Below are 51,487 nucleotides of genomic sequence, written 5' to 3' on the forward strand. Positions count from 1 at the left end.
GAGCCTAAGGCGAACTGCACCGACCCAGCGTTTGATGGTGCAGTTCGCCTTAGGCTCAGTGCACCCTACAGGAGTTAGTCTAAACGCAAGAGGCCGCGCTCAACGGTTGGACGCGGCCTCTTTGCCTTCCTTTTGCTAGGCGTCAATCCGCGACGCTGTCAACTTTCAACTGTTCACTGTCAACTGAACTAGAACCGTGCCTGCATGCTCAACCAGTAGCTGCGGCGGGCATCCTTGTTGTTGTAGTCGTCAAAGTAAACCGGCTCGAAGCCACCCATGCCGTCGTCTTCAAATGCGGTGTCATAGGTAGTGAAGTCCTCGTCCAGCAGGTTGTTAACCCGGGCGGTAAAGGTGAGTGTGTCATTCATGGCCCAACGTGCACCCAGGTGGAAGATTTCATAATCTTTCCAGTACTCGCCGCCGCTGGAATCGGTGTTGAGACCGCTGCGACCAAAGCCGCGGAAACGGTCGTGACGCCCTGCCATGGTCAGGTACATGCCGAAAGTCTGAGTGGTCTGCCAGTCCAGGGTGGCATTGACCATGTGCTTGGCGGTGCCGGTCAGCGGGTAGCCTTTCTGGTCTCCACTCTTCTGTTCGCTGTCGATATAGGTGTAGTTCATTTTCAGCGCCCAGCGCGGCAGGAACTGGTAACGACCGGCCACTTCCACACCCTTTATTTCCGCCTTGTCCACGTTCACCGGCTGAGTGACGATGCCGCCCAGGGAGTCATAGGCGCCCAGATCCACACAGGGTTTCTGCCCACCGTTGGCAGAACACAGCGCGCTGTCCTGGCGCACAATCTTGTCTTTAAAATCGTTCTGGAAATAGGTCACGTTGAAGTTATGACGATTGACGCTCTCCCAGTAAAGGGCGATTTCGGAGTTAACGCTGGTTTCCGGCTCCAGGTCCGGATTGCCCACCCAGGGCAGCGTGCCCTGGCGGCCGAACCCGGTAATCCCTGAATACAGATCGGTAGTCTTGGGCGTCTTGTAGCCGGTACTGACGCCCCCCTTCACGGTCCAGGCGGGCGTCAGTTCATAAACACCATAAAGGCGTGGGCTGAATTGATCGCCAAAGGTTTCATGGTTGTCGTAACGGACACCGGCGGTAAGCGTAAAAGGGTCCACCGGGGTCCAGTTATCCTCGGCAAACAGGGCCCACAGGTTGTGGTCGGAAATCCGGCCGCTACGCCCCTCCTCCAGACCAAGCACGCCATCTTCCAGCTCGCCACGAATCACCTGGGTACCCAGCACCGCAAAGTGCTGATCATTCACCGGTAATTCCAGCTTGCCATCCAGACGCCACTCCCGGCTTTCCAGGGTGCGCGCCGGGCGCGGCAGGAAGGCCGCTTCCAGTTCCTGATCCGTGGCCCCGTTGCTAACCATCTGGTCATACTGGTCACGCTCCGCCGCCGTCAGCGGCAAGGTGCGGCCCTTGTTGTTAGTCGCCAGGTGCGTCAGGGAAACGGTGCTGTAGCCGATATCCCAGTCCCCTTCATGGGTCAGCGCCACCTGGTCACGGGTGAATTCCTGATTCTTGGCATAGCCGGCCATGGGCAGGCGGTCCACGCTGTCCTGGGTACCGACCTGACTCTTGTCATTGTTGTACACCTGCTCGGACTGATCGTAATCCAGCGAGATTCGCTGGTTGTCCACTGGCGTCCAGCGCAGGGTGAAGCCACCGGCAATGTCCTTGTTGCGCACAGTACGGCCACCACCGCCAAAACCCAGCTCCCGATCGACAACCGTTCCATCCGGCGCAATGGCGGGATCAAACTGCGGATCGGATGCCTGCTGGTCATAGATACTGCCACGCAGGGCCAGACCCAGCTTGCCGGGCACCAGCGGGCCGGAAACGTACAGGTCGGTGGTCACGTCATTACCGAACTCGCTCTGTTCCTGAAAGGTGCCGCCCACGGTAATACTGGCCGCCGGCTGGTCGAAGTTCTTCTTGGTAATGATATTGATCACCCCACCCATGGCATCGGCACCATAGAGCGTGGACGCCGGACCACGGATCACCTCGATGCGCTCAATGGCATCCATGGGCGGAATATGGTTGAACTGGTTGCCGCCGAAGTTGTTCGGGTAGATGTCACCATGATTATTCTGGCGACGACCGTCGATCAGGATCAGGGTGTAATCCGAGCCCATACCGCGCATGGATACGGAGGCCTGGCCGGTCTTGTCGCGGGTTTCTCCCACATCCACCCCTTCCAGTTCACGTACGGCATCCACCACCGAGGTAAACGGGCGACTGTGCAGCTCCTGCTCACCAATCACGGAAATGCTGGCCGGGGCCTCAGTGATCTTCTGTTCGAAACCGGCAGCGGACACCACATTGATCGCTTTCAGCTCATGGCTTTGCCCGTTTTGCTCAGCCACCGCCGGTGCTGCCGTGACGGCCAGGGTCAAGGCTGCCAGCAAGGCACGCCGTGGTAGTGCTACCCGAATCATTGTCATTACATCCCCCGTTCGTTCCGTTAATCGGTATAGAAGCGGCGGCATTCTTCTGTTGTTGAGAATCAATATCAAACAATAATAAATCTCAAAATGGTAAAGATTGTAAGGCTCCAGCATTTGCGGGAACTTCCGGGGAGCCTCATGGCAGCCGGGCCTATGCCGTGATACTCCGCCTTGGCCGCTGGCGCCGGATTCCCGGTCCCGATGGTCATACCCTGCTCGTTGACCGTTACATTGAGCACTGATACATTCGATAAACTTGACGTCGTCCAGATTTCGCGTCACCACCCTTCAGGAGAGCCTTATGACAACCACAACCACGGTGACCAGCCAGGGGGTCAATCTGCAGGTCTATACCTTTGGCGACAGCAACAAGGTGCCGGTGGTACTGGTTCATGGTTACCCTGACAATCACAGTGTCTGGCAACCCGTGGCGGACCGGCTGGCGAAGAAGTACTTCGTGATCAGCTACGATGTACGCGGTGCCGGTGCCTCCGAGGCACCGCGTAAGCAGGCGGATTACCGCATGAGCCTGCTGTCGGCGGATCTGGCGGCGGTGGTGGACGCCACCATTCCCGGGCGGGATTTTCATCTGGTGGGACACGACTGGGGCTCCATCCAGAGCTGGGAATCGGTCACCGCCGACGGGCCGCTCAAGACACGGATCAAGTCCTACACCACCATCTCCGGCCCCTGCCTGGATCACATGGGCCACTGGATGCGCCGGCGCACCCTGAATCTGTCTCCTTCTGCCAAGACCAAGGTGTTCAAGCAGGCACTCAGTTCCTGGTACATCGGTTTCTTTCACTTGCCGGTACTGGCCCCTGGAGCCTGGCAGGGTGGCCTGGACAAGCTCTGGCCTCGCTATCTGAAACACCGCGAGAATGTGCAGGAGCCGGAAGCCAACCCCACCCAGGGCAAGGACGGCAAGCACGGCGTGCAGCTGTATCGCGCCAATTTCCGCAACAAGCTGATCAACCCGCAAGCCCGACACGCCGCCTGCCCGGTGCAACTGATCGTACCCACCCGTGACAACTACGTGGGTACCCAGCTTTTTGAAGACCTGCACGAGTGGGTGGACGCGCTGTACCGCCGGGATATCAACGCCAACCATTGGGTACCGCTGAGCCACCCGGACACCATCGCCACCTGGATTGGCGAGTTCGTGGCCGGGGTGGAAAGCGGCAAGATGCCCGGTGCCCTGCAGCACGCCCGCGTTCGCCCGGAAAGACTGAGCCTGCCGCTGTACGGCAAGACCGTCGTCATCACCGGCGCAGGGTCCGGCATTGGCCGGGCCACCGCCCTGCGCTTTGCCGCTGAAGGCGCCGACCTGGTGTGCGTGGATATCAATGAGGACAGTGCCAATACCACCGCCGATCAGGCCCGCGAACGGGGCGCAGCCGCCTGGCCACGCAAGGTGGATGTGGGCTCGGCCCAGGCCATGCAGCGCCTGGCCAATTGGGTGGAAAAAGAATTGGGCGGTGCGGACATCGTGGTCAACAACGCCGGCATCGGCATGGCCGGCGGCGTGCTGGAAACCTCCACCAAGGACTGGGATCGCCTTCTCAAGGTCAATCTGTGGGGAGTGATCCATGGCTCGCGATTGTTTGCCCGGCAGATGATTGATGGCCACCGCAAGGGCCACATCGTCAACGTGGCCTCTGCCGCCGCCTTCGCCCCCAACCGCAAGCTGGCCGCCTACTCCACCAGCAAGGCCGCTGTGCACATGCTCAGCGAATGCCTGCGTGCAGAGCTGGCCGAACACCATATCGGCGTCACCTCGATTTGCCCCGGCTTTGTCGCCACCGGCATTGCCAACAGCACCGTGTACGCCGGGCTCAGCGACGAGCAACAGGCGGAAAAACGCGCCAAGGCCGACGCCCTGTACAAGCGCCGCAATTTTTCCCCGGACCAGGTGGCCGCCGCCATCTTCGATGCGGTGCAAAGCAACCCGGCCCTGTCCCTGGTGGGGGCCGAAGCCTGGACCACCCGACTGCTCAGCCGCTTTGCCCCGGTATTGTCCCGGCAGGTAGCGCGCCTGGACATTACCGCCTGAATTGATGACGTGTTGACCATAACAACGGGAGAACAACAGCCATGAACAGCCCTGTGCGCCATCAACTGAAAGCCCGCCGAGTGCAGTTCGATTTCGACAATACGCCACTGCACTGGCTCAAGGATGATCCGTTTTCCACCCATATCATCAACGGTATCCACCTGCTGCTGCCCGCCGGGGAACTGTGGTTCTGCCGGGTCTACAACCAGGCACTGCCGCTGGTCAGTGACGATCAGTTACGCGCCGACGTGGAAGGGTTTATTCGCCAGGAAGCGGTGCATTCCCGCGCCCACAGCAAGGCCCAGCTCTACCTGGAACGTCACGGGCTGAGCGTGGATGACTATGTGCAACGGGTGGAATGGCTGTTCGGTACCTTCCTGGGGGAGGCGCCCTTCGGGCTGAAAGTGCTGCAGCGCAAGGCGATCCAGAAACAGTGGTTGGTACTGCGGGTAGGGCTGATCGCCGCCATCGAGCACTTCACCGGCGTGCTGGGTCAGTGGGCCATGGACAACGACACCTGGGAGCAGAACGGCGACCCGGCCATGGTGGACCTGTTCAAGTGGCACCTGGCCGAAGAAGTGGAACACCGTACCGTGGCGTTCGACCTGTTCGAGCACCTGTGCCAATCACAGTTGGGTTTCTACGTGAGCCGCCAGGCACTGATGGCCATCGTCTTTCCGCTGTTCATCTACTTCATTTCCGAAGGGGGTCGCAGCCTGGCCCGTCAGGACCCGGACCCCAGCGTGCGCAAAATGGGCCGCACCCTGATACCGCAATTGCTGATGCAACTGGAACAGACCGGCAAACGCACCGAGAACGTGCCCACCTTCACCTTCCTGGTCAACGCCACCCTGCGCTGGTTGTCTCCCCGCTTCCATCCGATCCACGAAGGTGACACGGAACAGGCGCTGGCATACCTGGCACGCTCACCTGCAGCAAAAGCAGCGGCGGTGCACTGATTATTTCACCACAGAGGGCACAGAGTTCACTGAGGAAAACCCTCTTCCCTCAGCGACCCTGATCTGTAGTTATGTTGTTTTTTAACGCTGTTGATCGCCGCGCCAATCACGTCGTGGCGCGACAAGCAAAACCCGTTTCACCACAAAACCACAGAGCTCACCCTCTTTCCTCGGTGAACTCTGTGCCCTCTGTGGTAAAAATGCTATTCATCCAGGTCTGCTATCGCGCCGCCTAACCGTAGGGCACAGAGCCCGACGCGCCTACCGATCGCCTTTACATCGGCACCTTGTCGAACCAGGGTGCCGCCTCTTCCAGCTGCCCGGCCAGCGCCAGCAGCTTGCCTTCATCGCCATGGCCACCGACGAACTGGGACCCCAGCGGCAAACCCGGTTTTCCTGAAGAAGAGTCGCACCAGTGCAACGGCACCGACATGGCCGGTACCCCGGTGACATTGGCGAACTGGGTGAAGGGCATGTACTTGAAATTTTCCATGGCCATCTGCTCGATCATGCCGGTCTTCATCAGCAGTTTTTCACCGCCCACCTTGAGCAGCATTTTCAGGGCACTCTGCTGCCAGCCCGGTGTAGCCATTTCTCCAATGCGTGCCGGGGGCATGGCCAGCGTCGGTGTCAGCCAGAAATCATACTGCTCCAGGAAGGTATCCAGCGCGATCATGTACTGCTGCCAGCGCGTCTGACATTTCACGTATTCATGGGCAGGCGTCGCGCGCCCAAAGGCGGCGATGGCCAGCGTATCCAGCTCGAACCCATCGTCACCACAACCGGTCAGCGCCCTCACTTCATCCACCTCGGCGGCACACTGACCGAACCATACGGAGAGCCAGTCCATGCACATCTGCTTGGCATCCATCTGCGGCTCGGCCTCGACCACCTCGTGGCCTAGGTCCCGTAGCAGGGCCACGGTTTTCTCCACGGCTTTTACGGCTTCCGGATCCACCGGGGTGCCCAGCGGCGACGCTGTGGAAAAACCGATCCGCATTGTCCCGGGGCGGGATGCCGCAGCCACCTGATAGGGCTGCGCCGGCGGTGCGATATGGAACAGGCTGCCGCGCTCATCCCCGTGAGTGAGGTCCAGCAAGAGCGCGCTGTCACGCACCGAACGGGTCAGCACATGGTTCACCGCAATGCCGTGCATGGCTTCGGTAAAGGTGGGCCCCCAGGGCGTGCGTCCGCGACCGGGCTTGAGACCGAACAGGCCGCAGCAGGCCGCCGGGATGCGGATACTGCCACCCCCGTCATTGGCGCCCGCTACAGGCACCACCCCGGATGCCACCATGGCGGCAGAGCCACCGGACGAACCACCGGGGGTATGATCCGGATTCCAGGGGTTGCGGGCCGGACCATAGGAATCCGGCTCGGTGATACCCTTGGCGCCGAACTCCGGGGTATTGGTGCGCCCGAAGGGCACCAAACCAGCGGCCTTCCAGCGGGCCACCAGGGTGGAATCCTGGTCGGCGCGAATGTCGTTTTTCTTGCGCGCCTTGTTGCCCTGATAGCTGGGCGCGCCAGCCATTTCCTGGAACAGGTCCTTCACCAGCATGGGCACCCCGGCCAGCGGACCCGTCAGCGGTGCTGCCGCCCGTTCCCGGGCCTGCTCATAGAGAGGAATGATCAGCGCATTCAGGGAGGGGTTGACCTGCTCCGCCCTGGCGATGGCTGTCTCCAGCAACTCGCTGGCAGCGACCTCGCCCTTACCCACCAGCTCCGCCAGCCCCATGGCATCAAATTGGCGATATTCCTCGAACTTCATGCGTGTGCTCTCCCGAAAACGTTATCGTTTTTGCGACAGTCGCAAGGCGACAATCCGGTTACTGTGGCATAGTCTGCCCTGCCAAGTGGGCCAAAGCTTGTGTGTTTACGTTGTAGGGGCAAAGCATGAAAGCGATCGGTTTCAATCAACCCAGAACCATTGATGATGTGCACGCGCTGGAGGATATCCAGCTGGACCTGCCGGCTTCCGGCCCCCGGGATCTGCTGGTGTCTGTACAGGCGGTATCCGTGAACCCCATCGACACCAAACTGCGCCAGCGTCCGGTGGACCAGGGCGGCTATCGGGTACTGGGATTTGATGCCGCCGGGGTGGTTGAGGCAGTGGGCGCCGAGGTGAAGAATTTTCAGGCAGGCGACCGAGTCTGGTATGCCGGCGCCCTGCAGCGTCAGGGCAGCAATGCCCAATACCAGTGTGTGGACGAGCGCCTGGTGGCAAAAAAACCGGACAGCCTGGGCATGCAGGAAGCGGCCGCCCTGCCACTGACGGCCATTACCGCCTGGGAAGCGCTGGAAGACCAGCTCGGTTTCCGGCCCGGCGACTGTGAAGGGAAAAGTCTGCTGGTGATCGGCGGCGCCGGTGGCGTGGGCTCCATCGCCATCCAGCTAGCCGCCCACCATTTCGGACTGACCGTGATTGCCACCGCCGGGCGCGACACCTCCGCCAACTGGTGCCAGGCCATGGGCGCCCATCAGGTGGTGGACTACCGCAAGGAACTGCTGCCGCAACTGGAGTTGCTCGGCCCCCCCCAGGTGGACGGCATCCTGGTCACCCAGAGTCTGGACGAATACTGGCACAGCGCCTGCCAGGCGGTGGCCCCGTTCGGTGGCATCTGCGCCATCGTCGATGCCCGTGCCCCCCTGGACCTGAACCCCCTGAAACCAAAAAGCGCCCGCTTCTGCTGGGAGTTCATGTTCACCCGCGCCATGTTCGCCGCCACCATGCAACGCCAGGGCGACATCCTCGACCAGCTGCGCACCCTGGTAGACAGCGGCACCATCCAGACCACCCTCAGCGAGGGCCTGGGCCCGATCAATGCCGACAACCTGAAGACCGCTCACCGCAAACTGGAGAGTGGGCAGACGATTGGCAAGTTGGTGTTGGCGGGATGGGAAAGTAGTTAACAGTTAACATTGAATAGTTAACAGCGACGCGATTTGTTTGTGCTGTTTTTTTCAACGCAAGAGGCCGCGCTCAAACCATGGGCGCGGCCTCTTGCGTTACAGATCAAACCTCTCTTTTCACGCGCAACAGTTAACTCCCCACCACTCCCCCATCATCCCGGGTAATCACCACTGTTGCCGAGCGGGGTCGGGCGTCAGGGCATCACCGATGGACAGGCGCTGCCGGCCGGCAAGGCTTCCAGGGTGGTCAGGCAAAGAATCGGTTGGCGGGCCAGGGTCCGGTCCAGCAGCGCCGGCCAGGCCTGCGGGTTGGCCATTGGCCGCGGCAGCTTATAGCTGGGCAAAGCCTTCCAGCCACCGTCTTTATGCTCGGCCAGCACAAACTGAAAGGGGTGCAAACCCGGTACCCCCAGGCGAATATCCGTGACCAGTAACTGGTCTGGCCCGGCTTCCACATCGATGAACCCCCTGGTAAACCAGGCCAGCTTGCGCCCCGCCGGCACCTGCATGGCCTCGGCATAGTCCTGCGGCGAGCGGGGGAAGGTTTCAACCGTCAGGGCATCGCCGCTATCCAGCACCCCGGTGACAATCTCCAGTCGCTGCTGCTCACCCAGCACCGTTACCCGCCACAGCAGGGTCGAAAACGGCATGGGCTGCACCAGGCGGGGCGCCTGATCCAGCCCCCGCTCCGCCAGCACTGGCATGACCCGCTGTGTCATCCATTGCTGGGCCATCATACTCCAGCAAAGATACAGGGAAGACAGCGTCAGCCCGGTGGCCAGCGCCGTCCTGGCCGGCGGCCGCCACAGGGCCCACAACACAGCAAACAGCAACGGCAGGGTATAAAGCGGATCAATGATGAAGATGCTGCTGATTGCCACCGGATCACCCAGCGGCCAGAACAGGCGGGTGCCATAGGTGGTAAAGGAATCCAGTAACGGGTGGGTCAGCAGACACAGACCGGTGAAGGCCCACCAGCGCCACAGGCTGATGGCCGGACGCCAGCGCTGAAGTACCCAGGCCAGCAACAACGAGGCGGGTAGCAACACCAGCAGGGAATGGCTGAAACCGCGATGCTCGGTGAAGTTGGCCACCGCATCGCCATAGTCGATAAGAACATCCAGGTCGGGCAAGGTGCCCAACAAGGCACCACCCAGTAATGCCGAGCGCCCCAGCGTGCGGCCCATGACCGCACCGCCCACCGAGGCACCCAGAACAACCTGCGACAAGGAATCCATCAATACGCCCCTGGCAAAATCAGTATTCTAGCTGTGACATCGCCAGCAGACCGTCAAGATGGATGCGACGATCAGACGCCCCACAAGCCCTTGAGGCTATTCAGCACCTGACCGGTGACGCCTTTGTCACCGAGAAAGCCGAGAATTTTCGGCGCGAACTGGCTGACCATCTCCGGGCTCATACCCAGCGCGCCGAACGCCTTGGTGACACCCTGCATGCTGGAAATATTGCCCAGCATGGACGACGCCACACCACCGCCTTCTCCGCCGCCAAGCAGGGATTCCAGCCCCGGCACCTTGTTAAGGACACCGCTGAACTGGTCACCGGACAGGTTGCTTTGTGCCATGGCCAGCAAGGCACCGGCACCGCCTGCGGCCTGCTGACCGGACACGTCCAGGTCCGTGGACAGGGAATCGACCAGTGCCTTGGCTTCACCGGAAACGGCCATGCCGCCATTGACGCTATCCAGCGTGCTGTTGGCAGAGTCACCCGCCTTGTTGATGCCATCGTTGGCTGTCTCGGACGCCTTGTTGATGCCCGCATCGGCGCTCTCGGAAGCCTTGTCCACCGCCGCATTGGCGGAGTCCGTCATCTTCTTCAGATCGAAAGCCTGCGCCGGAGACGCCAGCACCAGACAGAAGGACACACCCAAAACCCCGATTCGAAACGTATTCATACCTGCTCCTTGATGATTGATTGCACTTCCTTGCTCCTGTAGCAGCGACAAACCTTACCGGCTCCGGGACATCAGGACCAACAGTTTATGGCAAGCCTATGACCCGTCCGGCAAACATTTTTCCAGTAGCTGCAGCAACTGTTTACGCTCCACCCCATCCAGGTTCTGCAGCAGCGAGGCAAACGCCTGCTCGCGGATTCGCTGCCCGTTGCTGACCAGCTTGGCGCCCTGCTCGGTGAGAAACAAACGCACCCGACGATGAACTGGCAGTAACGCTCTCAGTCTTCCGGTACGTTGTAATGAAAACGCGGCAGATGCCACTGATAACGAATCGCCAGCAGGCGCACCATAAAGCCTGCCGCCAACGTCACCGCCGTGGCCAACCAGACCGGCGACTGCCAGTGCAATAACAGCAGATACAGGCAGGCTGCCCCCAGCGAAACCACCGCATAAAGCTCTTTCTGGAACACCAGCGGCACCCGGTTACAGAGCAGATCGCGAATCACCCCGCCAAAGATGCCGGTAATCAGCCCGGACAAAATCGCCACCGGCGCTGCCAATCCCATATCCAGCGCCACCTTCACGCCGATCACGGTGAACACCATCAGGCCCATGGCATCCAGGATCAGAAACAGCATCCGCAAGCGGCGCATCAACGGTGCCACCCAGGTGGTGACCAGGGCCGCCATGGCAGTCAGTGCCAGATACTCCGGATGGGCCACCCAGACCAGGGGATAATGCCCCAGCAGCACATCACGAATCGAACCACCGCCCATGGCGGTGACGCAGGCCACCATCACTACACCGAACAGATCCATGCGCAGGCGCCCCGCGGCCAGGGCACCGGTCATGGCTTCGGCGGTGATGCCGATCAGATAGAGGGTTAACAACATGCGTAGAGACTCCGACTATTCAGGCCATGATGCCTGAATCCTGGCCGCGATGAATTCGACCTTGGTGACTGGCGCCACCCTGGGGAGTCCCTGAATACCGGGTAGACGCCGGCTCAGTCCTGCGGCGTCAGGCGGATGGATTGCTTGTCGATGACGATGCGGCGTTCTTTATAAAGCCCACCGATGGCCTGCTTGAAGGCGTTCTTGCTGCAACGGAAAGTGGCAAAGATAGCTTCCGGGCTGCTCTTGTCACCCAGCGGCAGTTCGCCACCGGCGGCTTCCAGGGCAGCCACAATCTGCTCACTCAAGCCTTCGCTCTTCAACGCTCCGGGGGGGTTCAGTGACAGGCTGATCTTGCCGTCCTCGCGCAGGCGCTGGACATAGCCGGTAACCCGCTGACCCGGCCGCAGCGGCGCGCGCAACTCCTGCTTGGCAATCATGCCCCAGGAGCGGTTATCCACCACCATCTTGTAGCCCAGATCGGTGGCATGGGCCGCCACCAGAGACACCTCGTCACCTTGCTGGTAATCGTCGCTGGTATCGTCCAGAAAGCGGTCCAACTGGGCACTGACCAGCAGCCGCCCTTCCCGGTCAGTGGTGATCATCACCAGTACCCAGTCTCCCTCGCGCACCGGCCCCTTCTGCTCGGCGAAGGGCAGCAGCAGGTCTTTGGGCATGCCCCAGTCCACAAAGGCCCCCACCTTGCTGGTGGAGACCACTTTCAGGGACGCCACCTGACCATGCTGAGCGCGAGGGGCACGCAGGCTGGCCATGGGCCGACCCTGACCATCGCTGTATAGAGTGACCAGCACACTATCGCCGGGGCCCAGATTCTGGCCTTCCACTTCCCGGGACGGCAACAGCACCTCCCCCAACGAACCGCCATCCAGTAGCAGCCCGTTATGGATCGGTTTGAGAATTTCCAGGGAGTGGCGAGCGCCAAGAGTGGGAGATGCGGTCATGGTTCGGGCCTGGTTGTTGTAAGGGTGCGGGTCGCTGTGGGTGTGCGCTCATGTTTCAGGTTCGATTTTGTGAAACCTGTCGAGTTCTGGAATTCCTGATCGCCCTGCGGGCGATTTCCTTGCTACGCAAGGTTCGCGGCTCAAGCGCCGCTCCTACAGTGGCTTCGTAGGAATACCGAGGTCCTAGGAACTTTCCAGACCATTTCAACCCAATCGAGCGTAGCTCGTAGCTGGCGCTGCGCGCGCTACCACATCAGGTCGTCGGGGATCGGGAAGTCCTTGTAGGGGTCATCCTCGTCCACGGCGTTATTGCCTCGCTCGTTCAGCAGCAGTACCGCAGACTCCTCACGCTGGCGAATCTTTTCTGCCACTACCGTGGGCACCAGCTCATAGCCGTCGCCCAGGGCCACAATGGCGATCTGGCCACGCTCAAGCTGAGCCTGTTGCTTGGCGGTGACCCAGGCCTTCTTGATCTTCTTGTCCTGCACAAACTGGTAGGCCACATCGCCACGCTGTCGATCCAGACGACTCTGTTCGATCATCTGTTTGATCTGGGCGGCGATTTCCTTTTTCTCGCGCTCCGCCTTGCGGGCGGCTTCACGCTGGCGATCCGATTCGGCCTTTTCCTCGCGCTGGCGTCGGGCCCGCTCGGCCGGGTCCTCCAGCTCAATCTCGCCACGCTTGGCTTGGTTGGCTTCCTGGCGTTTTTGTTGCTTGGCGCGACGGGCCTTCTTCTGGTCCGCCAGACCGGCTTTCATCAATTGTTCTTGCAGGGAATTGGCCATCTTGCTCTCCGAACTCAACGGCGATTCTGGGTTAACGGGGACGCAGGCGGCACCCCCAGCAGCGGCTGGGCACGGTGGAACCGGGCATCGTAGCCAGGCTGCCAGGGGAACACGCCCTTGGTATCGGGCCACACCATCTGCAGTGCCGGGTACGGCGCAGGCAGGCTCTGGTAGAACCAGTTGGCGAAGCCCAGGTATTCCTTGTAATGCGGGAAGGCCACCGGCAGAAACATGACTTCCAGGCCATCGGCGATATCGTTATACAGGCGATATGGCTGATAGGGCTTGTTCAGACCACGAATCCGCACGGCGGCACTGTCCAGCAGGCGGCTCGCCAGGGAATCCTTGAGCCCCAGCACGATCAGTTCCGGGTGATTCAGATTGAGGAAATGCCCCACACTGAACGTGAAACCAGGCTGACCATCGCCACCGGCCACCGCAAAATGGTGCCATCCCTTGCGCTGGATATCCGCCAGCAGGTCTTTGTCTTGTGCATCTTCCGGTGCCGGGTAGCGGAACGTCCCGGGCATTTCATCTAGAAACATAGGTCACTGTCAGCAGGAGCAGGGCCTAACCTGCCGAGCCCCGGCGAATGAATCGTCATTGTTGTGGGCATGGTACCAGAATCCCTGTGGACTTGGTGACACCCTTGTAGACCTGCAATACTGACCTTTCACTCACTAGCAGGAGTTTCCATGAAACGCATCAGTCTCCTGGCAGCCGGTTTACTGGCCGCCCCCCTGGCCTGGTCTGCACCAGGTATTGCCGTTTATGGCGGCGGTTATAGCTGGGACACCGAGTTTGAGGGCACAGTGGCCTCCGGTGGTGAAGATATCCGCATGCAGGATGATCTGGGCTTTGATGAAGCCAACCAGCAGGTACTCTATCTCGGCGTGGAACATGCCGTACCGTTGATTCCCAATGTGCGGGTGCGCAGCCTGGATCTCTCAGATGACGCCAGTAATCGCCTGCAACGCAACATTACCTTCAATGGCCGGACATTTTTGGCTACCACCGAGGTCGCAACCGATATCGATCTGGATATCCTCGACGGCACGCTCTACTACACACCGCTGGATAATGCCCTGAAAGTGAATCTGGGGGTGACCGTCCGCAAGATCGAGGGCAGCATCAACCTGGACAACCTGCTGGTCAGCACCACCAAGAACTTCGACGAGACCCTGCCCATGCTGCATGCCTCTGGCCGACTCAACCTGCCGGTGCCTGGCGTCTATGTCGGTGGCGAGATCGATACGATCAGCTACGACGGCAACACCTTGCGGGATCTGACCGCTCGTATCGGCTGGCGTTCGGATTTCCTGCTTGGCGTGGAGCTGGGCTACAAGCACATGGACCTGAAGCTGGATGATGTCAGCGACCTGGATGCGGACCTGGATATGGGCGGCCCCTATCTGGCGGCCTCACTGAGTTTCTAACGGACTGTCACCGACAAGGCATTGACCCTGGCCTCTGCAGAGGCAGGGACAATGCCTCTCTCAGTTAAGTCTGGTTACTCGCTACCAGCGCGCTCAGCGGGTTGTGCACTCCCCTCGCTTTCCTGTTCTGCCATCTGCACCAGTCGCGCGTCCTTCTGCGCCCACAGATCACTGACCCACTGCTGCATTTCTGCCCGGAAAACCGGGTCTTCCTGATAATCGCTACGCCATAGCGCCGGCTCCAGGGGGCGAGTCTGTACATCCACCACGACCCGATCCACCCGGCCGCATAACAAATCCCAGAACCCCGGTGGCGCCCCTGCCGGATAGAGGATGGTCACATCCAGTATGGCATCCAGATTGTCACCCAAAGCGGCCAGCACAAAGGCCACACCACCAGCCTTGGGCTTGAGAAGATGCCGGTAGGGGGACTGCTGGTTATCATGCTTGGCAGCAGTAAAGCGGGTGCCTTCCAGAAAGTTCACCACCGTCACCGGTATGCCCTGGAATTTTTCACAGGCCTGCCGGGTGATCTCCAGATCCTTGCCTTTGAGGTGGGGGTATTTCTCCAGAAACGCCTTGCTGTAGCGTTTCATGAAGGGGTAATCCAGCGCCCAGAATGCCAGCCCCAGAAACGGCACCCAGATCAGCTCTTTCTTGAGGAAGAACTTGAAGTAAGGCGTCTGGCGATTGAACGCCTGAATCAACGCAGGGATATCCACCCAGGACTGATGGTTGCTGACCACCAGATAAGAGGTGTCACCGCGCAAATCCTCCACACCACGAATCTCCCACTGGGTGGGTGTCATCAACGCAAAGATGGCCTTGCAGATCTCGGCCCAGGTTTCCGCGATAGCCATGACTACCGAGGAACAGATCTGGCGTGCCCGCGAGCCTGGCAGAATCACCTTGAGTAGCGCCACCAGCATCATGGGGCCAATCAGTATCAGAGTATTGAGCAGCAATAATAGTGCGGTGATAACGCCCGTGATCGTGGCAGCCATGACGATGCTCCTACTCTTTTTCCTCTCAGAGAGTGTATTAAACCCGGTTCTCGCCATCACGCAAGTCTGTGTACCCGTCCCGGTTGTCGACAGCTTGAGACTGTCGATAACCGGGACACAAAAAAACGGCACGCTGTTGAGCGTGCCGCTTTTTGTTCACCGGTAAAAAGCGCTACTCGCCTTTACGCTCCACGGCCATCTGGTCCACGTTCTGGAATCCACGTGGCAACTTGGCGCCACGGCGGCCCCGCTCCCCGTAGTAGTGCTCCAGATCGCTGGCCTTGAGAGTCAAATGACGTTTGCCGGCATGGATGGTGAGCGCATCCTGCGGCCCCAGCACCTGCATGTCCTGCACAAACTCAACCCGATCCGCCACCCGCGCGCCAGGGATGGACATCATCTTGTTGCCCTTGCCCCGTGCCATTTCTGGCAATTCCTTCACCGGGAACACCAGCAGACGGCCCTCGTTGGAAACCAGCGCAATCAGATCATCGTCGGTGGAGGCAATCGGTTTCGGCGGCAGAACCTTGGCCCCCTTGGGTACCGACAGCACCGTCTTGCCCGCCTTCTTGTTGGCCAGCAGATCCCCGTAGCGCACCACGAAACCGTAACCGGCATCGGTGCTCATCAGATAGGCATCCTTGTCCTTGCCCATCACCGCTGCCATGAAGCTGGCCCCGGACGGAGGACTGACCCGACCGGACAGGGGCTCGCCCTGACCACGGGCACTGGGCAGGGTATGGGCCGGCAGGGAATAACTGCGACCGGTGCTGTCGATAAAGCACACCGGCTGATTGGACTTGCCCTGGGCCGAGGCCTTGTACTTGTCCCCAGCCTTATAGCTGAGGCCGGCCACATCGACCTCATGGCCCTTGGCAGAACGCACCCAGCCCTTCTCGGACAGCACCACGGTCACCGGATCGGCGCTGACCAGATCGGTTTCATCCAGAGCCGACGCTGCATCACGTTCTACCAGCGGCGAACGACGGTCGTCGCCGTACTTGTCGGCGTCTTCCTGCAGTTCCTTGGCCACCAGTTTTTTCATTTTCGCCATGGAGCCCAGAGTGGTTTCCAGGTACTCACGTTCTTCGTTGAGCTCGTCCTGCTCGCCACGGATCTTCATTTCTTCAAGCTTGGCCAAATTGCGCAGCTTCAAGTCGAGAATGGCTTCTGCCTGGCGATCGGAAATCCCGAAGCGCTCCATCAGTACCGGTTTGGGTGCGTCTTCGGTGCGGATGATATGAATCACTTCATCGATATTAAGGAAGGCTACCAGCAGACCTTCCAGGATGTGCAGACGTTCCAGCACCTTGTCGAGACGGTGCTGCAGACGCCGGCGCACGGTGACCATGCGGAACTGCAGCCACTCGTTGAGAATCATATCCAGGCTTTTTACCTGCGGCCGGCCATCAATGCCGATCATGTTCAGGTTCACCCGATAATTTTTTTCCAGATCCGTGGTGGCAAACAGATGGCTCATCAACTGGGCAGTATCCACCCGGTTGGAACGCGGCGTAATCACCAGACGCGTGGGGTTTTCGTGATCCGATTCGTCGCGCAGATCACTGACCATGGGCAGCTTTTTCTTCTGCATCTGGTCGGCGATCTGTTCCAGCACCTTGGCGCCGGACACCTGGTAGGGCAAGGCAGTCACAACGATGTCACCTTCCTCGCGCTCATACACGGCACGCTGCTTGAGCGACCCCTTCCCTTCCGCATACATGCGGATGATGTCGTTCTGGGAAGTAATCACCTCCCCCTCGGTGGGGAAGTCCGGCCCCTTGATGTACTGCATCAGGTCGTCCAGTGACGCACCCGGGTCCTTGAGAAGATGAATACAGGCGTTGGCCACTTCACGCAGGTTGTGCGGCGGAATATCGGTGCTCATGCCTACCGCGATACCGGTAGTGCCGTTGAGCAACACATTGGGCAAACGCGCCGGCAGCAGCTTGGGCTCGTCCATGGTGCCGTCAAAGTTGGGCACCCATTCCACCGTGCCCTGGCCCAGCTCGGCAAGCAGCACTTCCGCATAAGGAGCCAGCTTGGATTCGGTATAACGCATGGCAGCAAACGACTTCGGGTCATCTGCACTCCCCCAGTTACCCTGACCATCCACCAGCGGATAGCGATAACTGAATGGCTGCGCCATCAGCACCATGGCCTCGTAACAGGCAGAGTCACCATGGGGGTGATATTTACCCAGTACGTCACCTACGGTACGCGCGGATTTCTTGTACTTGGAGGTTGCCTTCAGCCCCAGCTCACTCATGGCGTAAACAATACGCCGCTGCACCGGTTTCAGACCGTCACCAATATTGGGCAAGGCCCGATCAAGAATCACGTACATGGAATAATCCAGGTACGCTTTTTCGGTGTATTCCCTTAGGGGAAGACTTTCAAATTCATCAGCCATTTGTTCAATGCCTTCTTATTTACCCAGCACCGGTAAGTGCCGATAGGCCATACATTCTTTTCGGCGCAAGGAGTTGCAAGTTTCAAGTTGAAAGTTACAACGCGAGGCCGTGTCGTTGTTCGCTGGACGGTATGCGTTTCGCGCTGGCCATTAACGATGGTTCGCGTGCACGACCTTGCCGGCTTGTACGTTTTGTTCCGCGCCTTGCAACTTGAAGCTTTCAACTTGCCACTCAAATCTCCGCCAGATTACCTTTCTCTTCCAGCCAGATTTTGCGATCGGAGGCGCGCTTCTTGCTCAGCAACATATCCATAAGCTGGTGGGTGTCGTCGCCGCCGGTCACATCCAGGCGCACCAGTCGGCGGGTATCTCGCGCCATGGTGGTTTCACGCAATTGCAGCGGGTTCATTTCACCCAGGCCCTTGAAGCGGGTGACGTTGACCTTGCCGCGCTTCTTTTCCGCCTTGATACGGTCCAGCACGCCTGCACGCTCTTCCTTGTCCAGGGCATAGTAAACCTCCTTGCCCACGTCGATGCGGTACAGCGGTGGCATGGCCACAAACACATGGCCGTTTTTCACCAGTGCCGGGAAGTGGCGCAGGAACAGAGCACAGATCAGGGTGGCGATATGCAGGCCGTCGGAATCCGCATCGGCAAGGATGCACACCTTGCCGTAACGCAGGGCGCTCAGATCATCGCTGCCCGGTTCAATACCCAGTGCCACGGCGATATCGTGAATTTCCTGGCTGCCCAGCACTTCGGCGGAGTCCACTTCCCAGGTGTTCATGATCTTGCCGCGCAGAGGCATGATGGCCTGGTAGACCCGGTCCCTGGCCTGCTTGGCAGAACCGCCCGCCGAGTCCCCTTCCACCAGAAAGATTTCACTCTGGGAAGGATCATCGCTGGTACAGTCGGCCAATTTGCCGGGCAATGCCGGGCCACTGGTGACTTTCTTGCGGGTGACTTTCTTGGCAGCGCGCAGACGCTTCTGGGCGTTGTTGATGCACAGGTCCGCCAGCTTCTCTGCCTCGTCGGTGTGCTGATTCAACCACAGGGAGAAGGCATCCTTGACCACACCAGACACGAACGCGGCGGTCTGCCGGGAGCTGAGACGCTCCTTGGTCTGGCCGGCGAACTGCGGGTCCTGCATCTTGACGCTGAGCACATAGGCAACCCGGTCCCAGATATCTTCCGGGGTCAGTTTGACGCCACGGGGCAACAGGTTGCGGAATTCACAGAACTCGCGCATGGCTTCCAGCAAGCCAGAGCGAAGACCGTTTACATGGGTGCCGCCCTGGGGGGTGGGAATCAGGTTAACGTAGGATTCCTGCACCAGCTCGCCGCCTTCCGGCAGCCACATCACCGCCCAGTCCACCGCTTCGGTTTCCGCACTCATGGCGCCATTGAAGGGTTCACCCGGTACCCGCTCCCAGCCACGGCCGGATTCCAGCAGGTATTCGATCAGACCATCAGCGAATTGCCAGGTATCCGTTTCACCGCTGACCTGGTTGTCCAGGGTGACCAGCAATCCCGGGCACAACACCGCTTTGGCGCGCAGCAAATGCTTGAGTCGGGAAACGGAAATCTTCGGTGAATCGAAATACTTGGCGTCTGGCCAGAAACGCAGAATGGTACCGGTGTTGCGTTTGCCAACAGTGTCGACCACTTCCAGGTCACTGCGTTTTTCGCCGTCACCGAATTCCATCCGGTGCAGCTGGCCGTCCCGCTTCACCAGAATTTCCAGCTTGGTGGACAGGGCATTGACGACGGACACGCCTACGCCATGGAGACCACCGCTGAACTGGTAGTTGTTGTTGGAGAACTTGCCGCCGGAATGCAGCGTGGACAGGATCACTTCCACCCCGGGCTTCTTCTGCACCGGGTGCATGTCCACCGGCATGCCGCGGCCATCATCTTCCACTTCCACGCCACCATCTTTCAGCAGGGTGACCTTGATGGATTTGGCATGACCGGCCAGGGCTTCATCCACCGAGTTGTCGATGACTTCCTGGGCCAGGTGGTTGGGGCGGGAGGTATCGGTGTACATCCCCGGACGCTTGCGCACCGGGTCGAGGCCCGACAACACTTCAATATTTTCGGACGTATACGTATTGGCCATAGAGTTTCCAGAAGCGCCAGACGCATGACGCCAGACGCTGAACGCTTGGCAGGATCAAGCGTCTGGCGTCTGGCCTCGGGCATCAGGCGTGTATTTCAATACCACAAAACCGCAGTATCAGCGGAATGAAGGCGTCAAAGTTATCAAAGCCGTGGCTGCCACCCAAGCCGCAATAGCGGTGGCAGTCCCCGTAATAGTCCCAGCCGTCTTCCCAGTCGAGGGTTTCATCGCCGGTCTGGGTGAGCAGAAGCAGGTTTTCCGGCTGGCTGATGGCCGGCACTTCATAGCGCTTCAGCTCGTCCAGCCAGGCCGGGTTGAATTCCCAGGCCTCGCCAGTGTGATAGTTATGCTGGATACCTGTGTATTTGTCCAGTAGTCGCCAGGGTCGAACGGCAGGATTTACGATTACCGCCTGCAAATCATGATGCTCAGCCAGCCAGGTGGCATAGAAGCCCCCCAGGGATGAGCCCAGCAACGCCACCGGCCCGGCCCCGGCAATCACCGCATCCAGCTCCGCCATGGCCGCCTTGGGCTCCACCGGCAGCGCGGGCACGTGCAACCGCTCAGGACAGCCAGCGCGTTCGAACACCTCTCGCAACAGGCCCGCCTTGTGGGACGCTGGGGAGCTGTTGAAGCCGTGAACGTAGATGAGAGAGGTTTCGGGAACCGACATGATGAAGAGCCAATTGATAATTGAGAATGGATAATTGATGACGAAAGAGCCTCTCAGGCCCCGGACAAGTTGTCCATTATCAATTCAGGATTCGAGGTTTTTAGTTATCAATTATCCATTTTCAATTAATCAGTAGCCCTTTACCGAGAAGTCCACCTCAAAGGTAATCCCCTCCACCCGGCTGACGGCGGTGTCAATGCGGCCGTCCGGGTACAGGTCCAGCCAGCGATAGCCGGGGTTGCTGTCGTCCACGGCGAAGTCTTCGCTTTTCGGTTTGAACTGCACGCAGGTGCTGGGCACGGCCAGCAGGCGCACGCCGTTGCGCAGGTCATCATATTCCTGGTGCACATGGCCCCAGATGATGGCGCGCACACGGGGGTGGCGGTCGATGACGGCGAAAAACTGCTCGGCACTACCCACCACCTGGGTGTCCAGCCAGGCACACTCCATCGGCACCGGATGGTGATGCAGACACACCATCAGGTGTTCACCTCGGGCGTTGGCCAGAGCGTCATCCAGAAATTTCAGGTCTTCGTCAAACAGGTCGCCAGGGACTTCACCGGGGATGGTGGAGTCGAGCATGATGATGGTCCAGTTACCAATCTCCAGCACACAGGGACTGATCCGCTCGCGATGGCAATCCAGGGCCTGGAGCATGGGGGCGGGCTTGTCGTGATTGCCTTCCAGCCAGTACACCGGCGCAGGGAAGCCGGAAAGAGCCTGCTCCAGCCGCTGATACGACTCGAAGGAAGCATCCTGAGACAGATCTCCGGTGGCCAGAATCAGGTCCGGGCTGGGCTGCTCACCACGGATCAGCTCCAACACCTTATCCAGACTGAACTGGGTATTCAGGCCCAACAGCTTGCCTTGTGTATCGGCAAACAGATGGCAGTCTGATAACTGCACCACTCGAAGGGGCTGCAACTGCTGCGTCAAGATCCCCGCTCCCGTCCTCGATTTATTATTCCCGTTTGGGAGGCACCGAATGCTCTCCCGAGCATTCCCTCAACGCTCATTGATCACTTATAACCAAGATGATGGCACTTTTCTAGGAAAGACGTCCAAGATCAGGACATGGTTAGCAATTCTTTACAGCTACCTTCAGGAATTACCGGTCACCTGCTGTCGCCAGCCGTTGCCGGCATCACGACCATGGTCGTGGACATGACGTAGCCACTCGGCCAGGAAACGGTTCCATTGCACTTTTTCATCACGCTGGTGCATATGGCGATTGGGATAGGCATAACGGGCATTGACCCGCCGAAAGGGACGCGCCTCGGTGACTTCCGCCAGGCGCGCATCGTGATACAGACGCACGGTCAAACGAGAGGCCGGTAGCACATCCAGCAATTCCTGGTCTTCCAGGCGTACGGTGGTGGTGTAGGGGGAGCGCTCAAGCACTCGCAGCTGCAAGGTATGGGAGTGATGGGTATGCCCCACTTCCACATCCATACTGTCGCGGTCGCCCATGGCCTTCATCAGCGGCAGCATCCGGGCGTAGTTTTCCTCGCACTGGCTCATCAAGGCCCGGAAATCCAGCTGGTAGCGATCGCGGCGTTTCATGCCCCGTCCCAGGCTGCATCCAGCCGGGCACGATGCAACAGCAACCACTGCAGGGCAATCAGTGACGCTGCATTATCTACCAGACCGGACTCCAGCAATTCGGGAATATCTGCCACCGGCACGGTCAGGGCACGAATATCCTCGCCCTCGTCCGGGCAACCGAAGATACCGCCGGCACCAGCCAGATCCGCATGACCCACAAATATCTGTAGCCGCTCATTGGTGCCACCGGGGCTGGGCATATAGGCAGCGATGGATTCCATCTCACCCAGGGTAATGCCCGCTTCCTCCATGGCTTCACGGCGGATCAGGTCGGCGGCACTTTCCCCGTCCTTGTCGGCAATACCGGCAATCAACTCCAGGCACCAGGGCGACGGGCGCCACTCCAGCGCGCCCACACGGAATTGCTCCACCAGCAGGATTTCACCCCGGCGCGGATCATAGGGCAGCACCGCCGACGCCTGCGGACGCACGAACAGCTCCCGGCGCACCGGTTTGCCCCAGCCACCGTTGTACTGCCGGTGCCTCAGGGTCAAGGTATCGACACGAAAGAAGCCCTGAAACGGTGTATCCCGTTCCAGCACTTCCACGTCATCGGGGCCGAACAGCGGCTTCAGATCACTCATTGGCTTCATGGTAAAGGGCACTGCCCTTTTCACGGAACTCCTTGGACTTCTCTTCCATGCCCGCTTCCGCGTCCGCCTGGGCCACCTGCTCCCTGCCATCGCCGTAAATCTCACGGACTTCCTGGCTGATCTTCATGGAACAGAACTTGGGCCCGCACATGGAGCAGAAATGCGCCACCTTGTGGGCCTGCTTGGGCAGGGTTTCATCGTGGAATTCCCGGGCACGGTCCGGGTCCAGGCCCAGATTGAACTGGTCTTCCCAGCGGAATTCGAAGCGCGCCTTGGACAGGGCATTGTCGCGCAACTGGGCGCCCGGATGTCCCTTGGCCAGATCAGACGCATGGGCGGCGATCTTGTAGGTGATGATGCCTTCCTTCACGTCTTCCCGGTTAGGCAGACCCAGGTGCTCTTTGGGCGTCACGTAGCAGAGCATGGCGGTGCCATACCAACCGATCATGGCAGCGCCAATGGCACTGGAAATGTGATCGTAGCCCGGAGAGATATCGATGGTCAGCGGACCCAGGGTGTAGAACGGCGCCTCGCCACAGTGCTTCAGCTGCTCGTCCATGTTGGCCTTGATCATGTGCATGGGCACGTGGCCGGGGCCTTCAATCATCACCTGCACATCGTGCTTCCAGGCGATCTTGGTGAGCTCACCCAGGGTGCGCAGTTCGCTGAATTGGGCTTCATCGTTGGCATCAGCAATGGAGCCGGGCCGCAGGCCATCACCGAGACTGAAGGTCACATCGTAGGCCTTCATGATCTCGCAGATGTCTTCGAAATGGGTATAGAGGAAGCTCTCTTTATGGTGCGCCAGGCACCACTTCGCCATGATCGACCCACCGCGGGAGACAATACCGGTGACCCGGTTGGCGGTCATCGGCACGTAGCGCAGCAGTACGCCGGCGTGGATGGTGAAATAGCTCACCCCCTGCTCGGCCTGCTCGATCAGGGTATCGCGGAAGATTTCCCAGGTCAGGTCTTCGGCCACACCGTTGACCTTCTCCAGTGCCTGGTAGATCGGCACCGTGCCGATGGGCACCGGCGAGTTACGCAGGATCCACTCGCGGGTTTCATGAATATTGTCGCCGGTGGACAGGTCCATCACCGTATCGCCGCCCCAGCGGGTGGCCCAGGTCATCTTGGACACTTCTTCCTCGATGGAGGAGGTCACCGCCGAGTTGCCGATGTTGGCATTGATCTTGGTGAGGAAGTTACGGCCGATGATCATCGGCTCGATTTCCGGATGGTTGATATTCACCGGAATCACCGCCCGACCCCGAGCCACTTCGTCACGGACAAATTCCGGGGTGATCTCCGCCGGAATACTGGCACCAAAATCCTGCCCCGGATGCTGGTCCATCGGCAGCCCCGCTTCCCGGTGCTCACGCAACCGCTGATTCTCGCGGATGGCGATAAATTCCATTTCCGGGGTAATGATGCCCTGGCGGGCATAGTGCATCTGGCTGACGTTCTTGCCGGCTTTGGCACGACGCGGAACGCGGGTGTGCTGAAAGCGCAACCCGGCGGTTTTCAGATCCTTGGCGCGCTTTTGCCCGTATTCACTGGTCAAACCCTCCAGTTGCTCGGTATCATCCCTTTCCTGAATCCAGTTCATGCGGATTGGCGCCAGGCCCTGCCGCACATCAATGGTCACATCCGGGTCGGTATAGGGGCCAGACGTATCGTAGACGCTAACCGGTGGGTTATCCTCGAACTTTCCGTCCGCCAGCGGGGTCGGACTCTGGTGTATTTCTCGCATGGGGACACGAATGTCCGGGCGAGAGCCGGTAACATAAATTTTTTGCGAGCCGGCGATAGGCTGGCAAGATTCATCAATCGTATTAGCGGTGATGGGGCGCTGATCGTCTGGCACGTCGGCCTCCGGAAAACATGGGAAAAGACAGGGATGGCGGACACTATACGCCAGCGCCTATCGGCCAAACAACCGCGACACTGGTGTGACAGAAGCCGTATCAATTTTCTGTACCACCCAGTACTATAATGACCAAACTCACCCAGGAAAGAGTGCACCAGAATGAAGCGCAGCCCAACCAAGATCCTCGTTCTCATGCTGACCTCACTGGCCAGTTCCGTCCACGCCGCCGATCTGGTCGAGATCGCCAACGCCGCCTGGAGCTATGACGGCACCTGGCGAGCCGCCCGCATGAGCTGGGACGCGGACCAGCAACTGCTGGTGCAAGGCCGCGCGGCATTGTTCCCCACTGTTTCCGCCACTTACGGCCGGTATGACACAGAGCGTGAATTGAAGGACTTGGGCGTCACCCAAGAATTCGGCACCGAGACCACCACGGTGCAACTGACGCAACCATTGTTCCGCATGGATGCCTGGTACGGCTACAAAGAAGCCAAGTCGAGCACCGATATTGCCCAGGCCAATTTCCAACAGGCCCGACAGGATTTTGTCCTGCGCGTGGCCCAGGGCTACTTCGGTGTCCTGCGCGCCTGGGACACCCTGGTTTCCGCCAAGGCCGAAGAAAAAGCCATCGGCCGACAACTGGAACAGACCCAGGAACGTTTCGATGTGGGACTGGTGCCCGCCACCGATGTGGAAGAAGCCCAGGCCACCTATGACTTGACCCGGGTGAACCTGATTGTCGCCCAGCAACAATATGACATCGCCCGCGATCAGCTTGAATCGCTGAGCGGTCAACGCTGGGAAACCCTCTCTGAACTCAAAGACGAACTGCCGATGAAAGGCCCGCAACCGGCCGACATGAATGACTGGATCGACAAGGCCCAGTCCCAAAACCCCCAGGTTCTGGCCGCCCGGTATAATTCCGAACTGACAGAAAAAACGGCCAAACGCCAGTTGGGAGCCCAGCTTCCCCAGGTTCAATTTGTTGCCCAGTACCAGAACGCCAACTCCATCCCTGAAGACAATAGCGCCACAGGCTTTGCTACCGGGATCAACCCGGACAGCGACACCAAACAGATCGGGGTAGAAGTCACCATGCCTCTGTTTCAGGGCGGTGGCCTCAACAGCCGTCGCAAAGAAGCCGCCCTGCGTGCAGATGCTGCGGTCTACCAATACCAGCAGGCCCTGCGCGATATCATTCAGCAGTCCCGCAGCGCCTACCGCACAGTGGAGTCCGATGCCCTGCGCGTAAGCGCCCGCAAGCAGGCCATCCGCTCCGCTCGTTCAGCCCTGGAAGCCACCCAATCCGGTTACGAGGTAGGTACCCGTAATGTGGTGGACGTGCTCAACGCCCAGCAGGCGCTGTTCGCCGCCGAACGCGACTACGCCAATGCCCGCTACGACTACATCATCAACTCCCTGACCCTGAAATCCACCACCGGTGACCTTCAGCAGGGAGACCTGGCAGGCATCAACCAGTGGCTCTCGGACACCAACACCCTGAACATCTACCAGCCGGATCTGGAAGGCCGCAGCGACGCGCTGGTGCCGGACGCGCGGTACTGAAAGAGCAATGTAGGAGCCATGCTTGCATGGCGAACCGAGCCCAAGCGAGGAAAAGGCGTTGCAGCATTCCCCGAATCTCACTTTAGGAATCGGATACGCCTTCTCGCTTTGCGGTGCTTTCACCTCATTTCGAGGGGTTCGCCATGCGAGCATGGCTCCTACAACAGCCCCATCTATAACTGTTCACTAATCAGTTCAAGCCCTTTCTCCAGCGCCCCACGATTGGCTTCCACCACCGCCGCTGCCGCCTGCCCCTGACGCTGGCGTTGTTCCGGATAACGGAACAGCGCCTGCAAGGCAATGGCCAGGGCATCCGCATTATCCACCAGAGCCAGGGCGTCGGCGTCATCCAGCAGTCCGGCGATGGCGGTAAAATTGTGCAGGTGGGGCCCGGTGACGACCGGCTTGCCCCAGCCGGCAGGCTCCAGCAAATTGTGTCCGCCCACCGGCACCAGCGAGCCACCCACAAACGCCACATCCGCGACCCCGAACAGCATAAGCAGTTCGCCCATGGTATCGGCCAGGTAAACCCGGGTGTCGGCAGCGATAGCCTCCTGCCTGCTGCGCCGGGCCAGTTCGAGCCCCTGCTGGCGAATCAATTGCGCTACGCTGTCGAACCGTTCCGGATGCCGAGGCACCAGCACCAGCAGCGCATTGGGCAGTACTTGCAGCAATGCCTGGTGGGCTTCCAGTACAGGCTCATCCTCGCCGGGGTGAGTACTGGCAGCGATCCACACCGGGCGCTCGCCAATCTCCCCACGCAAGCTCGCCGCCGCCTGCCGGACCGTATCGTCCAGGCTCATGTCGAATTTCACACTGCCGATGGCATGCACCCGTTCCGGCCAGGCACCCAGGGCGATATAACGCTCCCGTTCCACCGGCGTCTGCACCGCCAGGGCATCGAAGCGCGCCATCATCGGTCGCACCAGGCGGGGAAGCTTGCGGTAGCCCCGATAGCTTTTCTCAGACAAGCGCCCGTTCATCAGCATCAGCTTGGCACCGTGACGTTTCACCGCCGCACACAGGTTCGGCCACAGTTCGGTTTCCAGCACGATCACCGTTTTTGGATCAAAGGCACGCAGGAAGCGATTCAGCGCAGTGGGCAATTCCCAGGGACAATACACATGGGTCACCCGATCTCCGAACAGGGCTTTCACCCGCTCCGAACCGGTGGGTGTCGTCGTGGTTACCAGCAGTGGCGTATCCGGATAATCCGCCAGCAACCGCTCGATCATCGGCACCGCCGCCAGGGTTTCCCCCACCGACACCGCATGCACCCAGATACTGTTTTTCAGGGTGGCGGGGCGATATCCCCAGGCCATGCGTTCCTTCCACCGCTGACGATAGGCCGGCGCCTGCCGACCGCGCAGCCACAGGCGCAAAAACAGTAACGGAAGCAGTAAATACCAAAGAAAGGAGTAAAGGGTTTGCATAGGCGCTCTTGTCTCGATGTAAGGACTGCTTACCTGCATCACGCTACAGGAAAACCAGGGTCATGCCTGTTGCCTGCTTGCGTGCCCGCAGCGCAGCCTATGCTAGCATAGCGGCAACTTTCTCCGATGGTGAGCCATGAATCACTCCCCTCTGAAACCCGACATTCTGATCTTCGGCGGTGGCATTGCCGGCCTGTGGCTGATCAACCGGCTCAACGCCGCCGGTTACCAGTGCCTGCTGCTGGAAACCGACACCCTGGGCGGCGACCAGACCCTGGCCAGCCAGGGCATTATCCACGGCGGCCTCAAGTATGCCCTGAGCGGCAACCTGTCCAGTGAATCGGAATCCATTGCCACCATGCCGGACCGCTGGCGCGCCGCCATGGCCGGCGACGATCCGGTGGACCTTCGCCAGCTGCAAGTGCTCAGCGATACCCAGCACATGTGGTCCAGTGGCTCGGTGGCCTCGCGCATGACCAACTTCTTCGCCAGCAAGATGCTGCGCGGGCGCATCGAAAAACTGAAGCGGGACCATTTCCCTTCCGCCCTGGCGGACAAAGCCTTCAAGGGCAATGTCTACAAGCTGGATGACCTGGTCATCAATACCGAATCACTGATCGACGCCCTGGCCGCGCCGGTGCGTGAACGCCTGCTGGCCTTCGATATGGGACGCGATACCCTGGAATGGGGAGAGAAAGGTCTGAATGCGGTGACCGTCAATGGCCAGCGTATCGAACCGGCCCTGACCATCCTGTCCGCTGGCAATGGCAACCCGGCACTGCTGGACGGCGCCCATCAGGCCCGCCTGCTGCCCGAGGAACACAGCCAGTTACGCCCGCTGAAAATGTTGCTGGTGAAACACGACCTGGGCCACCGCCTTTACGCCCACTGCGTCGGCACCAGTAACAAGCCGGTGCTCACCGTTACCACCCATGACTGCCCGGATGGCAAGGTGGTCTGGTATCTGGGCGGCGACCTGGCCGAGCGCGGCGTGGAACGCAGCGATCAGGAACAACTGGCCGCCGGTCGGGCCGAAATAAAGCAGCTGTTTCCCTGGCTCGATTTCAGTCAGGCCGAGTTCGCCGTCCTCAACGTGACCCGCGCCGAACCGAAACAACAGGCGCTGGTAAAACCGGACAACGCCTACGCCCACCGCGATCACAACCTGATCGTCGCCTGGCCCACCAAACTCACCCTGGCCCCGGATCTGGGCGACAGAGTGATGGCACTGGTGGAAGAGAGCGGGCTGGAGCCGGGGGCACCGTTAACGGTACCGGCAGAGCTGGAACAGGCGCCCATGGGTGTGCCGTACTGGCACCGCTGTTTTTAATTACCCTCTGTAGGAGCGCCGCTTGAGGCGCGAAACTGCTTGCGACGGCTTTCCCAAGTACAATTCGCGCCTCAAGCGGCGCTCCTACAGCGAGAATGTTTCAGGAGTCTTCATGTCCTTCATGCGCCCGCTGGGCAACACAGGGTTAACCGTCAGCGCTCTCGGTCTGGGCACGGTGAAGATCGGGCGCGACAAGGGGGTTAAGTACCCCGGCGCCTTTACCATTCCCGATGACAAGTCGGTGGTGGAATTGATCGCCCAGGCCCGGGACCTGGGCCTGAACCTGATCGACACGGCACCGGCCTATGGCCGCAGCGAAGAGCGACTGGGGCAACTGCTCCAGGATCGCCAGCACTGGGTCATCGTTACCAAGGTGGGCGAGGAATTCGACAACGATAGCGGCGACAGCCACTTCGATTTCTCCCCGGAGCATGTGCGCACCTCGGTGGAACGCAGCCTACAGCGGCTCAACACCGACTACCTGGATTGCGTGCTGGTGCATTCCGATGGCAACGATCTGGATGTCCTCAACATGGGCACCCTGGATGCACTGAACGATCTGAAGAAGGCCGGCCTGATCCGCGCCACCGGCATGTCCAGCAAAACCGTTGCCGGCGGCATCGACACCCTCAACCAGGCGGACGTGGCCATGGTCACCTACAACCTGACCCATCATGAAGAGCTACCGGTGATCGAACATGCCGCCGCCCGGAACAAGGGCATCCTGATCAAGAAAGCCTTTGCCAGCGGCCACCTGCACAACCAGGGGAAGGACCCGGTGCAGGAAAGCATGAACAAGATCCTTGGCACCGCTGGCGTCGGCAGTATTATTGCCGGCACCATCAACCCGCAACATCTGCGGGAGAACGTGGAAAAAGCACGCCGCGCCAGCGGCGAATAACAAAAAAAGGAAGCACTATGCGCAGGTTGCTCAGTATCGCGCTGCTATTACTGGCCTCAAGCAGCCAGGCCGACAAGGTCTATCTTCTGGAAACTCCACCCAGCGGCTGCCAGGCCGGCGATACCGTCACCATAGAAACCGGCGGCAAACTCCAGGGTCTGTTTTTCAGTGACGCCTGGATTGAAAACAACGCCAAAAAGAAACTGTTGAAGGCCGTCAAGAAAGCCGATGGCAACCGGGCAGTCCTGAAAGACCGGCGCGTGTTTCTGATGGATAATCATCATCGCGGGATTCAACGCATTGAGCTGGAAGCGTGGACCTGGCGCTGTGAAGGCAATTAAAAATTGATAATCGAAAGCCGCCGGGTTTCGAGACCGCAGCGCCGCGCGTGCACTGACCTTACCCGACTGGTGTAGGGTGGGTTAGCCCGAAGGGCGTAACCGACCAGTTAGCCCACCGCTTCTAATGGCTGCTCGCCCAGCGCCACCGACGCCGCTTGATGCCCTTGCCAATAGCCCTGTTCCAGCTTCTGCCCATTGGTGGTCAAGCGGTTCACGGGAAAACCCCGATCCGGAGCGATCACGGTTATCCGACAATCCGCCGGCGGGTTATCGATGAATTCCAGCGCGTCATTGTAGGCTTGCGAGCGTTTGAGCATACCCGCATACAACCCCGGCATATCCTTGACCCAGGGTTTCAGCAACGGCGTCAACGCACTGGGTTTCTTGCGATATCCCTGATGCCGGGACAGCACCACGGTGATATCCCTGGCGCCCTGCTCATAGGCCCAACGCACCGGAATGGAATCGCCCAGACCACCATCGGTCATGGGATGCCCGTTCACCGTGGGGAATTGCCTGTAGGCAAAAGGAATGGAGCAGGACGCTGTCATGATCTCATTCAGATTATCCGGCGTCGCCTGATGGTAACGAGGCGCACCATCTTCCACCGAGGTAGTGACCACCCATAACGGCGTCTGCGACTTCCAGTGCCGACCCAGGCTGAGCGGCACATCCTGCAAGGATTGATGCCATAACCAGTGCACGTCACACAGATGACCGCCACTCATAAAGCGTTGCCAGTTGATGAACTCTGCACGGCAGGCGTGATCGGTAATGATGTGCCGACTGCGCCCATGATCTCCGGCCAGGTAACCAATCAGATTGGTAGAACCGGCGGACACCCCCACCGCAAAATCGAATTCCCGGTAATCTTTTTCCAGAAAGGCATCCAGCACCCCGGCGGCAAAAATGCCGCGCATGGCGCCCCCTTCCACAACCAGAGCTCGCGAGGACATGCACGCCTCCTGTTTGATCCGACATCCTTATCCACTCTGCCAACACACGGCCAAAAGCGGAAATAGCACCTCACTTTTCCCGCCATCGTTACCGGCAATGGCAGCGACTTGCCGCCACGCAACCTTTTGCACTCTTACGGCGCAACTGCATCAGCGTGGCGCATACCAGCCTGACGGTTGCAGCCGATAACGTCAGCCATCAGAGATTTAACTTTTGTAAAAACAGCCACTTAAAATATTTTTATCGGCTTGGCACCGCCTTTGCACAAGTCCGCATACCAACTTGTGTACAACCAGGTGTGCAAACGAATGATTGGCTGGACTCTTCAACAATGGCAGGCGGCCTACCGCAGCGGTGACCTCACCCCGGTACAGGCCATGAAACAACTGGCAACGCGGCTGCACGACAGCGAGCGTGCCCTGTGGATTCACCTGCTGGACGAGTCCTCTCTGCTTGCCCAGGCCAACGCCCTGACCGACCCGGATCTGCCTTTATATGGCGTTCCCTTTGCGGTGAAGGACAACATTGATGTGGCCGGCATTGCCACCACCGCCGCCTGCCCCGCCTTTGCCTACACGCCGCAGGAAGACGCCACCGTGGTCAGACTACTGCGCGAGGCCGGCGCGATTCTGGTGGGCAAAACCAATCTGGATCAGTTCGCCACCGGCCTGGTCGGCACCCGCTCCCCCTATGGTGAGGTGCCCAACCCGTTCAACCCTGACTACCTCAGCGGCGGCTCCAGTTCCGGCTCTGCGGTGAGTGTCAGCCTGGGGCTGGTGCCCTTCTCCCTGGGTACCGACACCGCTGGCTCCGGACGCATTCCCGCCGCCTTTACCAACACCGTGGGCCTGAAACCCACCCGCGGTGCCGCCAGCACCAAAGGTGTGGTGCCAGCCTGTCGAACACTGGACTGTGTCAGCGTCTTTGCGCTGAACGTGGAAGACGCCCAGACCGTTTATCGCATCATCGGCCAGTTCGATAGCGGCGATGCCTACTGTCGCCAGGCACCGTCTCGACAAAGCACCAGACTTCCGTCCCGCCCCCGACTGGGCATCCCCAAAGACCTGCCCTGGTTCGGTGACACCCAGGCGAAAGCGCTCTGGGAGCAGCAACTGGAAAGCCTCAGCCGCATTGCCGAACTGGTTACCGTGGACACCATGGTGCTGCAGGATGCTGCCGCCCTGCTCTATCAGGGCCCCTGGGTCGCCGAACGTTTCAGCGTCACCGAAGCCCTGCTGCACAAGCAGCCGGACGCGGTGCTGCCGGTTATTCGCGACATCCTCGAACCGGCCGCACAACTCACCGCCGTTGACAGCTTCCGCGCCCAATACCGGCTCGCCGAACTCAAGCGACAGTCCGACACCCTGCTGGCCGAGGTGGATGCTCTGCTGCTACCCACGGCGCCGGGCATCTACACCCGCTACGCGGTACGCAACGATCCCATCACTCTGAACAGCCAACTGGGCATCTGGACCAACTTCGTCAATCTGCTGGACCTGTGTGCTCTGGCATTACCCGGTGGCTTTCGTGATGACGGCCTGCCCGGTGGCTTCACCCTGATCGCCCCGGCCTGGCACGACCATGCCCTGGCCGAATTCGGACAACGCTGGCAACAACACCAGCCCTGGCAGGCCGGCGCCACCGGACTGGATCTACCCGCACTGCAAACACCCACCACCATTGACGATGACAACACCATCACCGTGGCCGTAGTGGGCGCCCACCTCACCGGCATGCCACTCAACAGTCAGCTGGTCGAGCGTGACGCGGTGCTGCTGGAAGCCACTCACACCGCACCCTGCTATCGCCTCTACGCCCTGGCCAACACGGTGCCACCCAAGCCCGGCCTGATCCGCAATGAAAAGGACGGCGGCACCAGCATTCCCATTGAGCTGTGGCAAATGCCCATCGAACACTTCGGCAGCTTTGTCGGCCTGATCCCCGCCCCGCTGGGCATTGGCAGCCTGGAAACCGTGGAGGGTCGCTGGGTGAAAGGGTTTATCTGCGAGCCCTGGGCCATCGACGACGCCACCGACATTACCGAACTGGGCGGCTGGAGAAACTACATCGCGACATTGAAACAAGACGGAGCCCTGTAATGTTGAAGAAAGTGCTGATCGCCAACCGAGGGGAGATCGCGGTACGCATCTGCCGCACCCTGAAGCAGATGGGTATCGCCTCGGTGGCGGTTTACTCGGAGGCGGACCGCAACAGCCAGCACGTCAGCGTGGCGGATGAAGCGGTATCCCTGGGCGGCCAGACCGCCGCAGAAAGCTATCTGAAAACGGATCTGATTCTGCAGGCCGCCAAAGACACCGGCGCCGACGCCATCATCCCCGGCTACGGCTTTCTTTCCGAAAACGCCGAGTTTGCTGAAGCCTGCGCTGCCAACGGCATTGCCTTTGTCGGCCCTACCCCGAAACAACTGCGCGAGTTCGGCCTCAAGCATGAGGCCCGTGCCATCGCCGAAAAAGCCGGCGTGCCCCTGGCGCCCGGCACCGACCTGCTGGCCAGCCTGGAGGAAGCGAAACAGGCCGCCCTCGATATCGGCTATCCGGTGATGCTGAAGAGCACCGCTGGCGGTGGTGGCATTGGTCTGTCCCGCTGCAATGATGAAGGCGAACTGGTAGCCGCTTTCGAATCCGTAAAACGCCTGGGAGAAAGCTTCTTCTCTGACAGCGGTGTCTTTATCGAACGCTTCGTGGCCCGCGCCCGTCATGTGGAAGTACAGATCTTCGGTGACGGCAACGGCACCGTGCTGGCCCTGGGCGAACGGGAATGCTCCCTGCAACGCCGCAACCAGAAAGTGGTGGAAGAAACCCCGGCCCCTAACCTGCCCCAGGCCACCCGCGAGCAACTGCATGCCAGCGCCGTGCGTCTGGGCCGGACCGTCAAATACCGCTCCGCCGGCACGGTGGAATATATCTACGACGACGAACGCGACGAGTTCTATTTCCTGGAAGTGAACACCCGCTTGCAGGTGGAACACGGCGTGACCGAATCCGTGTTCGGCGTGGACCTGGTGCAGTGGATGTTGCAACTGGCCGGCGGCGAACGCCCGCCGCTGGATGACAGCTACATCAGCCAGGGCGCCGCCATGGAAGTGCGCATCTATGCCGAAGATGCGTTGAAGGATTTTCAGCCCAGCCCCGGCGAACTGACCGAAGTTCGCTTCCCGGATAACATTCGCCTGGATGGCTGGGTAGATACCGGCACCGTGGTCAGCCCCCACTACGACCCCATGCTGGCCAAGGTCATCGTCCATGGTCGCGATCGCGCCGACACCCTGGAGAAGATGCAGACCGCCCTGGCAGAAACCCGCCTCTCGGGGATCGCCACCAACCTGGATTACCTGCGTCAGATTCTGCGCGACGACAACGTCATCGCTGGCACCGTTTCCACCCGCTATCTGGAGACCTTTGCCTACACGCCCCTGGCCTTCGAGATCGTTGAGCCGGGCACCTACACCACCGTGCAGGATTATCCGGGGCGGGCCGGCTACTGGGATATCGGCGTTCCGCCGTCCGGCCCCATGGACGATGTAGCCTTCCGTATTGGCAACCGCATTGTCGGCAACCATGACAGCGCCGCCGGGCTGGAAGCCACCCTGGTGGGCCCCACCCTCACCTTTCATTGCGATACCGTGGTAGCGCTTACCGGCGCCGCCTGCCAGGCGCAACTGGATGGCGTGCCCGTGCCCTTCTGGGAACCGATCACCATCAAGGCCGGCCAGACCCTGAGCACCGGTAAGGTGGACAGCGGCTGCCGCACTTATATTGCGGTACGCAACGGCATCGACGTGCCCGATTACCTGGGCAGCAAATCCACCTTCGTGCTGGGCAAGTTCGGCGGCCATGGCGGTCGAACCCTGCGCAAGGGTGACGTGCTGTCCATCTGCCAGCCACACCTGGCCGGCTGCCCTACACCGGCGCCAGTCGCCGAGCCACACCCCGCCGAAGACGGCCTGATCCCGGACTACCCGCAACAGTGGGAGATCAAGGTGCTGTACGGCCCCCATGGGGCGCCGGATTTCTTTCGCGAAGACGCCATCGAGGAATTCTTCAGCGCCGACTGGCAAGTGCATTACAACTCCAACCGGCTGGGCATCCGTCTGGTGGGCCCGAAGCCGAGCTGGACCCGCACCGACGGGGGCGAAGCGGGCCTGCACCCGTCCAACGTTCACGACAACGAATATGCCATTGGCTCGATCAACTTCACCGGTGATTTCCCGGTCATCCTCACCAAGGATGGCCCGAGCCTTGGGGGGTTCGTCTGCCCGGTGACCATCGCCAAGGCCGAGCTGTGGAAAGTGGGCCAGTTGAAGCCCGGCGACAGCATCCGCTTCTCACCGATCAGCTTTGCCCAAGCCAAAGCCATGGAAGAGTCTCAGGATGCATCCATTGAAAACCTGGGCGTCATTCCTCGGGTAAACCCGGAAATCAGCGACCACAGCGACGCTTTCACGTCAGCCACCATGCTCGCGGAGAAAGACGCAGACGGCCATGTACCACGCATCGTCTACCGGCAGGCCGGCGACAAATACATTCTCATCGAATACGGCGACAACGTGCTCGACCTGGCCCTGCGCATGCGAGTCCATGCGTTGATGGAAAACCTCAAGGCGTCGCCGGTGGAGGGCATTCTCGAATTGTCCCCCGGGGTACGCAGCCTGCAGATCCATTACGACTCACGACGAATAGATCAAACCACCCTGGTCGAGACCCTGCTGGATCGTGAAAAAAGCATCGGCAGTGTGGACGAAATGGTGGTCACCTCCCGGGTGCTGCATCTGCCCATGGCATTCGAAGACAGCGCCACCCTTGATGCGGTCACCCGTTACCAGGAAACCATTCGCTCCGACGCGCCCTGGTTGCCCAGCAACGTGGAGTTCATTCGTCGCATCAACGGCCTGCAATCCACGGATCAGGTACGCGACATCATTTTCAGCGCCAGCTATCTGGTGCTGGGTCTGGGTGATGTGTATCTAGGTGCGCCCTGCGCAGTGCCCATTGATCCTCGCCACCGTCTGATGACCTCCAAGTACAACCCGGCGCGCACCTATACCGCCGAAGGCACCGTGGGCATCGGCGGCGTTTACATGTGCATCTACGGCATGGATTCCCCCGGCGGTTACCAGCTGGTGGGGCGCACCCTGCCGATCTGGAATAAGCATCTGAAGAACACCCAGTTCCACAGTGGCGAGCCCTGGTTGCTGAAGTTTTTCGACCAGGTTCGCTACTACCCGGTGAGCGAGGAAAAACTCACCGAAATGCGCGACGCCTTCCGCCATGGCCACCTGCAGGTGGAGATCAGCGAAGAGCCCTTCAGCCTGGCCGAGCACCGCCAATTCCTGAAAAACAACGAGCAGGAAATTGCCGACTTCAATGCCCGCCGTGATGTGGCCTTCCGCGAGGAAGTGGCCCGCTGGCAGGACGAGGACGCCGCAGTGGAGTCCGCGCTGATGGGCAGCAAAGCAGACATCGGTGAAGTGGACGGACACCTGATCAGCGCCGAAATCAGCGGCAACGTCTGGAAGCTGCTGGTGGAGGAAGGCTCCCAGGTCAGCGAAGGCCAACCCCTGGTGATCGTGGAGGCCATGAAGATGGAATTCGAAATCGTCGCCAATGCCAGCGGCAAGGTAACCGGCCTGCATTGTCAGCCCGGCTCCATCATCAATGCCGGTGATCCGGTACTGGTCATCGATCCGAAAGCGGTTGCCTGAGAGGACAAGCCATGAAAGCGAACAAAGACAAAAAATCCAGCAACCTGGCGGATCGCATCTATCAGCAACTGAAAAGCGACATCTTCGATTTTCGCCTGATGCCAGGTGACCGCTTCAGCGAAAATGAGATTGCCGAGCGTATGGGTGCATCGCGCACCCCGGTTCGTGAAGCGCTTTTCCGTCTGCAACGCGAATCCTATGTGGATGTCCTTTTTCGCAGTGGCTGGCAGGTCAAACCCTTTGATTTTGATTACTTCGAAGAACTCTACGATGTGCGCACCATTCTGGAATGCGCCGCGGTACGCAAAATCTGCGAGCAGGAAAACAACTCGCCAAAACTCGATGATCTGATTCGCATCTGGTGCGTACCCGAGTCGGAAAGGCTGGAAGATGGCAGCACCCTGAGTCGGCTCGATGAACGCTTTCACGAAATGCTGGTGGAGGCCGCCGGCAACACCGAGATGGCACGCATTCATCACGACCTCACCGAACGCTTGCGCATCATTCGCCGCCTGGATTTCACCAAGCCCCCGCGCATTGATGCCACCTATCAGGAACACAGCTCCATCCTCGATGCCATCCAGCATCGTCGCTGTGAGCAGGCACAGATTCAGCTCCGTGCTCACATCGAAAGTTCCCGCAATGAAGTACGAAAGATAACACTGCATATGCTTCACGAAGCGCGTATGCACAGCGGCGAGTCGGACAACGACGACTAGCAGCCAACGATTTCATTCATCGATGGGGGGAATACCCATGTTACGAAAGGAAGCAGTAACGAGCGCGCTTGCCATGGCCGCTCTCATCACACCGATATCGGCACTGAGTGCCGATATCGATCCGGATATCTCTGTGGGCGGAGGCCTGCGCACCAGCTTTACCAGTGTGGAAAACGCAGCACCTGACGGCGAATCCAGCTCCAGCGATTTCAACCTGGACAGTGTCCGCCTCTACATCAACGGCCAGGTCACTGACACCATCAAGATGACCGTGAACACCGAATACGATGGTGTTGAAGAGAAGATGCGGGTTCTCGATGCCATTGCCCGATTCGAGTATTCCGACACGTTCAACCTTTGGGCCGGCCGCTTCCTGCCCGCCAGTGACCGTTCCAACCTTTCCGGGCCGTACTACCTGACCACCTGGAACTTCCCGTCCGTACAAGCCTACCCGGCTATCTTTGCCGGCCGTGACGACGGCGTTGCCTACTGGGGCCAGGTCAACGAAGGCCAGTTCAAATGGCAGTTCTCTGTCACCGAAGGTCCGGAAGACCCGGTCCCTGCGGAAGATGATGACGACCTGCTATACAGCGGCCGCCTCACCCTCAACCTGCTGGACCCCGAGCCGGGGTATTACAACTCCAGCACCTACTTCGGAGAGAAGGACATTCTCGCCCTTGGCCTGGTAGGCCAGAGCCAGGGTTCCGATTCCGCCTGGAGTGTGGATGCCCTGTTCGAGAAAAACACCGGCGCCGGCACTATCACCGTTGAAGGGGCCTATTACCAGTACGACGGCCTTGGCGGTCTGGGCGGCGACGAAAGTGAAGGCTATTTCGTGCTGGCCGGCTTTCTGTTTCCGCAGGAAATCGGTCCGGGTCAGCTGCAGCCGGTGATTCGTTATACCGAGGGTGAAGTGACCGATGGCGCCGAGGGCGACATCAGCGAGTTCAACCTGAACTACATCATCAAGAGCCATAACGCCCGCATCAGCGCGGCCTATCAGGATCGGAACGACGAACTGTTCAGTGACAACGACACCTTTGTACTGGGTCTGCAACTACAGATGTAAGTGCATCACGACAAGGAGTTTTGCCATGCAAATTTCAAATACACTGAAACGACTGACTGCAGGAATCATGATTTCCGGCAGCATTATCTACAGCGGCACGGTAATGGCCGCCGACACCATCAAGGTCGGGGTACTGCATTCCCTGTCCGGCACCATGGCCATCAGTGAATCCACCCTGAAAGACACCGTTCTGATGATGATCGAGGAACAGAACAAGAAGGGCGGCGTGATGGGCAAACAGCTGGAACCCGTGGTCGTCGACCCTGCCTCCAACTGGCCCCTGTTCGCGGAAAAAACCCGCGAGCTGATCAGCCAGCAAGGTGTGGATGTGATCTTCGGCTGCTGGACATCCGTATCGCGTAAATCCGTGCTGCCGGTGGTGGAAGAACTCAACGGCCTGCTGTTCTACCCGGTGCAGTACGAGGGTGAAGAGTCGTCCAAAAATGTGTTCTACACCGGTGCCGCACCCAATCAGCAGGCGATCCCGGCGGTCAACTACCTGATCAACGAACTGGGTGTGGAACGCTTCGTGTTGGCCGGTACCGATTATGTGTACCCGCGCACCACCAACAAGATCCTGGAAGCCTACCTGAAGTCCAAGGGCGTGGCCGACAAGGACATCATGATCAACTACACCCCGTTCGGTCACTCCGACTGGCAGTCCATTGTTAGCGACATCAAGGCATTCGGTAACCAGGGCAAGAAAACCGCGGTAGTCTCCACCATCAACGGTGATGCCAACGTGCCGTTCTACAAGGAACTGGGCAACCAGGGCGTCAGCGCCCAGGACATTCCGGTAGTGGCTTTCTCCGTGGGTGAAGAGGAACTGTCCGGCATCGATACCGGCCCGCTGGTCGGCCACCTGGCCGCCTGGAACTATTTCCAGAGCGTCTACAACGATAGCAACGATGCGTTCATCGCCCAGTGGCACGATTTCACCAAGGACGACAAACGCGTCACCAACGATCCCATGGAAGCCACCTATATCGGTTTCAACATGTGGGTGAAAGCTGTGGAAAAAGCCCAGTCCACCGACACCGACAAAGTGGCGGCAGCCATGATCGGCGTGGAAACCCCGAACCTGACCGGCGGCACGGCGGTGATGAACGAAAACCATCATCTGTCCAAGCCGGTGCTGATTGGCGAAATCCAGGATGACGGTCAGTTCGCCGTGGTCTGGGAAACCGACGGCCTGGTGAAAGGCGATGCCTGGTCCGACTACCTGCCCGGCTCCAAGGATCTGATTTCCGACTGGAGCGCGCCGACGCAATGCGGCAACTACAACACCAAGACCAAGCAATGCCTTGGCAGCAAGGCCATGCAGTAACAGGCACTACCCTCTCCGGTTATCACCAGGCGGTAACCCGCCCGGTGATAACCGGCTTTTTCCAATACACCCAGCCTGCAAGGAGCCCGTTATGGGTCATGTGATTGGCCGATTTTTCATCACCCTGCTGCTGGCAGCGTTATGCAATGTCGTCCTGGCTGAAGACGCCACGGACACAGGCCCGGCCCCCAACGCCGGCCTCCACGATATTCTCAACCAGTTGGCCAGCCGCAGCTTCGATGACAAGGAAGCCGCCATACGCCAACTGGCCGGGCAGGACCACCCGCGCGTGGTGCCCCTGCTCAATGCCCTGATGAATCGCGACCTGGTTCAACATCGGGACAGCGGCGCCATTCTGCTGGGCAGCAAGAACAGTGACGGCTGGCAGCTGCTGGATCCAGTCAGCGAGGAAGTACAGCAACAAGTCGGCTCGCGGGACGCCCGCCCGGTGGTGATCAATAACCGCCTGCGTACCGTCATCAATAATCAGCTGGCCCTGCGCGACCTGGCCAGCCCGGACAGCGAGCAGCGCTACCAGGCCGCCGGCCAGCTTATCGGCAACGCCGACCCGGAAATGCTCTCGGCACTGGCCGCGCGGCGGGCCAAGGAAACCGTTGCCCGGGTACAGGATCGTATCGATGTGGCGCTCAATATCGCCACCCTGAACGGCGATGATCTGGCCGCCCGCCTGAATGCCATTGAGGCACTGGCCGGCAGCCTGCACCCTGCCGCCAAAAACGCTCTGCGCGACCGGGTCGCCGCCAGCGACAACCCGGCGGAAGTGCGCGCGGCAGAAAAGGCCCTGGCCCGCATCGAAGCCCGCATCGAACGCTACCAGACAGCCGACACCCTGTTCTTCGGCCTCAGCCTGGGCTCGGTGCTGTTGCTCGCCGCTATCGGGCTGGCCATCACCTTCGGGGTCATGGGTGTGATTAACATGGCCCACGGCGAACTGATCATGATTGGCGCCTACACCACCTATGTGATTCAGCAGCTTTTACCCAACAGTCACGAATGGTCGCTGCTGATCGCCATCCCTGCCGCCTTTGTGGTGTCGGCCCTGGTGGGCATTCTGATTGAACGCTTTGTGATTCGTTTTCTGTATGGGCGACCACTGGAAACGTTGCTCGCCACCTTCGGGGTCAGCCTGATTCTGCAACAGGCCGTGCGGGTTATCTTTTCGCCCCTGAACCGCACCGTGATCACACCGGAATGGATGAGTGGCGCACTGGAAATCAACCCGGTGTTCTCACTCACCTATAACCGCCTCTACATCATCTTTTTTGCCCTGGCCGTATTCCTGGCCCTGCTCACCCTGCTGAAGAAAACCCGTCTTGGCCTGCAGGTCAGAGCCGTCAGCCAGAACCGCACCACCGCCCGCGCCATGGGCATTCGCAGCGAGCGGGTCAATGCGCTGACCTTCGGCCTGGGCTCGGGGATCGCCGGCGTCGCCGGGGTGGCCCTGGCACAGCTCACCAATGTGGGGCCCAACCTGGGCCAGAGCTACATCATCGATTCCTTCATGGTGGTGGTGTTCGGCGGTGTCGGTAATTTGTGGGGCACCCTCACTGCAGCTTTCAGTCTTGGCATCGCCAACAAGTTGCTGGAGCCCGTCGCCGGAGCGGTAATGGCAAAAATCATCGTGCTGATCTTCATCATCCTGTTTATCCAGCGCAAACCACGGGGTCTGTTCCCGCAACGTGGCCGGGCCGCGGAGGAATAAAATGCGAGACTCAACCTTCAAAAGCGCCTTCAGTGATCGCACCGCGAAAACCTTTATGGGCGTACTGCTGGGTGCCACGCTGGTGGTCACCCTGCTCAACCAGTTTTTCCCGCCGGACTCGCCGCTGCATGTGAGCGCCTACACCGTCACCCTGCTGGGCAAGTACCTGTGCTACGCCCTGCTGGCCCTGGCGCTGGATCTGGTGTGGGGTTACTGCGGCATCCTCAGCCTGGGCCATGGCGCCTTCTTTGCCCTGGGCGGCTACGCCATGGGCATGTACCTGATGCGTCAGATCGGCGACCGGGGCGTGTACGGCAACCCGGAGTTGCCAGACTTCATGGTGTTCCTGAACTGGAGCGAACTGCCCTGGTACTGGCAGGGTTTCGATCAGTTCTGGTTTGCCGCCCTGATGATCCTGCTGGTCCCCGGCCTGCTGGCCTTCGTGTTCGGCTGGCTGGCATTCCGCTCCCGGGTTACCGGTGTCTATCTGTCCATCATTACCCAGGCACTCACCTATGCCCTGATGCTCGCCTTCTTCCGCAACGAACTTGGCTTTGGCGGCAACAACGGCCTCACCGACTTCAAGGAACTGCTGGGCTTTTCCCTGCAGTCCGACAGCACCCGCGTCGGTCTGCTGATGGCGACCTCCCTCTCTCTGGCCATGGCCTTTGTGCTGTGTCGCTGGATCACCGGCAGCAAACTGGGGCGGGTTGTCATGGCCGTACGGGATGCGGAATCCCGGGCCCGCTTTGTGGGTTATCGCACCGAACACTACAAACTGTGGATCTTCACCGTCAGCGCCATTCTTGCCGGCATCGCCGGGGCGCTCTATGTGCCTCAGGTGGGCATCATCAACCCGGGGGAATTCTCGCCGCTCAACTCCATCGAGCTGGTGGTGTGGGTGGCGGTAGGCGGACGCGCCACCCTGTATGGCGCGGTGATCGGCGCCATCCTGGTCAACTACGGCAAGACCGTCTTCACCGGCGTCATGCCGGAGGCCTGGCTGTTCGCCCTGGGCGGACTGTTCGTAGCGGTCACCGTCTTCCTGCCCCAGGGACTGGTGGGCCTGGTCAGCCAACGCTGGGCAGCCATCCAGAAACAGTTCCAGAAAAAGGAAACCGGTAACGACAACCACACTCCGGCAGAAGGAGAGACCCCATGAGCGCACTGGACAACCTGCGCGACACCTTTCGCCGCGACCAGGTATTCGATTTCATGCGCCAGGGCACCCGTGCCGTGGCGCCCGGCCAGCTGGATTCCAGTGCCGGCAAGAACATCCTTTACCTGGAAGACATCACCGTCAGCTTTGACGGCTTCAAGGCCCTTAACGATCTGACCCTGTACATCAAGACCGGCGAACTGCGTTGCATCATCGGCCCCAACGGCGCGGGCAAATCCACCATGATGGACGTGATCACCGGCAAGACCCGGCCGGATAGCGGCACCTGCTTCTTCGGCCAGACCCTGGATCTGACCGCCATGAGCGAAACCGACATTGCCATGGCCGGCATCGGCCGAAAATTCCAGAAGCCCACCGTGTTCCCTGAACACACCGCCTTTGAAAATCTGGAACTGGCCATGAACGGCCCCAGGGGGCCCTGGCATTCCCTGTTCACCCGATTAAGCGGGGAACAGAAAAGCTGGATCGAGGACACCCTGGCCACCGTGGGTCTGCTGGAAGATCGCCACAAGGTAGCCGGGCTGCTTTCCCATGGTCAGAAGCAATGGCTGGAAATCGGCATGGTGCTGATGCAGAAACCGCAACTGCTGCTGGTGGACGAACCCATCGCCGGCATGACCCGCCAGGAAGTGGAACGTACCGGCGAATTACTGAAAAGTCTGGCGGGAAAACACTCGGTGGTCATCGTCGAACACGACATGGAATTCATCCGCTCCATCGCCAGCACCGTCACCGTGCTACACCAGGGCAGCGTGCTGGCCGAAGGCACCATGGAGCAGGTGCAGAATGATTCCAAAGTCATCGAAGTTTACCTGGGCGAATAACAGCCCCCTGTAGGAGCGCCGCTCTCTGTGCTCTGCGAGTATGAGGCGCGAAAACCGCTCACAATAGAGAGTACCGAGAAGCTAGTAACGAGTAACGAGTTGCGAAAACCGAAAATCTTTTGCCTTTCGAAACTCGCTTCTCGCTACACATAACTGGGCATTCGCGCCTCAAGCGGCGCTCCTACAGCGGCTTCGCAATAATGTTACGGAGTAAAACCGTGCTGAAACTGAACAACGTCAACCAGTACTATGGCGAATCCCACACCCTCTGGGATCTGGATCTGGGACTAAACCAGGGTGAATGCCTGTGCGTCATGGGACGTAACGGTGTCGGCAAGACCACCCTGCTGAAAACCATCATGGGCCTGTTGCCAGTGAAAAGCGGCAGCATTGAATTCAATGGACTCGATTATGCTAAACAAGCTGCGGAAGAACGGGCCCGGGCCGGCATCGGCTACGTCCCCCAGGGACGGGAAATCTTTCCGCTGCTCAGCGTGGAAGAAAACCTGGAAACCGGCCTGCAGGCCCGCCCGGATCGCAGCAAGAAAATTCCCGATCGCATCTACGAACTGTTTCCGGTACTCCATGAAATGCGCAACCGCCGCGGCGGCGACCTGTCCGGTGGCCAGCAACAACAACTGGCCATCGGCCGTGCCCTGGCGCTGGACCCAAAGCTACTGATTCTTGATGAGCCCACCGAAGGGATTCAGCCCAACATCGTCGACATGATCGGCCGGGTGATCAAAACCCTGAACAAGGAAGAAGGCCTCACCGTGTTACTGGTGGAGCAGAAGCTCCATTTCGCCCGCGCCACCGCCGACCGTTTTGCCATTATTGACCGCGGCAGCAAGGTGGCAGAGGGAGACATAGGCGAGCTGGACGATACGTTGATTAAGAGTTATCTGACCGTCTGATCATCAACGCTCCTCCTCTGTCGTAGGAGCGCCGCTAGCGACGCTCCTGCAGGCAAAGACGGGTTGCTGCTGTGCGTCTTTACCGTGGACAGCTTACACTGGCCACCTTGCACACTGACAGGCGACCACAATGCTCAACCGCATGACCCAACTGTTCCCGCTCTGGGCCCTGCTGTTTTCCCTGCTGGCCTACTGGCAACCAGCCCTGCTGGTCGGCGGCAAAGACGCTATTGTGCCATTGCTCATGCTGATCATGTTCGGCATGGGCCTGTCGCTCACCTGGGAGGATTTTCAGCGGGTGCTACGCCAGCCGGGCATTATCGGCCTGGGGCTGCTGCTGCAATACAGCCTGATGCCGCTGCTCGCCTTTGCCATCGGCATCGCCCTGCAGCTTCCCCAGGAATTACTGGTGGGGCTGGTGCTGGTGGGTGCCTGTCCCGGCGGTACCGCGTCCAACGTGATCGCCTATCTGGCGCGGGCAGATGTAGCCCTGTCAGTGGCCATTACCTTTGCCTCTACCCTGGTGGCGGTCGTTGCCACGCCATTGCTGACCTGGGTGTATCTGGGGGAACGCATCCCGGTGCCCATTGACGGCATGCTGATTTCATTGCTGCAAATCGTGCTCTTGCCGGTCACCGTAGGCTGTTTCCTCAATACCCGCTTTGCCCGCCAGCTGGCACCGCTGCGCGATGTCTTTCCGCTGGTTTCTGTGGCCGCCATTGTGGTGGTGATCGGGATTATCGTGGCCCTGAACCAGGGGCGCATTGCCCAGGCAGGCATTGCCATCTTTATTGCGGTGGTGGCCCACAACGGTCTCGGCCTGGCCAGCGGCTACGGCATCGCACGGCTGTTGCGCCTGGATAAAAAGCGCGCCCGCACCCTAGCCATCGAAGTGGGCATGCAGAATTCCGGTCTGGGTGTGGCACTGGCCGTAAAACACTTCAGCGCCATGGCCGCCCTGCCCGGTGCGCTGTTCAGCATCTGGCACAATCTGTCCGGGTCGTTGTTGGCGACAATTTGGAGACGCAGCCCCGCAGAAAGCCCCCGTAGGAGCGGCGCTTGAGCCGCGAATAATCAGTCTCGAGTTACGAGAAGCGAGTTTCGAACCCCAGACCTCGACACTTTTTTGATCTTCGGAACTCGCTTCTCGTAACTCGCAACTTTCCGGCTGTTCGCGGCTCAAGCGCCGCTCCTACGGGAACGCGATCTTTACGGCGCGAGCCGCTCCCGCACCCAACTCCCGTCCGCCTGTTTGCGGTAACGGAAACGGTCATGCAGTCGGCTTGGCCGACCGTGCCAGAACTGGATTTCCGTGGGCGTGATGCGATAGCCACCCCAGTTGGCAGGTCGGGGCACTGGCGCTTCCGGGTGCTGCTGTTGCAAGGCTTCCACTTCCGCTTCCAGCCATTCCCGGCTGGTCGGCTGGCTTTGCGGGGAAATGGCCGCGCTGATCTGGCTGGCGTAGGGTCGCGACGCAAAGTAGCTTTCCGATTCCTCTTCATCCACCTTGCTGGCTTCACCGATCACAATCATCTGCCGGTCAAAGGGCTGCCAGAACATGGTGAACGATACCTTGGCATTGGCCGCAATCTCTTCACCCTTGCGGCTGTCGTAATGGGTAAAAAAGGTAAAGCCGCCGCCTTCGATCCCTTTCAGTAATACCACCCGGGTAGAGGGTTGGCCGTCAGCACTGACCGTGGCCAGGGTCATGGCGTTGGGCAGCGGGAACCCGGCTTCGATGGCTTCATCCACCCAGCGCCGGGCCTGCTCTACGGGATTGTCGTGGAGGAGCCCTTCGCTAAGGCCCTCGGCATGATATTCTTCGCGTACGTCTTTCATGGTCTCCCCGGCGTTCAGACTGAGCCAACAGTATAGCGCCGCTACCGTGAAGACACCGAACCGGGATCAAGAAAACCATGCTGGATACCTCCGCCGAAAACCGCCGTCGCCATTCTCTGGACCCACATCAACCGGTGTGGCTGTTTGGCTATGGTTCGCTGATCTACAAGGCGGACTTTCCCTTTCTGGAACGGCGGCCCGCGACCATCCGCGACTGGGCACGCCGTTTCTGGCAGGGCTCCCATGATCATCGTGGCACCCCTGACCGCCCCGGCCGGGTGGTCACCCTGATTCAGACACCGGGCGCCCTCTGCACCGGAATGGCGTACCGGATTACCCCGGATGTGTTCGAGCATCTCGACCATCGGGAGAAAAATGGTTACCTGCGCTTTCGCACCCAGCTCACCTTTGCCGACGGGGATCAGGCGGACGGTCTGGTCTATATTGCCACCGAGGACAATGCCGCTTTTCTCGGACAGACCGACGAACTGCTGATTGCCCGTCACATCGCCACCAGCCAGGGCCCCAGCGGCAGCAACCGGGATTATCTGCTGCAGCTGGCCGAGGCGTTGCGGGACATGGACGCTGACGACGACCATGTCTTTACCATCGAACGGCACCTGCTCAGCCTGTAGGCTTTGCCGTCTCTCGTTGGCGCTTTGCTCGCAAAGCGAAGGCTTCTGACGGTCCGGGGTCTGAGATTCGCTTTGCATGCAAAGCTCCAACAGCGGCATTCACACCGCCTGCATATACCGATCCCAATAGCCATGCTGCGGCTCAATCTGCTCCACCACATCCACCCATAACCCGGACGGGTCACGCAGGCCGAAGCGGCGCTGGCCGAAAGGCTCGTCGCTGAGCGGGTAATCCACCTGGCCGTCACTGGCCTGGAAATCCGCCAGCGCCTGACGGGCATCCTCCACTTCGATCTCCAGGCACAGTCCCTGCCCGCCAAAGGTCTCCGGGCCCGGTGGGGCTGAGGGATGATCCGGGCTCATGAACGCCACCACGCTGCCCTGCTGCTCGTCCCCCAGCAGCACAAACCAGTCGCTGTCGAACAGCACATCCAGGCCGAAATGCTGTTGCCAGAAATCCCGGCAGGCCACTTTATGCTCGGTGACCACGATGGGGTAACGGTCGCTGATCTTCATCTGATACCTCCTTGTGAATAAAACAGACAATCAGTCTGTTTTGAGTAAATAAAAACAAACTGGTAGTTTGTTTGTCAACCAGAAGAGGACATCATGGCCACCAATGCCCAACGTCGCGCCCAGACCCGCGGCTGTCTGATCAATGCCGCCCGCCATTTGTTTGCCGAACAGGGCTACGCGGACACCAGTACGGAGACCATTCTGTCCGGTGCCGGGGTGACCCGGGGCGCCATGTACCACCATTTCCGCAACAAGGCGGAGCTGTTCGAAGCGGTTTGCGATCTGCTCAGCCGGGAAGCCATGGCAGCCATCGAGAAAGCCGTCGCCGGGCAGCGCGGTAGCCTGGCCACCCTGAAGGCTGGCAGCCTGGCCTGGGTGGATTTCATGGCCCGGGACGATGTGCGACGCATCCTGGTCGTCGAAGCCCCCTCGGTGCTGGGCCAGGAGCGTTGGCGGGCCCTGGACGAGCGTTACAGCTTCCCGCTGTTGCGTGAGGGCATTCGCGAAGCCATGGAAGAAGGCGCCCTGCACTTTTCCGGCAGCGCCGAAGGACTGGCCGTATTGCTCAACGGCGCCATGAATGCGCTGGTACTGAATGATCCCTGGGCCGAGAATCTGCCCCGCTTGCGCCAGGATCTGCTGGCGCTGTTCGATTGCTTTAGTGGAGAGACCCCATGAGCGCTTGCCCCTGCCAGTCCGGACTGGACTACGCACACTGTTGCCAGCCCCTCCACCAGGGCAAGCCGGCAGCCTCACCGGAAGCGTTGATGCGTTCGCGGTTTTCCGCCTTTGCGTTGAAAAATACCGACTACATCGCCCGGAGTTGGCACCTGAGCCAGCGCCCTGTCGGGCTGGACCTGGATGACGACCAGCAGTGGCTGGCTCTGGAGATCATCGCCAGTGGCGAAGAGGGAGATACTGGCTGGGTTCACTTTTGCGCCACCAGCAAGGATCGTCAGGGCTTGAGCGCACTCGAAGAACGCTCGCGTTTCGTGCGCGAAAACGGCCACTGGTATTACCTGGACGGCACACCCTCAGTCAGCGCATTAAAGCGTGGCAGAAATGATCCCTGCCCCTGCGGTAGCGGCAAGAAATTCAAGAAGTGTTGCGGGTGATGATCAGCTTCTAGCTACCAGGGACGAGCTACAAGACAGAAAAAAAATAGTGGGATTACTTCGTAGCTCGTAGCTAATTCTCTCCCGTCACGAAAACCGCAACAAGCCATCCTCCACCGGCTCTTCCAGTAAAATATGCTTATCCTTGCCGTAATGGTTGACCACCTTCCACGGGTGATGTCTCCCCTGGCGCGGCAGTTTATGGCTTGAACGTTTCACGTACCCGGAGGCCAGGGCGTCCATGATGGATCTGTCTGCCAGGGTCAGATCGCTGTCCCCTTCCGGGGTGACGACCGTCAGCCCTTCCGCGTCCATGTAATTGAGCAAGCGGCAAATATAGGCCGAGGCGATATCCGCTTTCAGGGTCCAGGACGCATTGGTATAACCGAATATCCAGGCCATGTTCGGTACGCCTTCCATCAGTACGCCCTTGTAAGTCATCCGCTCACTCACATCCAGGGGCTCGCCATCCAGGGACAGGCTCATTCCCCCCAGCACCTGCAGGTTCAGACCGGTGGCGGCAATGATGATATCCGCGTCCAGTTCGCGGCCGGATTTGAGACGAATACCGTTTTCCGTAAAGGTATCGATATGGTCGGTCACTATGTCGGCTTTGCCTTCGCGCAAATCCCGGAACAGATCCGCATCCGGCACCGCACAGAGCCGTTCATCCCAGGGCTGATAAACGGGCTGAAAATGTGTCATGTCGAAATCTTTCCCCACATGACGTTTCACGTTGGACAGCAGTAGCTTGCGGGTAAAGTCGGGATACTTTTTCGCGATCACATAGATCAGTCGCTGCAACTTGATATTACGCCAGCGGGCCATGCGGTAGACCCAACCGGACGGCAACACACGATCCAGTAATTCAGAAAACTTGTCGTAGGCGGGAACAGAAAAGATATAGGACGGTGATCGCTGCAGCATGGTGATGTGCGACGTTTCTTCCGCCATGGCCGGCACCAGTGTCACCGCTGTCGCACCGCTGCCGATCACCACCACCTTCTTGTCGCGGTAATCCAGGTCTTTGGGCCATTGCTGCGGGTGCACGCAGGTACCCTGAAACCGGTCCATACCGGGAAACTCCGGCAGATAACCCTGATCATAATTATAGTAACCGGTGCAGCCGATCAGAAAACGGGACAGAAAGGTTTCCGTTTCCCCGCTGTCTTCGCGCTCCGCCGTTACAGTCCAGCGATTCTCCGAGGAGGACCAGGCCGCCCCGGTGACCTTCAGACCATAATGAATATGCGGGCTGACCCTGTATTCATCGGCGGTCTCGTGAATATAGTTGCGAATGGATGGCCCGTCCGCCAGCACCTGCAGTTCATTCCAGGGGCGGAACCCATAGCCGAAGCTGAACATATCCGAATCGGAACGAATGCCGGGATAGCGAAACAGATCCCAGGTGCCGCCCATGGCCTGACGCCGCTCCAGAATGGCAAACGTCTTGCCGGCGCATTCTTTCTGCAGGTGACAGGCGGCGCCGATGCCGGAAAGCCCGGCGCCGATGATCAGCACATCAAATTCGTGGTGGCTACTGTTTTTCTCCATCCGTTGTCTCCCGAAAAATCCGCGAAAACCCGGCCCTGTCGCTTCTTCTGCGGCAACAGTGTCGCTTCCTTTCCCTCCCTATCCCAACGTAATTTATCGCCGTTAACAATCTTTTTATTCGCACCACCGCACTGCAAATTCTTTCCGCGAAAAGCCCCGCAAGGTTGCCAAGTTAATACAAACCATGGCTTGGCCATCCGCAATATTGGGTATAGCTTAAAACTGAAACCGTGATTTCATCGCGGCGCATGACATGAGCCTTTGCCGCCACGTTGAAATCAGCGATTAAGGTTCAAAGTGATAACTTTGCATGCAGGGTGGAGACATGAAATCAGCAGAACAAACCACCGCTTTTACAGACTGGCATGACGGCAAACGTTACCTATGGTTACTCAGCCCCGCCATTCCGGTACTGGCTGTGTCGTTTCTACTCATCTACATGTTTATCTGGGACTGGCCCGGCCTGCTCTGGGGCGGCCCCCTGTTGGTGTACGGCCTCATTCCCCTGGCCGACTGGGTCATCGGCACCGACACCAACAACCCGCCGGAATCTGCCGTCCCGCAACTGGAAGACGACAAGTATTATCGCCTGATCGTCTATGCCTATATCCCAACGCAATATCTCGCCACCATTATGGGCGCCTGGCTGGTAGCCCAGGGACAAACGCCGATGTGGGGATTGGTAGGCCTTGTCTTCAGTGTCGGCGCGGTGAACGGCATCGCCATCAACACCGCCCACGAACTGGGCCACAAGAAAACCAAAAACGAGCGCTGGCTGGCCAAGATCACCCTGGCACCAGTGGCCTACGGGCATTTCTTTGTGGAACACAACAAGGGCCACCACAAGAACGTGGCCACGCCGGAAGACCCGGCCAGTGCCCGCATGGGTGAATCCTTCTGGCGGTTCCTGCCGCGCACCATGATCGGCAGCGTCAAATCCGCCTGGCACATCGAGGCCCAGCGTCTGGAGCGTTGCGAGGATCCGCTGTGGTCGTTGAAAAACGAAAACCTGCAGGGCTGGTTGATGACAGTGCTGCTGTTCGGGCTACTGACCCTGTGGCTGGGCTGGATTGTGCTGCCTTTCCTGCTGTTGCAAGCGTTCTACGGCGCCTCCCTGCTGGAGGTAATCAATTACATGGAACGCGGTTTCGGATAATAAGTGCA

General features: G+C 59.7%; 44 protein-coding genes. 22 read left to right on the forward strand and 22 right to left on the reverse strand.

Going from position 1 to position 51,487, the window contains the following annotated elements:
• Window positions 1-188 precede the first annotated feature (188 nt).
• A complete protein-coding gene (locus B3Q33_RS12520; RefSeq protein ID WP_273009094.1) occupies window positions 189-2,462 on the reverse strand; it encodes a TonB-dependent receptor domain-containing protein in 2,274 nt (757 codons plus the stop codon).
• 304 nt (window positions 2,463-2,766) lie between these two features.
• Here B3Q33_RS12520 and B3Q33_RS12525 point away from each other — a divergent pair, with 304 nt between their 5' ends.
• Complete coding sequence (locus B3Q33_RS12525) at window positions 2,767-4,518, forward strand: SDR family oxidoreductase (protein WP_273009096.1); 1,752 nt, start codon at window positions 2,767-2,769, stop codon at window positions 4,516-4,518.
• Window positions 4,519-4,559: 41 nt separating this feature from the next.
• Entirely contained in the window at window positions 4,560-5,477 is a 918-nt protein-coding gene (locus tag B3Q33_RS12530; RefSeq protein ID WP_273009098.1) for a metal-dependent hydrolase, read from the forward strand.
• A gap of 274 nt (window positions 5,478-5,751) precedes the next feature.
• Here the strand turns inward: B3Q33_RS12530 and B3Q33_RS12535 are convergent, their stop codons facing one another.
• A complete protein-coding gene (locus B3Q33_RS12535; RefSeq protein ID WP_273009101.1) occupies window positions 5,752-7,248 on the reverse strand; it encodes an amidase in 1,497 nt (498 codons plus the stop codon).
• A gap of 125 nt (window positions 7,249-7,373) precedes the next feature.
• Between B3Q33_RS12535 and B3Q33_RS12540 the strand changes: the two genes are divergently transcribed.
• On the forward strand, window positions 7,374-8,390 hold the full coding sequence (locus tag B3Q33_RS12540; protein ID WP_273009103.1) for a zinc-binding alcohol dehydrogenase family protein: 1,017 nt from the start codon (window positions 7,374-7,376) through the stop codon (window positions 8,388-8,390).
• 194 nt (window positions 8,391-8,584) lie between these two features.
• On the opposite strand, the gene B3Q33_RS12545 is transcribed toward B3Q33_RS12540, so the two are convergent.
• The 7 genes from B3Q33_RS12545 to B3Q33_RS12575 form a co-directional block, all read right to left on the reverse strand.
• Complete coding sequence (locus tag B3Q33_RS12545; RefSeq protein WP_035250511.1) at window positions 8,585-9,628, reverse strand: metal-dependent hydrolase; 1,044 nt, start codon at window positions 9,626-9,628, stop codon at window positions 8,585-8,587.
• 71 nt (window positions 9,629-9,699) lie between these two features.
• A complete protein-coding gene (locus B3Q33_RS12550; RefSeq protein WP_035250508.1) occupies window positions 9,700-10,305 on the reverse strand; it encodes a DUF2780 domain-containing protein in 606 nt (201 codons plus the stop codon).
• A gap of 96 nt (window positions 10,306-10,401) precedes the next feature.
• Entirely contained in the window at window positions 10,402-10,557 is a 156-nt protein-coding gene (locus B3Q33_RS12555; protein ID WP_156964926.1) for a hypothetical protein, read from the reverse strand.
• 26 nt (window positions 10,558-10,583) lie between these two features.
• Entirely contained in the window at window positions 10,584-11,198 is a 615-nt protein-coding gene (locus tag B3Q33_RS12560) for a trimeric intracellular cation channel family protein (protein ID WP_035250505.1), read from the reverse strand.
• A gap of 113 nt (window positions 11,199-11,311) precedes the next feature.
• Window positions 11,312-12,160 (reverse strand): CvfB family protein, encoded by an 849-nt coding sequence (locus B3Q33_RS12565; RefSeq protein WP_035250502.1) that lies wholly within the window; start codon window positions 12,158-12,160, stop codon window positions 11,312-11,314.
• A gap of 245 nt (window positions 12,161-12,405) precedes the next feature.
• The gene (locus B3Q33_RS12570; protein WP_035250499.1) at window positions 12,406-12,945 is read right to left on the reverse strand and encodes a DUF2058 domain-containing protein; all 540 of its coding nucleotides are present in this window, start codon (window positions 12,943-12,945) and stop codon (window positions 12,406-12,408) included.
• 14 nt (window positions 12,946-12,959) lie between these two features.
• Window positions 12,960-13,490: a DUF4262 domain-containing protein gene (locus tag B3Q33_RS12575; RefSeq protein WP_035250498.1), complete on the reverse strand. Its 531-nt coding sequence runs from the start codon at window positions 13,488-13,490 to the stop codon at window positions 12,960-12,962.
• Window positions 13,491-13,640: 150 nt separating this feature from the next.
• Here B3Q33_RS12575 and B3Q33_RS12580 point away from each other — a divergent pair, with 150 nt between their 5' ends.
• Window positions 13,641-14,381 carry a TIGR04219 family outer membrane beta-barrel protein gene (locus tag B3Q33_RS12580; protein WP_035250496.1) on the forward strand — a complete coding sequence of 247 codons (741 nt, stop codon included), beginning with the start codon at window positions 13,641-13,643 and terminating at the stop codon, window positions 14,379-14,381.
• A gap of 74 nt (window positions 14,382-14,455) precedes the next feature.
• Here B3Q33_RS12580 and B3Q33_RS12585 read toward each other — a convergent pair whose 3' ends face one another.
• From B3Q33_RS12585 to thiC, 8 genes are all read right to left on the reverse strand, one after another.
• Complete coding sequence (locus B3Q33_RS12585; RefSeq protein WP_035250494.1) at window positions 14,456-15,385, reverse strand: acyltransferase; 930 nt, start codon at window positions 15,383-15,385, stop codon at window positions 14,456-14,458.
• 172 nt (window positions 15,386-15,557) lie between these two features.
• The gene (parC, locus tag B3Q33_RS12590; RefSeq protein ID WP_035250492.1) at window positions 15,558-17,798 is read right to left on the reverse strand and encodes a DNA topoisomerase IV subunit A; all 2,241 of its coding nucleotides are present in this window, start codon (window positions 17,796-17,798) and stop codon (window positions 15,558-15,560) included.
• Between the two features lie 232 nt (window positions 17,799-18,030).
• The gene (gene parE / locus B3Q33_RS12595) at window positions 18,031-19,917 is read right to left on the reverse strand and encodes a DNA topoisomerase IV subunit B (protein ID WP_035250490.1); all 1,887 of its coding nucleotides are present in this window, start codon (window positions 19,915-19,917) and stop codon (window positions 18,031-18,033) included.
• A gap of 82 nt (window positions 19,918-19,999) precedes the next feature.
• Window positions 20,000-20,590, reverse strand: coding sequence for a YqiA/YcfP family alpha/beta fold hydrolase (locus B3Q33_RS12600; RefSeq protein ID WP_035250489.1), 591 nt, complete (start codon window positions 20,588-20,590; stop codon window positions 20,000-20,002).
• Window positions 20,591-20,719: 129 nt separating this feature from the next.
• On the reverse strand, window positions 20,720-21,526 hold the full coding sequence (gene cpdA / locus B3Q33_RS12605; protein WP_035250488.1) for a 3',5'-cyclic-AMP phosphodiesterase: 807 nt from the start codon (window positions 21,524-21,526) through the stop codon (window positions 20,720-20,722).
• 165 nt (window positions 21,527-21,691) lie between these two features.
• Window positions 21,692-22,153 carry a DUF1249 domain-containing protein gene (locus B3Q33_RS12610; protein WP_273009106.1) on the reverse strand — a complete coding sequence of 154 codons (462 nt, stop codon included), beginning with the start codon at window positions 22,151-22,153 and terminating at the stop codon, window positions 21,692-21,694.
• Window positions 22,150-22,788: an NUDIX domain-containing protein gene (locus B3Q33_RS12615; protein WP_414631551.1), complete on the reverse strand. Its 639-nt coding sequence runs from the start codon at window positions 22,786-22,788 to the stop codon at window positions 22,150-22,152. Before B3Q33_RS12615 ends, B3Q33_RS12610 begins: the two co-directional genes overlap by 4 nt.
• A complete protein-coding gene (gene thiC, locus B3Q33_RS12620) occupies window positions 22,772-24,655 on the reverse strand; it encodes a phosphomethylpyrimidine synthase ThiC (RefSeq protein WP_035250482.1) in 1,884 nt (627 codons plus the stop codon). The genes B3Q33_RS12615 and thiC overlap by 17 nt, the downstream gene beginning before the upstream one ends.
• 162 nt (window positions 24,656-24,817) lie before the next feature.
• Here thiC and B3Q33_RS12625 point away from each other — a divergent pair, with 162 nt between their 5' ends.
• On the forward strand, window positions 24,818-26,224 hold the full coding sequence (locus B3Q33_RS12625; protein ID WP_272974941.1) for a TolC family outer membrane protein: 1,407 nt from the start codon (window positions 24,818-24,820) through the stop codon (window positions 26,222-26,224).
• Window positions 26,225-26,397: 173 nt separating this feature from the next.
• On the opposite strand, the gene waaA is transcribed toward B3Q33_RS12625, so the two are convergent.
• A complete protein-coding gene (waaA, locus tag B3Q33_RS12630) occupies window positions 26,398-27,657 on the reverse strand; it encodes a lipid IV(A) 3-deoxy-D-manno-octulosonic acid transferase (RefSeq protein WP_273009111.1) in 1,260 nt (419 codons plus the stop codon).
• A gap of 136 nt (window positions 27,658-27,793) precedes the next feature.
• Here waaA and B3Q33_RS12635 point away from each other — a divergent pair, with 136 nt between their 5' ends.
• The 3 genes from B3Q33_RS12635 (at window position 27,794) to B3Q33_RS12645 (ending at window position 30,229) form a co-directional block, all read left to right on the forward strand.
• The gene (locus B3Q33_RS12635) at window positions 27,794-28,987 is read left to right on the forward strand and encodes an FAD-dependent oxidoreductase (RefSeq protein WP_273009113.1); all 1,194 of its coding nucleotides are present in this window, start codon (window positions 27,794-27,796) and stop codon (window positions 28,985-28,987) included.
• Window positions 28,988-29,099: 112 nt separating this feature from the next.
• On the forward strand, window positions 29,100-29,888 hold the full coding sequence (locus tag B3Q33_RS12640) for an aldo/keto reductase (protein WP_273009115.1): 789 nt from the start codon (window positions 29,100-29,102) through the stop codon (window positions 29,886-29,888).
• 17 nt (window positions 29,889-29,905) lie between these two features.
• The gene (locus B3Q33_RS12645; protein WP_273009117.1) at window positions 29,906-30,229 is read left to right on the forward strand and encodes a hypothetical protein; all 324 of its coding nucleotides are present in this window, start codon (window positions 29,906-29,908) and stop codon (window positions 30,227-30,229) included.
• Between the two features lie 107 nt (window positions 30,230-30,336).
• Here the strand turns inward: B3Q33_RS12645 and B3Q33_RS12650 are convergent, their stop codons facing one another.
• Window positions 30,337-31,185 carry a patatin-like phospholipase family protein gene (locus B3Q33_RS12650; RefSeq protein ID WP_273009119.1) on the reverse strand — a complete coding sequence of 283 codons (849 nt, stop codon included), beginning with the start codon at window positions 31,183-31,185 and terminating at the stop codon, window positions 30,337-30,339.
• A gap of 309 nt (window positions 31,186-31,494) precedes the next feature.
• On the opposite strand from B3Q33_RS12650, the gene atzF reads away from it, so the two are divergent.
• The 10 genes from atzF to B3Q33_RS12700 all read left to right on the forward strand — a co-directional run bounded on the left by atzF (window position 31,495) and on the right by B3Q33_RS12700 (window position 45,727).
• Window positions 31,495-33,285 (forward strand): allophanate hydrolase, encoded by a 1,791-nt coding sequence (gene atzF / locus B3Q33_RS12655; protein WP_273009121.1) that lies wholly within the window; start codon window positions 31,495-31,497, stop codon window positions 33,283-33,285.
• Window positions 33,285-36,908, forward strand: a complete 3,624-nt coding sequence (gene uca / locus B3Q33_RS12660; protein WP_286827930.1) for an urea carboxylase — start codon at window positions 33,285-33,287, stop codon at window positions 36,906-36,908. Before atzF ends, uca begins: the two co-directional genes overlap by 1 nt.
• Before the next feature lie 11 nt (window positions 36,909-36,919).
• Window positions 36,920-37,627, forward strand: coding sequence for a GntR family transcriptional regulator (locus B3Q33_RS12665; RefSeq protein ID WP_272961601.1), 708 nt, complete (start codon window positions 36,920-36,922; stop codon window positions 37,625-37,627).
• A gap of 73 nt (window positions 37,628-37,700) precedes the next feature.
• Window positions 37,701-38,696 carry a porin gene (locus B3Q33_RS12670; protein ID WP_272975652.1) on the forward strand — a complete coding sequence of 332 codons (996 nt, stop codon included), beginning with the start codon at window positions 37,701-37,703 and terminating at the stop codon, window positions 38,694-38,696.
• 67 nt (window positions 38,697-38,763) lie between these two features.
• Window positions 38,764-40,023: an urea ABC transporter substrate-binding protein gene (urtA, locus tag B3Q33_RS12675; protein ID WP_414631187.1), complete on the forward strand. Its 1,260-nt coding sequence runs from the start codon at window positions 38,764-38,766 to the stop codon at window positions 40,021-40,023.
• A 91-nt stretch (window positions 40,024-40,114) separates the two neighbouring features.
• The gene (gene urtB, locus B3Q33_RS12680; protein WP_273009128.1) at window positions 40,115-41,746 is read left to right on the forward strand and encodes an urea ABC transporter permease subunit UrtB; all 1,632 of its coding nucleotides are present in this window, start codon (window positions 40,115-40,117) and stop codon (window positions 41,744-41,746) included.
• A 1-nt stretch (window position 41,747) separates the two neighbouring features.
• Window positions 41,748-42,908, forward strand: a complete 1,161-nt coding sequence (gene urtC / locus B3Q33_RS12685) for an urea ABC transporter permease subunit UrtC (RefSeq protein WP_272961605.1) — start codon at window positions 41,748-41,750, stop codon at window positions 42,906-42,908.
• Window positions 42,905-43,750, forward strand: a complete 846-nt coding sequence (urtD, locus tag B3Q33_RS12690; RefSeq protein WP_272961606.1) for an urea ABC transporter ATP-binding protein UrtD — start codon at window positions 42,905-42,907, stop codon at window positions 43,748-43,750. Before urtC ends, urtD begins: the two co-directional genes overlap by 4 nt.
• 218 nt (window positions 43,751-43,968) lie before the next feature.
• The gene (gene urtE / locus B3Q33_RS12695; RefSeq protein ID WP_272961607.1) at window positions 43,969-44,664 is read left to right on the forward strand and encodes an urea ABC transporter ATP-binding subunit UrtE; all 696 of its coding nucleotides are present in this window, start codon (window positions 43,969-43,971) and stop codon (window positions 44,662-44,664) included.
• A 130-nt stretch (window positions 44,665-44,794) separates the two neighbouring features.
• Window positions 44,795-45,727, forward strand: coding sequence for a bile acid:sodium symporter family protein (locus B3Q33_RS12700; protein ID WP_272961608.1), 933 nt, complete (start codon window positions 44,795-44,797; stop codon window positions 45,725-45,727).
• Window positions 45,728-45,873: 146 nt separating this feature from the next.
• Here the strand turns inward: B3Q33_RS12700 and pdxH are convergent, their stop codons facing one another.
• Window positions 45,874-46,503, reverse strand: coding sequence for a pyridoxamine 5'-phosphate oxidase (gene pdxH, locus B3Q33_RS12705; protein ID WP_272961609.1), 630 nt, complete (start codon window positions 46,501-46,503; stop codon window positions 45,874-45,876).
• Between the two features lie 77 nt (window positions 46,504-46,580).
• On the opposite strand from pdxH, the gene B3Q33_RS12710 reads away from it, so the two are divergent.
• Window positions 46,581-47,138 carry a gamma-glutamylcyclotransferase gene (locus tag B3Q33_RS12710; RefSeq protein ID WP_272961610.1) on the forward strand — a complete coding sequence of 186 codons (558 nt, stop codon included), beginning with the start codon at window positions 46,581-46,583 and terminating at the stop codon, window positions 47,136-47,138.
• A gap of 99 nt (window positions 47,139-47,237) precedes the next feature.
• Here B3Q33_RS12710 and B3Q33_RS12715 read toward each other — a convergent pair whose 3' ends face one another.
• Window positions 47,238-47,654 carry a VOC family protein gene (locus tag B3Q33_RS12715; RefSeq protein WP_272961611.1) on the reverse strand — a complete coding sequence of 139 codons (417 nt, stop codon included), beginning with the start codon at window positions 47,652-47,654 and terminating at the stop codon, window positions 47,238-47,240.
• 93 nt (window positions 47,655-47,747) lie between these two features.
• Between B3Q33_RS12715 and B3Q33_RS12720 the strand changes: the two genes are divergently transcribed.
• Together B3Q33_RS12720 and B3Q33_RS12725 are read left to right on the forward strand one after the other, a co-directional pair.
• Window positions 47,748-48,332, forward strand: coding sequence for a TetR/AcrR family transcriptional regulator (locus B3Q33_RS12720; protein ID WP_272961612.1), 585 nt, complete (start codon window positions 47,748-47,750; stop codon window positions 48,330-48,332).
• Entirely contained in the window at window positions 48,329-48,769 is a 441-nt protein-coding gene (locus tag B3Q33_RS12725) for a YchJ family protein (RefSeq protein WP_272961613.1), read from the forward strand. The genes B3Q33_RS12720 and B3Q33_RS12725 overlap by 4 nt, the downstream gene beginning before the upstream one ends.
• Window positions 48,770-48,856: 87 nt before the next feature.
• On the opposite strand, the gene B3Q33_RS12730 is transcribed toward B3Q33_RS12725, so the two are convergent.
• Window positions 48,857-50,323 (reverse strand): flavin-containing monooxygenase, encoded by a 1,467-nt coding sequence (locus tag B3Q33_RS12730; protein ID WP_035250438.1) that lies wholly within the window; start codon window positions 50,321-50,323, stop codon window positions 48,857-48,859.
• A 325-nt stretch (window positions 50,324-50,648) separates the two neighbouring features.
• Between B3Q33_RS12730 and B3Q33_RS12735 the strand changes: the two genes are divergently transcribed.
• Window positions 50,649-51,479, forward strand: a complete 831-nt coding sequence (locus tag B3Q33_RS12735; RefSeq protein WP_273009130.1) for an alkane 1-monooxygenase — start codon at window positions 50,649-50,651, stop codon at window positions 51,477-51,479.
• Window positions 51,480-51,487 lie beyond the last annotated feature (8 nt).

Source organism: Alcanivorax sp. UBA3183, from assembly GCF_002364155.1.
In the GTDB taxonomy this organism is placed as follows: domain Bacteria; phylum Pseudomonadota; class Gammaproteobacteria; order Pseudomonadales; family Alcanivoracaceae; genus Alcanivorax; species Alcanivorax jadensis.

Excerpts from the sequence above, each read along its gene's own strand:
- B3Q33_RS12730 (WP_035250438.1), bottom strand. The coding sequence starts at position 50,323 with ATGGAGAAAAACAGTAGCCACCACGAATTTGATGTGCTGATCATCGGC.
- B3Q33_RS12625 (WP_272974941.1), top strand. The coding sequence starts at position 24,818 with ATGAAGCGCAGCCCAACCAAGATCCTCGTTCTCATGCTGACCTCACTG.
- B3Q33_RS12635 (WP_273009113.1), top strand. The coding sequence starts at position 27,794 with ATGAATCACTCCCCTCTGAAACCCGACATTCTGATCTTCGGCGGTGGC.
- B3Q33_RS12665 (WP_272961601.1), top strand. The coding sequence starts at position 36,920 with ATGAAAGCGAACAAAGACAAAAAATCCAGCAACCTGGCGGATCGCATC.
- B3Q33_RS12700 (WP_272961608.1), top strand. The coding sequence starts at position 44,795 with ATGCTCAACCGCATGACCCAACTGTTCCCGCTCTGGGCCCTGCTGTTT.
- urtC (WP_272961605.1), top strand. The coding sequence starts at position 41,748 with ATGCGAGACTCAACCTTCAAAAGCGCCTTCAGTGATCGCACCGCGAAA.
- B3Q33_RS12715 (WP_272961611.1), bottom strand. The coding sequence starts at position 47,654 with ATGAAGATCAGCGACCGTTACCCCATCGTGGTCACCGAGCATAAAGTG.
- B3Q33_RS12540 (WP_273009103.1), top strand. The coding sequence starts at position 7,374 with ATGAAAGCGATCGGTTTCAATCAACCCAGAACCATTGATGATGTGCAC.
- B3Q33_RS12550 (WP_035250508.1), bottom strand. The coding sequence starts at position 10,305 with ATGAATACGTTTCGAATCGGGGTTTTGGGTGTGTCCTTCTGTCTGGTG.
- B3Q33_RS12520 (WP_273009094.1), bottom strand. The coding sequence starts at position 2,462 with ATGACAATGATTCGGGTAGCACTACCACGGCGTGCCTTGCTGGCAGCC.
- B3Q33_RS12585 (WP_035250494.1), bottom strand. The coding sequence starts at position 15,385 with ATGGCTGCCACGATCACGGGCGTTATCACCGCACTATTATTGCTGCTC.
- B3Q33_RS12570 (WP_035250499.1), bottom strand. The coding sequence starts at position 12,945 with ATGGCCAATTCCCTGCAAGAACAATTGATGAAAGCCGGTCTGGCGGAC.
- B3Q33_RS12610 (WP_273009106.1), bottom strand. The coding sequence starts at position 22,153 with ATGAAACGCCGCGATCGCTACCAGCTGGATTTCCGGGCCTTGATGAGC.
- B3Q33_RS12565 (WP_035250502.1), bottom strand. The coding sequence starts at position 12,160 with ATGACCGCATCTCCCACTCTTGGCGCTCGCCACTCCCTGGAAATTCTC.
- parC (WP_035250492.1), bottom strand. The coding sequence starts at position 17,798 with ATGGCTGATGAATTTGAAAGTCTTCCCCTAAGGGAATACACCGAAAAA.
- B3Q33_RS12575 (WP_035250498.1), bottom strand. The coding sequence starts at position 13,490 with ATGTTTCTAGATGAAATGCCCGGGACGTTCCGCTACCCGGCACCGGAA.
- B3Q33_RS12535 (WP_273009101.1), bottom strand. The coding sequence starts at position 7,248 with ATGAAGTTCGAGGAATATCGCCAATTTGATGCCATGGGGCTGGCGGAG.
- waaA (WP_273009111.1), bottom strand. The coding sequence starts at position 27,657 with ATGCAAACCCTTTACTCCTTTCTTTGGTATTTACTGCTTCCGTTACTG.
- B3Q33_RS12710 (WP_272961610.1), top strand. The coding sequence starts at position 46,581 with ATGCTGGATACCTCCGCCGAAAACCGCCGTCGCCATTCTCTGGACCCA.
- B3Q33_RS12640 (WP_273009115.1), top strand. The coding sequence starts at position 29,100 with ATGTCCTTCATGCGCCCGCTGGGCAACACAGGGTTAACCGTCAGCGCT.
- B3Q33_RS12615 (WP_414631551.1), bottom strand. The coding sequence starts at position 22,788 with ATGAAGCCAATGAGTGATCTGAAGCCGCTGTTCGGCCCCGATGACGTG.
- urtB (WP_273009128.1), top strand. The coding sequence starts at position 40,115 with ATGGGTCATGTGATTGGCCGATTTTTCATCACCCTGCTGCTGGCAGCG.
- B3Q33_RS12670 (WP_272975652.1), top strand. The coding sequence starts at position 37,701 with ATGGCCGCTCTCATCACACCGATATCGGCACTGAGTGCCGATATCGAT.
- parE (WP_035250490.1), bottom strand. The coding sequence starts at position 19,917 with ATGGCCAATACGTATACGTCCGAAAATATTGAAGTGTTGTCGGGCCTC.
- B3Q33_RS12600 (WP_035250489.1), bottom strand. The coding sequence starts at position 20,590 with ATGTCGGTTCCCGAAACCTCTCTCATCTACGTTCACGGCTTCAACAGC.
- urtA (WP_414631187.1), top strand. The coding sequence starts at position 38,764 with ATGATTTCCGGCAGCATTATCTACAGCGGCACGGTAATGGCCGCCGAC.
- atzF (WP_273009121.1), top strand. The coding sequence starts at position 31,495 with ATGATTGGCTGGACTCTTCAACAATGGCAGGCGGCCTACCGCAGCGGT.
- B3Q33_RS12545 (WP_035250511.1), bottom strand. The coding sequence starts at position 9,628 with ATGGATTCCTTGTCGCAGGTTGTTCTGGGTGCCTCGGTGGGCGGTGCG.
- B3Q33_RS12650 (WP_273009119.1), bottom strand. The coding sequence starts at position 31,185 with ATGTCCTCGCGAGCTCTGGTTGTGGAAGGGGGCGCCATGCGCGGCATT.
- B3Q33_RS12580 (WP_035250496.1), top strand. The coding sequence starts at position 13,641 with ATGAAACGCATCAGTCTCCTGGCAGCCGGTTTACTGGCCGCCCCCCTG.
- B3Q33_RS12725 (WP_272961613.1), top strand. The coding sequence starts at position 48,329 with ATGAGCGCTTGCCCCTGCCAGTCCGGACTGGACTACGCACACTGTTGC.
- B3Q33_RS12735 (WP_273009130.1), top strand. The coding sequence starts at position 50,649 with ATGAAATCAGCAGAACAAACCACCGCTTTTACAGACTGGCATGACGGC.
- B3Q33_RS12720 (WP_272961612.1), top strand. The coding sequence starts at position 47,748 with ATGGCCACCAATGCCCAACGTCGCGCCCAGACCCGCGGCTGTCTGATC.
- urtD (WP_272961606.1), top strand. The coding sequence starts at position 42,905 with ATGAGCGCACTGGACAACCTGCGCGACACCTTTCGCCGCGACCAGGTA.
- B3Q33_RS12560 (WP_035250505.1), bottom strand. The coding sequence starts at position 11,198 with ATGTTGTTAACCCTCTATCTGATCGGCATCACCGCCGAAGCCATGACC.
- B3Q33_RS12525 (WP_273009096.1), top strand. The coding sequence starts at position 2,767 with ATGACAACCACAACCACGGTGACCAGCCAGGGGGTCAATCTGCAGGTC.
- uca (WP_286827930.1), top strand. The coding sequence starts at position 33,285 with ATGTTGAAGAAAGTGCTGATCGCCAACCGAGGGGAGATCGCGGTACGC.
- pdxH (WP_272961609.1), bottom strand. The coding sequence starts at position 46,503 with ATGAAAGACGTACGCGAAGAATATCATGCCGAGGGCCTTAGCGAAGGG.
- B3Q33_RS12645 (WP_273009117.1), top strand. The coding sequence starts at position 29,906 with ATGCGCAGGTTGCTCAGTATCGCGCTGCTATTACTGGCCTCAAGCAGC.
- B3Q33_RS12530 (WP_273009098.1), top strand. The coding sequence starts at position 4,560 with ATGAACAGCCCTGTGCGCCATCAACTGAAAGCCCGCCGAGTGCAGTTC.